At 65.9% G+C, this 57,671-nt stretch carries 46 protein-coding genes and 1 pseudogene (1 of these 47 only partly in view); 11 read left to right on the top strand and 36 right to left on the bottom strand.

The annotated features are described in order from the left end of the window. The 13 genes from pglZ to recC form a co-directional block, all read right to left on the bottom strand. On the bottom strand, positions 1–1,484 hold the 5' portion of the coding sequence (gene pglZ / locus JGR64_RS00510) for a BREX-2 system phosphatase PglZ (RefSeq protein WP_199374482.1). The gene continues 1,105 nt to the left of window position 1, outside the view; 1,484 of the gene's 2,589 nt are visible here — the first part of the coding sequence; its start codon is at positions 1,482–1,484; its stop codon lies off the left edge, out of view. Beyond that, positions 1,481–5,134 (bottom strand): hypothetical protein, encoded by a 3,654-nt coding sequence (locus JGR64_RS00505; protein WP_199374480.1) that lies wholly within the window; start codon positions 5,132–5,134, stop codon positions 1,481–1,483. The genes pglZ and JGR64_RS00505 overlap by 4 nt, the downstream gene beginning before the upstream one ends. Further along, positions 5,131–5,940 carry a GSU2403 family nucleotidyltransferase fold protein gene (locus JGR64_RS00500; RefSeq protein ID WP_199374478.1) on the bottom strand — a complete coding sequence of 270 codons (810 nt, stop codon included), beginning with the start codon at positions 5,938–5,940 and terminating at the stop codon, positions 5,131–5,133. The genes JGR64_RS00505 and JGR64_RS00500 overlap by 4 nt, the downstream gene beginning before the upstream one ends. Beyond that, the gene (locus JGR64_RS00495; protein ID WP_199374476.1) at positions 5,937–7,076 is read right to left on the bottom strand and encodes a hypothetical protein; all 1,140 of its coding nucleotides are present in this window, start codon (positions 7,074–7,076) and stop codon (positions 5,937–5,939) included. The genes JGR64_RS00500 and JGR64_RS00495 overlap by 4 nt, the downstream gene beginning before the upstream one ends. Positions 7,077–7,144: 68 nt before the next feature. Next, entirely contained in the window at positions 7,145–10,789 is a 3,645-nt protein-coding gene (gene pglX, locus JGR64_RS00490; protein WP_199374474.1) for a BREX-2 system adenine-specific DNA-methyltransferase PglX, read from the bottom strand. Further along, a complete protein-coding gene (gene pglW / locus JGR64_RS00485) occupies positions 10,786–14,997 on the bottom strand; it encodes a BREX system serine/threonine kinase PglW (protein WP_199374472.1) in 4,212 nt (1,403 codons plus the stop codon). The genes pglX and pglW overlap by 4 nt, the downstream gene beginning before the upstream one ends. 126 nt (positions 14,998–15,123) lie before the next feature. Beyond that, a complete protein-coding gene (locus JGR64_RS00480) occupies positions 15,124–16,452 on the bottom strand; it encodes a hypothetical protein (RefSeq protein WP_199374470.1) in 1,329 nt (442 codons plus the stop codon). 555 nt (positions 16,453–17,007) lie between these two features. Next, a complete protein-coding gene (locus JGR64_RS00470; RefSeq protein ID WP_200649749.1) occupies positions 17,008–18,471 on the bottom strand; it encodes a hypothetical protein in 1,464 nt (487 codons plus the stop codon). Positions 18,472–18,753: 282 nt separating this feature from the next. Continuing rightward, positions 18,754–20,076, bottom strand: a complete 1,323-nt coding sequence (locus JGR64_RS00465; RefSeq protein WP_199374464.1) for a DNA-processing protein DprA — start codon at positions 20,074–20,076, stop codon at positions 18,754–18,756. Beyond that, a complete protein-coding gene (locus JGR64_RS00460; protein ID WP_199374463.1) occupies positions 20,076–22,172 on the bottom strand; it encodes a RecQ family ATP-dependent DNA helicase in 2,097 nt (698 codons plus the stop codon). The genes JGR64_RS00465 and JGR64_RS00460 overlap by 1 nt, the downstream gene beginning before the upstream one ends. A gap of 95 nt (positions 22,173–22,267) precedes the next feature. Continuing rightward, positions 22,268–24,166 (bottom strand): exodeoxyribonuclease V subunit alpha, encoded by a 1,899-nt coding sequence (gene recD, locus JGR64_RS00455; protein ID WP_199374461.1) that lies wholly within the window; start codon positions 24,164–24,166, stop codon positions 22,268–22,270. Further along, positions 24,163–27,873 (bottom strand): exodeoxyribonuclease V subunit beta, encoded by a 3,711-nt coding sequence (locus tag JGR64_RS00450; RefSeq protein ID WP_199374459.1) that lies wholly within the window; start codon positions 27,871–27,873, stop codon positions 24,163–24,165. Before JGR64_RS00450 ends, recD begins: the two co-directional genes overlap by 4 nt. Continuing rightward, entirely contained in the window at positions 27,870–31,349 is a 3,480-nt protein-coding gene (gene recC, locus JGR64_RS00445; RefSeq protein ID WP_199374457.1) for an exodeoxyribonuclease V subunit gamma, read from the bottom strand. Before recC ends, JGR64_RS00450 begins: the two co-directional genes overlap by 4 nt. Positions 31,350–31,579: 230 nt before the next feature. On the opposite strand from recC, the gene JGR64_RS00440 reads away from it, so the two are divergent. The 6 genes from JGR64_RS00440 to JGR64_RS00415 are packed head-to-tail and all read left to right on the top strand — an operon-like array spanning position 31,580 to position 35,782. Then, positions 31,580–32,395, top strand: a complete 816-nt coding sequence (locus JGR64_RS00440; RefSeq protein WP_199374455.1) for an ATP-binding cassette domain-containing protein — start codon at positions 31,580–31,582, stop codon at positions 32,393–32,395. Next, positions 32,395–33,144 (top strand): MlaE family lipid ABC transporter permease subunit, encoded by a 750-nt coding sequence (locus JGR64_RS00435; protein WP_199374453.1) that lies wholly within the window; start codon positions 32,395–32,397, stop codon positions 33,142–33,144. The genes JGR64_RS00440 and JGR64_RS00435 overlap by 1 nt, the downstream gene beginning before the upstream one ends. A 31-nt stretch (positions 33,145–33,175) precedes the next feature. Then, entirely contained in the window at positions 33,176–33,727 is a 552-nt protein-coding gene (gene mlaD / locus JGR64_RS00430; RefSeq protein ID WP_199374451.1) for an outer membrane lipid asymmetry maintenance protein MlaD, read from the top strand. After that, positions 33,724–34,392 (top strand): ABC transporter substrate-binding protein, encoded by a 669-nt coding sequence (locus JGR64_RS00425; protein WP_199374449.1) that lies wholly within the window; start codon positions 33,724–33,726, stop codon positions 34,390–34,392. The genes mlaD and JGR64_RS00425 overlap by 4 nt, the downstream gene beginning before the upstream one ends. Beyond that, the gene (locus tag JGR64_RS00420; RefSeq protein WP_199374447.1) at positions 34,376–34,669 is read left to right on the top strand and encodes an STAS domain-containing protein; all 294 of its coding nucleotides are present in this window, start codon (positions 34,376–34,378) and stop codon (positions 34,667–34,669) included. The genes JGR64_RS00425 and JGR64_RS00420 overlap by 17 nt, the downstream gene beginning before the upstream one ends. Positions 34,670–34,693: 24 nt before the next feature. Next, positions 34,694–35,782 (top strand): VacJ family lipoprotein, encoded by a 1,089-nt coding sequence (locus JGR64_RS00415; protein WP_199374445.1) that lies wholly within the window; start codon positions 34,694–34,696, stop codon positions 35,780–35,782. A 39-nt stretch (positions 35,783–35,821) separates the two neighbouring features. Here JGR64_RS00415 and rmuC read toward each other — a convergent pair whose 3' ends face one another. After that, the gene (rmuC, locus tag JGR64_RS00410; RefSeq protein ID WP_199374443.1) at positions 35,822–37,183 is read right to left on the bottom strand and encodes a DNA recombination protein RmuC; all 1,362 of its coding nucleotides are present in this window, start codon (positions 37,181–37,183) and stop codon (positions 35,822–35,824) included. Positions 37,184–37,248: 65 nt separating this feature from the next. On the opposite strand from rmuC, the gene JGR64_RS00405 reads away from it, so the two are divergent. Next, positions 37,249–37,620 (top strand): DUF488 family protein, encoded by a 372-nt coding sequence (locus JGR64_RS00405; RefSeq protein ID WP_199374441.1) that lies wholly within the window; start codon positions 37,249–37,251, stop codon positions 37,618–37,620. Here JGR64_RS00405 and JGR64_RS00400 read toward each other — a convergent pair. Then, positions 37,589–38,758 carry a class I SAM-dependent rRNA methyltransferase gene (locus JGR64_RS00400; RefSeq protein WP_199374439.1) on the bottom strand — a complete coding sequence of 390 codons (1,170 nt, stop codon included), beginning with the start codon at positions 38,756–38,758 and terminating at the stop codon, positions 37,589–37,591. The genes JGR64_RS00405 and JGR64_RS00400 overlap by 32 nt on opposite strands. Positions 38,759–38,860: 102 nt before the next feature. Here JGR64_RS00400 and JGR64_RS00395 point away from each other — a divergent pair, with 102 nt between their 5' ends. From JGR64_RS00395 to JGR64_RS00385, 3 genes are all read left to right on the top strand, one after another. Then, complete coding sequence (locus JGR64_RS00395; RefSeq protein WP_199374437.1) at positions 38,861–39,646, top strand: rhomboid family intramembrane serine protease; 786 nt, start codon at positions 38,861–38,863, stop codon at positions 39,644–39,646. A gap of 85 nt (positions 39,647–39,731) precedes the next feature. Further along, positions 39,732–40,775, top strand: a complete 1,044-nt coding sequence (locus tag JGR64_RS00390) for a serine hydrolase domain-containing protein (RefSeq protein WP_233348311.1) — start codon at positions 39,732–39,734, stop codon at positions 40,773–40,775. A gap of 54 nt (positions 40,776–40,829) precedes the next feature. Then, positions 40,830–42,551 (top strand): M28 family peptidase, encoded by a 1,722-nt coding sequence (locus JGR64_RS00385; protein WP_199374433.1) that lies wholly within the window; start codon positions 40,830–40,832, stop codon positions 42,549–42,551. Positions 42,552–42,559: 8 nt separating this feature from the next. On the opposite strand, the gene JGR64_RS00380 is transcribed toward JGR64_RS00385, so the two are convergent. The 6 genes from JGR64_RS00380 to JGR64_RS00355 form a co-directional block, all read right to left on the bottom strand. Next, positions 42,560–43,018, bottom strand: coding sequence for a YciI family protein (locus JGR64_RS00380; protein WP_199374432.1), 459 nt, complete (start codon positions 43,016–43,018; stop codon positions 42,560–42,562). Between the two features lie 37 nt (positions 43,019–43,055). Next, positions 43,056–43,277, bottom strand: coding sequence for a hypothetical protein (locus tag JGR64_RS00375; protein WP_199374430.1), 222 nt, complete (start codon positions 43,275–43,277; stop codon positions 43,056–43,058). 111 nt (positions 43,278–43,388) lie between these two features. Further along, positions 43,389–43,769, bottom strand: a complete 381-nt coding sequence (locus JGR64_RS00370; RefSeq protein ID WP_199374428.1) for a DUF1761 domain-containing protein — start codon at positions 43,767–43,769, stop codon at positions 43,389–43,391. A gap of 100 nt (positions 43,770–43,869) precedes the next feature. Beyond that, positions 43,870–44,247, bottom strand: coding sequence for a nuclear transport factor 2 family protein (locus JGR64_RS00365; protein ID WP_199374426.1), 378 nt, complete (start codon positions 44,245–44,247; stop codon positions 43,870–43,872). Positions 44,248–44,253: 6 nt separating this feature from the next. Continuing rightward, complete coding sequence (locus JGR64_RS00360) at positions 44,254–44,826, bottom strand: hypothetical protein (RefSeq protein ID WP_199374424.1); 573 nt, start codon at positions 44,824–44,826, stop codon at positions 44,254–44,256. Continuing rightward, positions 44,823–45,203: a VOC family protein gene (locus JGR64_RS00355; RefSeq protein ID WP_199374422.1), complete on the bottom strand. Its 381-nt coding sequence runs from the start codon at positions 45,201–45,203 to the stop codon at positions 44,823–44,825. Before JGR64_RS00355 ends, JGR64_RS00360 begins: the two co-directional genes overlap by 4 nt. 144 nt (positions 45,204–45,347) lie before the next feature. Between JGR64_RS00355 and JGR64_RS00350 the strand changes: the two genes are divergently transcribed. Beyond that, the gene (locus tag JGR64_RS00350) at positions 45,348–45,617 is read left to right on the top strand and encodes a hypothetical protein (protein WP_199374420.1); all 270 of its coding nucleotides are present in this window, start codon (positions 45,348–45,350) and stop codon (positions 45,615–45,617) included. Positions 45,618–45,700: 83 nt separating this feature from the next. Here JGR64_RS00350 and JGR64_RS00345 read toward each other — a convergent pair whose 3' ends face one another. The 15 genes and pseudogenes from JGR64_RS00345 to JGR64_RS00275 form a co-directional block, all read right to left on the bottom strand. Continuing rightward, the gene (locus tag JGR64_RS00345) at positions 45,701–46,111 is read right to left on the bottom strand and encodes a low affinity iron permease family protein (RefSeq protein WP_199374418.1); all 411 of its coding nucleotides are present in this window, start codon (positions 46,109–46,111) and stop codon (positions 45,701–45,703) included. A gap of 93 nt (positions 46,112–46,204) precedes the next feature. Continuing rightward, positions 46,205–46,495 (bottom strand): helix-hairpin-helix domain-containing protein, encoded by a 291-nt coding sequence (locus JGR64_RS00340; protein ID WP_199374416.1) that lies wholly within the window; start codon positions 46,493–46,495, stop codon positions 46,205–46,207. Between the two features lie 95 nt (positions 46,496–46,590). Next, positions 46,591–47,031, bottom strand: a complete 441-nt coding sequence (locus JGR64_RS00335; RefSeq protein ID WP_199374414.1) for a DUF1810 domain-containing protein — start codon at positions 47,029–47,031, stop codon at positions 46,591–46,593. 85 nt (positions 47,032–47,116) lie between these two features. After that, positions 47,117–47,251 (bottom strand): annotated as a pseudogene (locus JGR64_RS00330) (excalibur calcium-binding domain-containing protein); the annotation flags it as partial. Between the two features lie 309 nt (positions 47,252–47,560). Continuing rightward, a complete protein-coding gene (locus JGR64_RS00325) occupies positions 47,561–47,902 on the bottom strand; it encodes a transcription initiation protein (protein ID WP_233348286.1) in 342 nt (113 codons plus the stop codon). A 550-nt stretch (positions 47,903–48,452) separates the two neighbouring features. Then, the gene (locus JGR64_RS00320) at positions 48,453–49,172 is read right to left on the bottom strand and encodes a CPBP family intramembrane glutamic endopeptidase (protein WP_199374412.1); all 720 of its coding nucleotides are present in this window, start codon (positions 49,170–49,172) and stop codon (positions 48,453–48,455) included. Positions 49,173–49,300: 128 nt separating this feature from the next. Next, on the bottom strand, positions 49,301–49,816 hold the full coding sequence (locus tag JGR64_RS00315; RefSeq protein ID WP_199374409.1) for a hypothetical protein: 516 nt from the start codon (positions 49,814–49,816) through the stop codon (positions 49,301–49,303). A gap of 57 nt (positions 49,817–49,873) precedes the next feature. After that, positions 49,874–50,491 (bottom strand): hypothetical protein, encoded by a 618-nt coding sequence (locus JGR64_RS00310; RefSeq protein WP_199374407.1) that lies wholly within the window; start codon positions 50,489–50,491, stop codon positions 49,874–49,876. Between the two features lie 539 nt (positions 50,492–51,030). Then, positions 51,031–51,492, bottom strand: coding sequence for a DUF4259 domain-containing protein (locus JGR64_RS00305; RefSeq protein WP_199374405.1), 462 nt, complete (start codon positions 51,490–51,492; stop codon positions 51,031–51,033). Between the two features lie 64 nt (positions 51,493–51,556). Then, positions 51,557–52,183, bottom strand: a complete 627-nt coding sequence (locus tag JGR64_RS00300) for a hypothetical protein (protein ID WP_199374403.1) — start codon at positions 52,181–52,183, stop codon at positions 51,557–51,559. 1,476 nt (positions 52,184–53,659) lie between these two features. Beyond that, positions 53,660–53,947 (bottom strand): hypothetical protein, encoded by a 288-nt coding sequence (locus JGR64_RS00295; protein WP_234446970.1) that lies wholly within the window; start codon positions 53,945–53,947, stop codon positions 53,660–53,662. A 225-nt stretch (positions 53,948–54,172) separates the two neighbouring features. Further along, entirely contained in the window at positions 54,173–54,538 is a 366-nt protein-coding gene (locus JGR64_RS00290) for a hypothetical protein (RefSeq protein ID WP_199374399.1), read from the bottom strand. Positions 54,539–55,096: 558 nt separating this feature from the next. Continuing rightward, positions 55,097–55,555 carry a hypothetical protein gene (locus JGR64_RS00285; protein ID WP_199374396.1) on the bottom strand — a complete coding sequence of 153 codons (459 nt, stop codon included), beginning with the start codon at positions 55,553–55,555 and terminating at the stop codon, positions 55,097–55,099. A 118-nt stretch (positions 55,556–55,673) separates the two neighbouring features. Next, complete coding sequence (locus JGR64_RS00280; protein WP_199374394.1) at positions 55,674–56,033, bottom strand: ribonuclease E inhibitor RraB; 360 nt, start codon at positions 56,031–56,033, stop codon at positions 55,674–55,676. A gap of 46 nt (positions 56,034–56,079) precedes the next feature. Beyond that, entirely contained in the window at positions 56,080–56,574 is a 495-nt protein-coding gene (locus JGR64_RS00275) for a hypothetical protein (protein ID WP_200649748.1), read from the bottom strand. Positions 56,575–57,671: the final 1,097 nt, after the last annotated feature.

The raw sequence follows: 57,671 nt of genomic DNA, 5'->3' as shown, positions 1-57,671 counted from the left end.
GCTGGCGGCTCGGCCCGTCGCGACCATGCTGCCCATCCGCGGCCGGCCATGGATTGTGAGATCGCCAGCGCCACATCGGCACTCATCCCGTCCAGGACTACCATCAGCACCGCGACATGCGACGCCAGCGGCACCACCACCTTGTCGAGTGCGTCCTCCACCGGCGTCAATCCAGCCGGGACCTCGCCCAAGCGGAGAGATCCGAGGAGTGATGATGCAAAGGCTTCATCCTCCACGTGCCGCGCCACGGCCACCTTGTCGAGCAGCTTCGAGACCGCCCGTGCAAACCGCTCAGGCCGGACCCCGCGCAGCGTCCTGCGGGCCCAGTCCTGCCATGCGCCGTGCCCCAGGTAATCACCCGCCGTACCGGAGGTTGCCTCCGTGCGGCTGGCGGCGAGGGAACGACACAGGCGGATCGCCATGCGCGCTGCGTCAGGACCGGGGTGGTCACGTGGCGGCGACCGGTGGGCCAGGACCTGCGCCGCTGCTGCGCCCACATCGCCAAGCGCATCGGAATTGCGAAGGAAGCGCTCGATGGTGTCGCCCAACCAATCCAGTCGCGCGTCCAACCCCGACGCCAATACGCCGCTGAGCTCAAGATGGCCGCTGGCTCCAACGTCATCCAGCAGTTCCTTGGCCATGCGCTCGACATGCACCCGCTCGGCCTCGTCCAGGCGCATCACCATGTCGCTTGCCAAGCGGGCCCATTTCCTGCCCTCCTGCGAACGCAACCTGTGACCGCCCATCCGTGATTCGAGCCGGACGCGGGCATCGCGGAGCTCCAACTCCTTGTCTGCGGTTTCGGCATACAGCACATCACAGGCCAGCCCCATGGCGGTGAGCGCGTGCCCGGTTCCGTGCTCCATCGCCGCCACGAACGCCTCGGCGAGCGGGCCGAAGCGCGCCACCAGGTACTGCCTGAGATGTGCGTGCTGTTCCTGCGGAATCGCCAGCCAACGCGCATGGCGGTGCTCACAGGCACGAGCGAAGTCTTCCAGCTCCGGCTGCTCCAGTGGCAGCCCCAACTGCGAAGCCAGAACAGTTGCCATCGCGTCTTCGAAGGTCAGCACGGGCGAAGCCAATTGCGGGACCGCAGACCTTGCCTCCAGCAGCGCCGACGGCAACCACTGTAGTGCGAACAGCCGTGGGTCGATCTGGCGCACGCCGTAGGCGTCCTGCACCAGCTGCCAGCGGTCCACGTGCAGCAGGCGATGGCGCGACAGTCGCGCGAGCACATCCTGGCCGAGCTTGTTCTCGGGCAGCCCGACCAGCAACACCTGCTCCGACCCACGCCCCGCCTCCAGGGCTTCGCGAACCTCGAGCGTCGAGCGGCAATATCTCAGCGGGAGCGTGCGACCTGCCACCTCGATCGTCTCGCCTCCAGTCCACGGCTGGGGCCAGGCGTAGGCGATCGCTTGGCCATGCATGCCGTCGTCGAGCACCTTGGCCGCGTGGCTGGCCAACTGGGAAAGCGTCAGGCTCACGCGGTGTCGCCTCCGTCTTGGACGTGGTACAGGCGACACTCGATGTCCGCGCGCAGGGTCGGATCCTCGGCCAGCGATTGCTGGATCTCGCGCATGACCTCGCTCACTCCCGCGGCGTCAGCAGAGCGCTTCGCAACGAGGCGGTCCGTCGAAGCTTTTTCGGGAGCCGGCACAGGCTTTGGCGCAGGCGGGGGCGGCACCGCCGCCATCAGTTTCAGCGCATGTCCATGCTGCCGGCTCAACTCGACTTCCAGCTGCGTGACGTGCTCGTCAGCGGCAAGTGCCGTCACCATCGCCTCGATGACGGCAGCCGCGGGCGCATCGGAGCGACCCAGACCGCGGAATGTCTCCAAGACATCCCACTGCGTCGATCGCAGCGCACTGGTCAAAGCAGTCGCCCGGGCCACCACAGCGCCCATGGCCGGAGCAGAGGTCTCCACACGGGCACCCGCCAGCACGGCCACCGTGTCAGCGCTCGGGTCGGAAAGCGCCGTCGCCAGCTCAAGCGCGGCTTCGGCCGTGCGCATGCGCGCGCACCCTGCATCCACGCCCCAGCCTGTCAGACGGCTCGCAAGCGCGCTCCTGTAGTCACGCACCGGGCCCATCTTGTCCGCAGCATGGCGGCGCAGGTTCTGGGTGAGGCTGGCCACGTTGGCGGGATTGCGCCCGGCGCCGGTGCCAGCTTCTCCAAAGATGTCCTGGGCACGACGGACGGCCTCTTTCCAGAGCGCTTCTTCCGGCAGGGCCTGCTCGCGCAGCTCGCACTCCCGGTTCAGGCTGCCGATCTCGGCCTGCACCGGCGCACCATGCAGGAACGGCGTGCGCCCGGCCTGTGCCGCCCAGGCCAGGATCACCAAATCCGAGGCGTCCTCCGGAAGACCCATCCGATGCGGCTCGTCCATCCACTGCCGCAGCTGCCTGACGGTGGGATTGGGTACGCTCTCTGCAGCCATCTTTTTGGTGAAGTGGGTGCGCCAATGCTCGCCCAGCGACAGATGGGCCTCGCCACAACTTGCCAGCTGCAAGGGCTGGACGATGCGGCGGATCTCGTCGCGCTGGGTGCGCTCCATCCCGGCACGACCGTCGCTCGAGTCAACCGCGCTTCGCAACACATCCAGCGCGCGCTTCAATCCGGGGCGACGGATCTCACCTTCGAACTTCGGATGACCGGGGTACTGGTTCTCCAGTGCCTGGTCCAGCAGATGCTCGACGCTTTCCTTGAAGCCGCCGCCCGGGGGTGGCTGCAGCCGGAGGCCATTGGCTAGCGACTGGAAGTGCTCGTCCAGTGCATGGCTCGTATGCACGTCGGTCGTGGTGCCCTGGGCGATGCCGTAGGCCTGCTTCAGCGCCGAGCGGACGCGGTGCTCCAGCTGGTCGCGCTGGCTCTTCAGCGTGGCACGGGCCTCGGCGCGTTCGATCGGCTGCAGGTGCGAACCGTATTCGTCCAGCCGCGGGCCGGACAGCACATGATTGAGGATGCCCAGACGCCCCAGGTCGTCGAGCGCCCGCTCGTTGAGGAACGATGGAATCCAGGCGACCGTCCTCACCGACTCGCCCTTCGCCCGGAACTCGTCCAGGCGGGCGCGATCGTCGGAGGGGGCGCGCGCCGGGTCCGGGTCGAACGGGTAATCGATGACCACGCGCCAGACGCCATCGCCCGGACGCAGGTTCTCGTCGGTTGCCTCACGGACGTTGTGCAGCAGCACTTCCGCGCGTCGCGGGGTTCCGCGCCACAGCCAGCTGTGTTCCGGCGCCAGCAGGGCGGTCGAGGTATCGATGCCGATCTCACCGAACAGCAGCTCCTTCACCGTGCGCACGCGGTTGCCGAAGTTGTCGATGCTGCGCGCGTTCTCCAGGACGCCCTCGATGTCCACGCCGCTCAGCTGCATGCTGATGACAGGATTGACGGCATCCGGGCTGAGCTGGATCTCACCTGCGTGGCTCGCCCAGCCGCGCACCTTGCCGAGCACCGTACTGGCCTCGCCATTGGGCAGCGGGGAGCGGACCGTGCCGTGGTTGAGTGCAGCCAGCCGCGCCGGGGTCAGGTTGCGCAGCGCCTCGACCTCGGGTGCCAGCGTGGACAACAGCAGCGTCTTGAGCAGTCCTGCATCGGCCCGGTAGCGACGAATCACCTGCGCATCGCCATGGCCATCGCGCACGTCCTGATCCGAGACGCCGTGCTCGGCCTCCAGCAGCGGCACCAGCTTGCGGTTCCACACCTCACGCGCGCGGTCGAACAGGTTCTTGATGGCTGGAGTGAACGGCTCGTCGCCATCGATGATCACATCGAACAGGTCGCCGACCGGGATCACATCGCCCAGCTTGAGCCGGCCCTTGTTCTGCACCAGCAGCTGCAGCATCAGCTTCAGCGCAGTGCGTTCGCGCTGTAGCAGGCCCGACAGCGCCACCAGCACCTGCACCAGGGCCGGGCTGAAGGGATAGACCTGCTCGAACATCCGCTTGTCGCCCTCATGGGTCAGCAGGATGTCCATCACGTCCTGGCGCACGCGGGCGGTCTGCTCGAACGCATCGCGCAGCTGCTGCTTCTCAGAGTCACCCCTGGTCTGCAACAGGCGCCGCTCGATGATCGCCGGCAAGTTGCGGTCTTCCAGCACGATCTTGTCGAACCGCGCTTCCCACCACGTCAGCACATCGGCAAAGGCCAGTTGTTCCGCGCCTGGCACCGACGCGCCAACCAGCTCGCGCAGGTCGCGCTGTCGGGCGATGAAGCTCACGATCGGGATGGGGCGCCCGGCGTCGCCGGCCTCCACCAGTTTGGCGACCTTCTGGCCTTCGCGGTTGAGGAAGGCGCTGTCCTGCGAGTGGCTGGCCAGCCAGAGGATGAGTTCGTCGAGGAACAGCACCACCGCGCGGTAACCCAGGTCACGGGCGTGCTGGGACATCACCGCCAGACCGCGGTCCAGGCTGACGTAGTTGTCGGAGTCGGCATTGCCACGCAATGAGCTGAAGAAGGCGTCCACCAGATCGCCCACCAGACGGCGATGTTCGCTGTCGTCCGGGTCGGCTGCGGCAGCGGCCTCGTAGGCCACGGCATCCCAGCCGTCGCCCATGCTGCCCCAACCATCGCCACCGCCACCACCGTCGCCGGCCAATGCCTTGAAGAAGCTGTCATCGCCCATCTGCCCGCGCAGGCGATGCGCGTTTTCGACCAGCTCGGCGCTGCGATAAAAGCCGGGCGTCGGGGCCTCCGGGTGCTTCTCGCGCACATGCGCGGCGTAGCCGCCCAGGATCGCCGACTCCATGCTGCGCGCACCGATCATATGGAACGGCACCACCAGGTAGCGGCCTCCTTCCCACCAGGCATTGGCGTCGCGAATGACACCGGCAAGCTCAGGCGTGGCGCGCGCGTCCGGGTCGCCCTCCAGAATCATGTCCAGCACGGCCATGAAGTGGCTCTTGCCGCTGCCGAAGCTGCCGTGCAGGTAGGCGCCCTTGGACGAGTTGCCATTTACCGCGCTACCGATCAGCGACAGCGCCTGCTCGAAGGATCGCACCAGCTGCGGCGTGACCACGTACTGCTTGAGCGTCTGCTTGCGCTTGTCGGCCTGCAGGCCTTCGGTAAGGCGCAGCACGAAATCGCCCTGATGGACAGCGTCCGGAATATTGAAGATGTCGCCGATCGTGGTCATTCCAGCATTTCCCCTAGTGCTTCCAGGCACATGGCCCGCATTCGTTCCGGATCGAGGTCCCGATCCTGCGGGATCCGCGCGGCATCGCGGATCCGGTCGTTCAATACCCCAAACATGTCATCCCGCGCCCGCAGCACTCGCGTGACCCAGGCTGCGTCCATTCTTGGCCGGGTGTCGTTGCGCCAGATGTCATGTAGCCGATCGAGCTCAGGCGCGAACAGTTCCAACGTATCGTGGATATACAGCAGATCCTGAGACTGCTTGCCCGGCGCGCGGTCCGTGTGGATCAGCAGCTTCTGTGCGATGAACACCACCGGGTTCGGGATCTGGATCTGCAGCGGGGGCGCCACGCCCCAGTCCTCCCCGAGGCTCACCGACCAGGGTGAAAGAAACAGCAGGTCCAGATAGCGCAGGCGCTGTGCGGTGACTCCCGCCTGCTGCTCGGTTGCCAGCGCGACGCCCTCCCGGGTGTGGGAACGGCCCACCAGCGGCGTCAGAAATTCGGCATAAAAGCCCGCCGGCGCGTCATTGCCCAGGGTGTAGCGCGAGACTGGCGGGCGGTGATCCCCGGTCAGCTGCTGCTCGAAACCCGCGTCCTGCAGCGCCGCTCGCATGTCGCCATCGAGCCGCTCGCGCTGGGCAAAGGCGACATCGGCATCCAGCGTGGCCAGCGGCTGGTACGCCTGAGGGACCGCATGCGGGTGCAGGCGGTAGAGCCGGTGGGCCCAGCCCCCCACGAACAGCAGGTGGGTATCCCAGGGCGCCAGCGCCCGCACGAGCCGTACGAATGCAGCCCGGTCATTCACGGCGCGCCCCCCAGCACGTCGGCCAGCACGCCCCGGCCCAGCATCTCTGCCTGCTCCGCGCCGCGCGAAGGATTAGCCGAGACATCCAGCCAGACCTGCAGCACGTCCGACACCAGCACCTCGCCCACCCTGACAGCGCCGCGGAACAGCGATTCGGGTGCATTGGCCTGCCTGATGATCACCTGCGGCGCCTCGCCCGGCGCAGAGGGCACAACGCCAAGCCATTCCCCGCCCTGTGGAGGCGACAGGCGTCGCACATAGACATGCGGGACCGCGCCGCTGACATGGCCCAGCTCCAGCAGGTCTGCTGCGGCGAACAGGCCGACGCAGGCCTCCAGCCGTGCAGCCAACTTGTGCAATTGCCGCGTGCCGCCGGCCGGGATCAGGTACGACATGCGCAGCTCGGGCGACGAGCGCATTGCGGCCGACTGCCAGCGACGAAACAGTTCCTCACGCCGCACCAGCCGCAGGGGGCCCCTTGCGCCATCCAGGAAACCCTCTTCCTGCAGACGCCGCAGGAATCTGGAGGCGCTCATCGGCGACACGTCGGCGGCGTGCGCCAGGTCCGACCCTGAGAAGTACTCACTCCTGGGCGCGTGCAGCAGCCGCTCCGGCAGCTCGGGCGCCAGCAGCACCTTGAGCATCCACTGGTTGAGGTCGGAAAACAGGTTGAAGGCCTTGCGTGGCTGCACGGGCTTGCCGATGCCGCGGCCGCGTGGCTCCTCCCGATCAAGTCCCTCAAGCCCGGGACCGATGAACAGGCTGCCTCCCGCCTCCGACACCAGGCCCACGGCCACGTCGGGCGCGTAGAGGCGCTGGAAGTCGACGACCTTCTGTCGCAGCGCGGGTGAAACACGGCCCACCAGCACCACGGCCAGCGGACGCATCCGCATGTCCGCGGCATAACGGCTGGCCTGGAGGATGGCTTGTGACAACAGGGCAATCACCCGGTCCGCGCGGCCTTCCGCCACGGACTTCAGCTCGACGGCGTAGCGGTGCGCATCCCGGCTGGCGACCAGATCCGGGCGGCAGTCCAGCGGTCCTTCAGGTTCGACAACCACCGACCAGCCCGCTTCCTCTAGCAAGGAGGCCAGCTGATCACCACGAGCCAGATGCGGGGATAGGGACGCTTCCATTGGCACAGTCTACCACGGCCAAGGTAGATAACATGGCCATGATATGTACCACGGCCATGATTCCTTCATCAGCTGCCTGCTCTCGCCCGCCTTCCCCGCGACGCGGCAGCAGGCCGCCACTCGGCGAGGGTCTGACGGGTCCAGCCGTGGCGGTTGAGCTGCTCGCCTAGCCAGGACTGGAAGTAGTCACCGAGTCGAACGTCGGTCTCGGCGTCGAGGGCGTTGTGCCATTGGAGCACCCAGGGGAGTTCCTCGTCGATGGCGACCAGCAGGGGCAGGAGCTGGATAGGGTCGACGCCGCTGCGCTCCTCGCCGTCGATCCAGGCTCCGGCCAAGGCGCGGACACGCTGGGCGGAATTCCACCCGGCCCATCCGTACAGCCAGTCGCCGGGAATCTGAGGGTCGGGGAGGGTGAAGCAGCGTTCCTTCGGCACGTCCAAGCCGCCACGCAGGCGCCAGTAGCTGGCCTTCAGGAAGTCGGCATTGGTGTACTTGGGCGGAGCCGGCAGTTGGCCGACCTCGTCCAGCTTGCGGCGGTCCTGTTCGGGCTTGATGCGGGCCTTCCAGTCAGCCTCGGCCTCGTCGTCGAGGCGCGGGTCTTCGGCGGCCACGGCGGCATCGATGGCGTCCTCGCGGCGCTGCTGCTCCCAGGTGTGCTCCCAATCAACGCGTTTGCGCAGGCCCGGCTCTTTGTAGCGCAGCACCTTGAGCGCGGGCACGGACTCTTCGATCAACAACTCACGCAGCAGCGCGGCCGGGTCGAAGCCGTGCTGGCCGGTGTAGAGCGCGGCAACGGCCATGAAGTCGGCGTCGCGCTCGGCCCGTGCAGCAAGTTCGCTAACGCGCTGCAAGACCGGCGCCGGCCAGTAGTCAGGGGCCTCCAGCCGGTCGAAGAGCCAGTCGCCCAAGGCGGCCTTTTCCAGCTCTTCCCAGCCGCGCCTGCTCCAGCGACGCTTGTACTCGGGCTGCTCCAGCAGGCCGATCCAGTCGTTTGATTCAATTAGGTTGATACGGCGCTCAACCAACGCGCGGTACTCAGCCGGCCAGCGGGTGGGTATTTCAGTGACCGGAGTTGAGCCATGGCGTGAGAACCACGTGCTCTCGACCTTGCCAGCTGCGATGCGGCGTGCCAGCGCGATTTCAAAGGCGCGCTCACCCAAAGCAACGCCAGGCGCGTCTCCAGCCAGGGTGGCTTTCTCATCAAGCAGCTGATATGCGTCATAACACCACCAGTCCAGCTCCTCTTGCAGCGCGACCATACGGGCGAACAGTGCATCCGCTTCTTGGCGTCGAGAGCCTAATACGTCAGTTGACAACGGTAGAAGCTCCGAGAGCCCGCCCGGAGATAACGTTTGATGCTCTCCTGCAAGTAAGTCAAGTTGACGGACCAGATCAGTCGGGCGGCGGGCAACCAATGGAAACTGTTTAAGTCTGGTTGCATTGAATGCATAGTGATTCTTCCAATCTTCATCACCCAATGCAGAGTTCCCAGCCTCTACTCGAGTTCCACCACCTTCACCCTTGTTGTGACAGTTCTGGCGGAGCCAGAACAACCCCACCGAGCAGTTCAGCAAGCCAAGCAACCCCAAGTGGTCATCTTCTGTTGCACTGGGGGGTAGCTTAATGATCGGCGCGGTGCGGTTGAACACCTTTCCACCGCGATCAATCGAGAAATGGTTGTGCGTAGCAACCTCGGCGAAGACAATCGTCATTGACGGCTGCAATCTCTCTAAGGAAACCTGGTGCCATTCCCACCAAGGACGCCCTTCCTGAAAGTACGTCTTCTTTGAGAACGTCGCTCGGTTACCCAAAGTGGTTCTTGAAGGCCAACACCAGAAAAGCGCCTCTGGAGAGCCTGAAGATAGCGGAACTAACTCCCGGTCCGAATAGGGAAAGAACGCCCATACAGTAGGCGAATTCTTCCAATCTCGGACTTCATCACCGACAGCCAATGGGCGCACCAAAGAAGGGTCAATCCCTGATCGCTCGAAATCTCTACGGCCAGCGAGCATTAGCTCGTCCGCGGCACTGATACCAAACACTCCGATGACAGTTGCCCACGACCCCAGTTTCTGAGACTGAGATTGCAGGACATCCAATACGGCCGGAGACTGCCCGCCCAGTAAGGTCCACGGATGCGTTTTTAGCCGACCACGCTCCATGTCGACGACGCTGATGTAATCGTTTGCCACACCAGGACGGTCAGTCAACTCCACAACGGAGCGCCATACGAGACCGTGCGCCGGATCACTCGGCGTGGACGGCTCTCCACTAATGCCTAACACTGCACGCACGTTGGCGGCCACTGGCGCACGATTGCGACCGAACAGAATCACTGTCGGGGTGCCGTGTCCGGGAATGTAAGCGCCGGCAGTATGAATAACGTGGGTGACGTCCTGCAGTGGGAACCAGTCTTCGATCAACTTCTTCCCAAACTCGCGCTTCATGAAACTGTCAGCAGTTATCAATCCGACGTACCCAGCCGGAATGTCACCATTTGTCAGCGCCAGCTGAAAAAAGCGCTCGGTGAAAGGCACCCCGAGCGAAAATTTTCGGTGGCAAGTCTTATAGCGCTCTCGATAAAGCTGATTGAGGGCGGTATCGCTGGCAGTAATGTAGGGGGGGTTGCCGACCACGGCGTGATAGCGCTGACCAAGGATTCGGTTGATCTCGTCGATATCCTCAGCGATATACGCGTGTGGATAGCGCTGCGAGAGATCGTCCGCGCCCAGCAAGTCGAAGCGACTTCCGTGCAGCAGTGAATCACCTGTCGTCAGGTTGAACTTCCAGCCCGGCGCCCCACGCAAGGTGGGAATACCGCTGGCCCGCATGGCTGTCACCAGCAGGCGGAAACGGGCAATGGCCACGGCGAAGGGATTGAGGTCCACACCATACACACCGGCCAGCGCCTTGATGACGCGCTCACGCGCATCCATACCCGGCGCGCTCCGCTGCCAGTGGCCGAGCAGGCGCTGGAAGGTCCCGAGCAGGAAGTGACCCGATCCGCAGGTCGGGTCGATCAGCCGGATGTCATCCAGCCCGAACGTGCCGATGGCCGGCTCCAGCGTGCGGTCGAGGATGAACTCCTCCACGAATTCCGGTGTCTGCAGCAGGGCGTAGCGCTTGCGGGCGGCTTCGGAGAGGTCCTGGTAGAGGTCGCCGAGAAAGCGCGTGTCCAGCTCTGGATCGGTGAAATCGTGGCGCAGGGCGCCGGTATCTAGATCGGTCCGCTGCCAGAACGTCAGCAAGTCTCGCGCGGCCTCATACGAGAGCGGCATGGCGAACAGCGGGTTGTGGGCGCGGCCGAACAGGCCGCTGAGCGCCGGCATCTCGGCCAGGCCGTCGAACACCGCCTCCAGGTAATGGCGCTCGTGCTCGGTAGGGCACTGGCGCACGTACTCGCTGAACGCATCCTTGGCGCGGCGCAGGGCATCGCCCGGACCGGACAGGCGCGGGGTGGGCAGCAGGCCGTTGTCTTCGCTGAAACGCACGAAGGTGCAGGCCAGCAGCCAGGCCACCGCGGACTGGGTGACCTGGAGGTCGCGCCAGATGCCGAAGGTGTCCGCGGTGCGGCCGGCATCGCGGGCGGCCTTGTATTCGGCTTCCAGGCGCGTCTTGAGGTTGGGCAGTGCCTCGATCTGCTGGCGCAGGTCCGATTCGAGCGCTTTCTGGCGGGATTGCAGGTCGGCAAGGAGCTGTTTTGCGTTGATCACCGGGTGGTTCCTGATGCTGCAGCGGCGGAGTCCGCGCGGTGGCGGTTCTCCAGCCAGGATCGGGGGAGGTGGGTCCAGTCGGCCGGAGTGATGACCGGCAAGACCACGCCGTCGAGCATGGGCGGCTGCTGGCTGTCGCCGGGCAGCAGCAGCAAACGTGCAGGCCGGGGCCGGGACTGGGCCGCGTTGCGCAGTGTCTGGATCAGGCCGGTCTGGCCGTAGCGGACCAGCAGGCCCAGGTGCTGGATCAGCAGTGGGCGATCGTCATCGAGCAGCTGGCGGGTCAGCGTGGGCATGGCGCGCTCGACCAGGGTGGTGAGGCGGCGCCAGTCGGCGCTGGACTGTGTGGCGGCGTCGGCCTGCAGCACCACGCCCCAGTCGGCCCTGATCTGCCTGACCTGGGCGCGTAGGGCTTCAATCAACAGGTGGTCCAGGCTGACCGGGGTGAGACCGTACTGCTGGCACAGCTCGGGCGCGGCATCTTCCACCCGCTTCAGCTCGGTGGTGACCAGCAACACCCGGCCGCCGGCGATCGCGCGCCGGACCGTGGCATCGAAGGCCTGCGCCTGCTGGGCGGCGGGCGAATCCGCCTCACCGGCGTGCATGGCGGTGGTAAGGCGGCGCAGCGTGCTGGTGTGGCGCGTGGCGCCCGTGCCCTGCACCGGCATGGCGTAGCCGGCGGGCAGAGCGTCGCCGGCCTCATGCCACTGCAAGGGAAACTCGATTTGTTGCAGCAGGTGGTCCAGGGCCGGGCGCCCGGGGAGGCACTCGGCCTTGGGGAAGCGGCTGTGGATGCGGCTGTGCAGCTGCTCCACGCTCAGGCGACGGGCGCCCAGCAGGGTGTTGGCGCCCAAGCGCAGGGCGCGCTCTGCCGGCAGGTTGACCGGGTACAACTCCAGGCGGCTGGACATGGCCACGGCCGGCGCGGCGGCAACGGCCAGGCGCAGGCGCCGCTCCAGCGACATCGGGGGGTCGCCAGCGGGCGCGGGGACGGCCATCAGGGCCTGCTCCACACGGCGGGGGCTGGGCAGCGGATCTTCGGCGGCGAGGGTCTTGGCTTCGGCGGCCAGCGCTTCGACGAAGGCAACGCGCTCGGACGTGGACGCCCTGGCTTCGGCCCCCTGCGGGTCGGCGGCCACGATCAGCGTGACTTCATGGCCGCGGTACAGCACGAAGCGCGCGGACTCGCGCGCGGCCTCCACTTCAAGGGTGGCCTGGATCACCGCGACTGCCAGCCGCTGCCGCTCGGTGTCGGCCGCGGTGGATCCGTGGGCGCTGAGCAGCGCGGTGGCGAGCTCACCCAGGGTGGCCACGCACTCACGACGCTGCAGGAAGGCCGTCACCTCGTCGCGCAGCGCGGTCATCCAGGCATTCTTGGCCCACTTCTCTGCGGCGCGGTCGATGGCGGCCTGGACCTGGGCGCGGCTGCTGGCGGCTGCTTCGGCCACGTCCCGCTGGCTGGGCAGGTCCAAGCCGGCGCGAGGACTGGCGTCGGCCAGGCCCAGCCAGTGGCTGACAATGCCGGCCTCGCCGTCCTCGAGCTTGACCCTTTCCAGCGACTCGACCAGGCGGTCGATGCTCGAGACGCCGGGTTGCTCATCGGGCAGGTCCGGGGCCGCGGCTTGGCCGAGGCGAGCCGCCAGCTCCTCGCGGACCTGCCGCAGGCGGCGGGTGATCTGCTGGCCAATACCGCGGTTGCGGTAGAAGCGGATGCCGGGCAGCGCCAGCAGCTGGCCGACATTGGTGGCGCCGATGCGATCGGCGGCATTCAGCTCACGCGCACTCAGGCCGAGCACGGACAGTGGCGTGTCGCGCGACAGGTTTTCCACGCGGGAGAAATCCAGCGTGGTGCTGCTGTCGCTGTCCTCGTCCAGCGTGGTCTGGTCGATGTGGCGGAAGAGGTTCTTCCAGGCCAGATACATGTCGTCGGCGTTGTCGAAACGCTTCTTGCTGTCGCGATGCAGCGCGCGGCGGAAGAAGTCGGCCAGGCCGTCACGGATGGAGGCGTCGAACTTTTCGACATCCAGGCCGACGTCTTCAGCGGTGCTGGCCGGGTCCTGCCCGGCCGTGCCCCATGTCGGCAGCGTGCCGGTCGCCATCTCGTGCAGGGTCATGGCCGCGGCAAAGCGCTCGGCGTGCAGATCCCATCGCGCGGGCCGGCGCAGGCTGAGGAACGGGTCGAGATACGGTGGGGTGCCGGCGCGGATATTGTCCGCCGGCGCACGGGCCAGCGAAAAGTCGAACAGCTTGAGGGTCAGCGCGCGCTTGCGGGTCTCGCCTAGGCCGATGTTCTCGGGCTTGATGTCGCGGTGGTTGATGCCTTCTCGCTCAAGGTGCACGACCACGCCGAGCAGTTCGTCACCAAAGCGCTCGAGCAGGTCCAGCGACAGTGGCCCCTGCTCGCGCAGGCGCTGGCCCATGGTCTTGTCGCCGGCCTGCTCGATGAAGATCGCGGCGAGGCCATCGATCTCGTGGAGCCCCAGCGCCTTGACGATATTGGGATGCGGCACCTCCCGCAGGGTCTCGTACTCCTGGCGCAGGCGCTCGTTGAACGAGGGGTCCTTGGCGACCTTGAGCACGCCCTGCTGGCCTTGGGGGTCTTCCACTGCCAGCGCGTGGCAGGTGGAGCCGGCCCCGAGGCGACGCAGCACCTGGAAGCCGCCGGTGAGACGGTCGCCCTGGCGCGCATCGGCCGGGCTGGCACCGCGCTCCGGCTCGGGTGCGGTGAGTTCTTCTTCGACGTCGTCGAGCATGCGCAGGAACTCGCGCACGTCGGACGGTCGGTCGGCGGGATTGGGATCGGTGGCGACCTGCACCAAGAGCTGCAGACTGTCCGGCGCGCCATCCAGCACCTCCGAAATCATCAGGCCCGGGCCGCTGCGGACCTTGTCGAGCATCTCCTCCACGGTCGCGGCCGGATGCTGGCCACTGAACAAGGCGTAGGTAAGCGCGCCAAGCGAGAACATGTCGATCGCCACGGCGTCGTAGCCGTGGCCGGCCACGACTTCCGGGGCGACATAGACCGCCGAGCGAGGGTTGTCGATGACGCCGGCCTGCTGTCCCAGATGCATGGTCATGCGGGTGCCGGCAGTGGTGTCCTGGCCGGCGATGCCGCTCTGCCAGTCGCGCAGCACCGGGCGATGACGATCTCCGGCAGCGCGGTGCAGCTCAATGGTCCAGGGACTCAGGGCCCGATGGTGGACGTTGCGGCTGTGCGCATAGGCCACGCTTTCGGCAATGGCGCGGATGAGGTCGAGACGTTCGCTGATGCCTGGGGACGTGTCAGCGGCGTCAAGCAGGTGATCAAGGCGCTGCGCCTCGGGATCGAAGTCATAGACCAGTGCCGGCCCAACGTCGCTTTCCGTGAGCTGGCGCGGGCTCAGGATGCCGTCGTGGCGGATGTCGCGCAGCAATTCGTACTCGCGGGTGGCGATGTCCTTGCGCTCGCGCTTCTCCGACTCCGCGGCGCGCTGCGCGTGGGGGAAGATGCGGATCCGCTTGAGGTCGGTGCCTACGCGCTGGTGCTTGGCCTCCCAGTCCTGGTAGCGATCGTTCTCGGCAATCAGGCCAGTCAGGAGGTAGTCACCCACGGTGGCCGCGCGCGTGCGCTTGCGCAGTCCGAGCTGTTCCATCGCACGGGCCAACGCCCGCTCCGCGTCGCGGCTGACGCCGGGGCGGCCTTCGGACTCGGTCGCCCTGCCCTGGATGACATCCACGATGCTGTGCTGGCCACGGTGGCGGGCATCGGGGCGCAGATGGATGTGCTGGGCAGCGATTTCATCCAGTGCCACTTCGCACTGCGGCGACGACAGGAAGACCACGGCCTGGATATAGGGAACCTGCCCCTTGCGGAAGGCCTGTTGGTGGCCAAGCAGCGACTTGAGCTTCTTCGCCTTGCGATTGGCCAGCAATAGCGGATTTTCCTCGTACCGCTCGCGGCCGCTGGGCGAGCGGATCAGCCAGCTGTTCTGGTTGCCGCTGATGCGGCCGGACCAGTGCTTGATCTCGACCAGGTAGATGCGGTCACTGGAGACGATCAGCGCATCGATCTCGTTGATGCTGCCGTCGTCGGCGATGAACTCGAAGTTCGACCAGGCGCAGAAAGGCGGCGTTTCCGGAAGCTGCGCGCGCAGCAGGTCCAAGGCCTCCTGCTCGTGCGCATGGCCTGACGGATGTACTACGTGCCAGCGGCTACCCCCCGTTACCACTCCGCTTCACCTTGATTCGTCATACTTTTATGCATCGAGCGCGCAGGAAATTGCTGATGCGGGTGTACGGAAATAGTAGCAGAGGGCTCAGCCGCCTCCGCGGGGGTCGAATGCACTCGCCCGGTTTCAGGCGGCGGTGGGAGCCTCAGTCCGCTGCGGGAGATACGGCAAGTAGGCGCGCGTCAGGATCTCGGACAGGAATTCACCGTCGTCCGAGGTGATCTCCATGCCGCGCAGCACCGGCGGCCAGAGGTTGAGCGCGTTGGCCTGCTCGACGTAGCGGTTGATCGCCGCCTTCTTCTTCATGGTTGCAGCGATCCCCAGTGCTTCCCTCAACAGGCGACCGGATTCGGGGCCTGCGCGGTAGACAGCCGCTTTGAAGGCCTGGTCGTACCACTCGAGGCCGTCCTCCCACCGGCCTTGCCAGATCGCCAGGCGCGCGCGACACCATCGGACCATCCATTCCGTGGCCCAGGGCGCTGCTGCGCTCGCTGCGCGCTGTTCGAACAAGGGCAACAGCTCCGTTGCATGAGTTCTGGCGGATTCATCCCAGGGATGATCAAACGCGAGCCGCGCAAAGGTGCCGAGCCCAAGCTCACTCAGCTGCTCCCATTCGGTCGCCTGTTGGACGATCGCCCCGTGGACGGCTGTTCCGAAGTCGAACTCCGGCGCACCAAGCGGCAGCAGACGCCGGATCTCCGTCGCAAAGTCCACACCTGGCGGTACAGCGGCCAGGATGTACTCGAGTGCCCGTGCGATACGTATCGCTCTGACCAGATAGAGAGGCAAGTCGTGCCCCCCGGAGCTCGACCGCTTGCCCAGACTGCGTGATACGGAAAGCAATAGTTGCCCCATATCCGGCACATGCTTGCCAGACAGCCAGTCGCGCGCTTTGTCCGGCTCCCGGCTTCCTGGCTCCGCCGTCCGCTGGAAGGCTGCAAGCACGTCAGGGTTCGAAGCGCCTTGTCGCCAGAGATGTTCTTCCAGCACCACCCGTAGAGGGCTCACCCGCGGGGCTCCTGGTCCGATTGCCAGAGGTTCTGCAAGCAGAAGTTCTGGCGCCGGAATGAAGCCGGCATTCGAGGCTTCCAGCATGAAGTCAGCGACGCAGCGAGGGAAGTAACCCTGAATCAGCAGTGGCATCAGCTGCCCTCGCTCCAGCGCGTCAGCAGACACTTTCCCCAACAGCTTCGCGTAATTCATCCGGTACCCTCGAATGAACTCAGCCAGGAAGACTCCGAGCGTCGGATCGCCCAGGTCACTCAAGCGCTTTTCGACCAAAGCTTCGACCAGCTTGTTGAACAATTCCGAATCGAAATCACCCACGGTAGCCATGCGGTCCAGTCGCTTGACGTGGCCAGGTTCCGCTCTCACACGTAGATCAAACGCGGCGATCACGAATCGCAGTGCCTCGCCGAGCGTCGGATAGGCGGCGTACGCCAGCTTGCGGGTCATCGCGACATTCTCCTGACCTGTGCTCTGAAGTTCGCCCGCGTTCGATGATCGCTGGGAGTCGTCGGAACAACCATGCAGGCACCGCCGGGTGCGCGGAGGCGCCCGTGGCGCCTCCGACGCTGGAATGCCCACCCGCTGCGCACCAGTTTGCGCACGGCACGATCAATGTCCTTGTCAGCGCAGTACCGGACGGGCGTGTTGGAGCTCATTTTGAGCGAGCGGCGGCGCGCTGGGCCCGCGCCGGAAAGCTTCCGGGGCGGACGACACCGCCCTTGGCGCGAGCCGTTGCCGACTGGATGCGAGCGGCGTCAGCAGTGGTCATTGCGCGCTTTGGCGACGGGGGTGCGGTCTTCTTCATCTTTGTTCTCTTGGCACCGGATCGGTCCGGCACGCCATCCTTTCGCGTGGGGGCTGCGCAGGACAACCGGGCGTGAGGCGAAAATTTTTCTGGGTGGTCAGGAGCCGGCAATTTAGCAACCCGCTGCACTGAGGCGAAGAGATCCCAGCACCCATCCCCGGCGTCGCAGGTTCCCGTGTCGAGACTGACAATTCTGCTCAGGTCGCCCCTGCGTGGGACAGGCGCAGCGCAGGATGCTGGTCCCGCCGCTGGCGCATGATGTCCAGAACGGACGCTAGGGCTTCGTACTGTTCCCGCTTCACCCGTCCCTTGCTGGACAACAAATGGCTGCCTACGCCACCTAGCAGGCCCAGCCACCAGGTTTGCGTCACCAGCATCACTCCCTTGCCTGCGAGCGAAGAGACACCCACGCGACCGCTGCGCTCGCCAAACACTGCCGCGCGCTCTCCTGTAGTAAGGGACTTGTCCATGAAGACGGACAACCCGACCACCGCCAGGCCCAGCGCTGATGGCAGCACGTCACTGAAGTCCACGCCCGTGCTGGCCACGCCGGCGGCCCCGTTGATCATCTGCTCAAGCGCCGCCTCGCTGATACCGCTGTCCCGCACTTGGTCTGCCATGCCCAGCGCAGTCAGCTGGGCGTAGACCTCCTGCGTGGTCACCACGTCGATACCGGGATAGCGTTCCAGCGCCTGCTGCACGTACGCCACGGATTCGGTCGCCTTCGCTTGCAACAGCTCTGCCACCTCCCCGCTTTGGTCCAAGACCTGGATGTCCCAGCCGCCCTGCGTTGCAGATTGCGCGAGCGATGCCGTCATCCCGTCTGGCAAGTTACCGTCGTTGAGATAGTCGACAAACTCCAGTTCGAACAGCTTGCCCTTCACGCCCGACACGAAGCCGGGCAGCTGCTCCGGCGACAGTCGCGTCACCACTTCGGAGAACGATTCCTGGGCGGCCAGCCCTGGATAAGCCTGCTCGAACGCCCTCTGGACCTCTTCCGGCACCCGCAATGGTGCGCGCGCCATTTCGGCCAGCGACACGCCTCCGATCACGTACAGATCGAGAAGCTCGGACTTGCGCCTTGCAACCCTCGCGCTACGGATCTTCGCTTCCAGCCGGGCCGAACGCTCCTGCTCGTGCAGCCCCAAGCGGCGGATCTCAGCCCGCATGCTGTCCAGCTCTGAGCGCTGGATGGCGATGGAATCCAAGGCTTCGGACGCCAAGGATACGGTTCCAGCAGCCATACCGCCCACTGCGTCACCCACCACGCTGCCCGAACGATCAACCAGGCCACCAACAGTATCTACGCCACGCCCTACCAAGCCGACGCTTTGGGCGGCCAGCCCCGCAGCCACACCCACGCTCTTCCCCAGCACACCTGTCGACGTGGCCGCATATCCATACGCGGCCCTGGCCCCTATGTCAGCGGCACCCTTGGCGGCCTTGCCCGTGACCTGCACCGCCTTTCCTGTGAGGGAGACGGCAGACTTCCCAGCGGCGGCTATTACATCGCGGTTGTCCACGACCACGTGCCGGGTCTCGTTGGCGACCCACGCCGTTGCTTTCACCAAACCCTTCGTACCCGCCCATGCGACGCCAAACGTACCCCTGATCCAGCCCATGCGTTTCCCCAGCGTTGCCAACCGCAAAACGACCAGCAAGACTCATACCATCCGAGCGCGACTAGCGGCGACCCTGACAGTAGGAAGGTGATTAAGCGTGCCTGCAGGAAGCCGGAACGGTCCTGCATTCGAAGATCTTTCAGGCCTCTCCCAGAAACTGACAGGGAAGAAGGGGCGGAGGCAGCAATTACTTCCCTCCTTCTGCCCGCGTCTGCGCACCCTCTCGCGAAACAACAGTGCTGTACTGAGCGGGTCGCCAAGAGGATGAAGCGGCCACAGAATGCGCAGGTTGTCATCTGAGGATTAGGTGGCTTCAAGCGGCTATCTAATTAAATCCATCGACGCGGGGCGATATTTCGCGGGCCGCTTACCGGATTGGACAACCGCACCTTCTGCAACCGCCTTGGACAACCAGTCATCCACCAGCTTCTTGGGCAGCTGTAGGGATTCCGCCAGCGCCGTGGCCGTAAAGTCTTGATCATGTAAATGAAGCTTGAGTAGGAACAATTGGTAAAAGGTCAGTTCCTGCGGCGCTCTATCAGGTTCCTGAGCTAACTCAGCGCCGGAACCGACAAGCTCCACATCACTTTTTGCCGCAGTAGTCGGTTCTGCCGCTCCAGCCAACGGCACCTCGAGGTCGACAAACGCGGGGAATTCGCCCAGATCCTCGGCGATACGCATGTCGTTAGTGCCCGCCGCGGCCTGGGTCCGACCCCTGTCGGGCGCACTGTATAGAGAAGCAATATCGAGGGACTCGGAAGTTGCAGTCAGCCAAGAAGCACCTTTCCCCACCAACAGCGCATTCGCAGCGACCGGATCCTGTGTCGGCTTGATCCATAAGGGTACCCAAGCCTTCTTGAGATTTTCTTCGGCCCCCGCCCATGTTCCACCCTTGCTGCCGGAATGAACGACGATCGCAGCCCTGGACAGGCAGTACACATACTTATTGCGACCCATCGCGTTGCCAGCGCTGAACGACGCTTCGGGATGGTACGGAGACGCCAGAACCAGATCACCCGCAAGCAATCCGTCACGCCACTTCCGCGAGGTTGCCGCCCGCAGCAGACTGTCAGCCAAGATGCCGATGGCCGTACCGCCGTGCCCCAGCGCGCCAAGCATCGCGGTTTCATCAACGCCCTTGGCACCACCCGAGACCACGGCATGCGATGCGGACGCAATTCGCCTGCCCAACACCTGCGCGTCAGCCAGATCCTGTTCACTCGCGTTCCGCGACCCCACCACCGCAATACTGGAGGCGCCCAAGAGATCCTGGTTGCCGCAGCCGTACAAAATGGCCGGCGCACTTCCTTTCAGATGATGCTTAAGCAAGCGCGGATACGTGGTATCCGACCGGGTGAGGATCCAGATGCCGGCCCGGCTCCACTTCTCCACGGCCAAAGCCAAGGCATGCCCACGCCCAAGGAGCGCTTGGATCCGAAGCAGCGGAACTCTCTGGTCATTCCATTCTGCAAGTGACTTCGCCAGGTCGCCTTGCAGCAGATCAGACGGGCGGCGGCCCCGTTCGTGTAGCCAAAACGCGAATCGCCCCCACTCTGACGGAGTCAGGGGCCGCACGTCTCCTACTCCTCCACCATTGGAGAAATGGGAAGTCAGCAGAAGAATGGCGTCAGTATTGGCGTTCATCACGATTTGCTTGTGGTGGCCGCTAGAGCCACCGGGTACACCGGCCCGCTCCCCTGACGCCGCAACAGGGCGGCAATGACCGTGAACGTCCAGCCCGAGTCGATCATGTCATCTACCAGAAGCGCGGGCCCCGCCGGGACCTGACCGACGACTTCGAAAATGCCGTCCAGGTTGCGGCATCGATGGTACCGGTTTTGCTGATATTTTTGCGGCTCATTCGGCCGCACCTTGCGCACACAGTCGACAAGTGGAATGCCGAGCGCCTCTGCCAGACGCCGCGCAAAATCGGGGACGAGCTGTGGATGATTCAGCGAGGGCACGCAGCACAACCATTCCGGCGCAGGCACGGGCCTCCACCTCTGGCGGATCATCTCCGCCATAGCGGTCACAAGATCATTGGCGAAGCGGTTGGCCTCCTTGCCCTCTGCAGCAAGATTTCCCAAGCCACCGTCGCGCCAACGTGAGAGCACCCGCCCCTCGGACGCCTGCAGATCAGACGGCAAATTGGTCGGTAGCGCATAGGCCGGGAAGCCTCCTGCAGCAGCTTGCTTCCTGGGCTTGATAGGGAACTCAGCTTGGCGGATGAAGGTTGCGGCCTCGTGCAGCAGCTGCGCAGTCATCTCAACCTCAAGCAAGGGCTGACCAAGGCAATTGGCGCACTTTCCGCAATCTTCATTCCCGGGATCATCAAGCGCCGCGCGCAAGAATGTCATCAGACAACCGCGCTCGCCCATATAGGCCTTCATCTGCGCCCACTCCTGCTCACGCATTGCCGTGAGGCGCGCAACCCTCTCCTCGTTGAGGCTGTAGGACACAGGGGTCCGATGCCATCGTCCGTCTATCCTGATGATCGGCGCCGGATTCTCGACGCTCAGGAATTTCAGAATCTGTTCGATCTTCTTCGACGCCATGTTGCTGTATTGCTCGATTTCACGACCCTTTAAACCATCGTGTCGTCCGAGAACGCCCAACAAGTACGTCACCTGCCCCTGAGTCGGGAATGCAGACCTTCGGAAAAAGTCATGGATTTCGTCATCTTCCGTCCCAGACAACAAGACCCCCACCGAATAGTCGATGGCGCGTCCGGCGCGTCCGACCTGCTGGTAGTAATCCACAACTGATCCGGGGGCTTGATAATGAATGACGAAACTAAGATCAGGCTTGTCGTAGCCCATTCCAAGCGCACTAGTTGCTACCAGGACCTTGATCTTGTTGCCGAGCAGAGCGTCTTCAAGGGCCCGCCGGTACCTGTCGCTCTCGGGCATGTCTGGATGCGAAACATCGCCATAGTAGGCATGCGCTTCGATGTTGCTATTGCGCAACCATGCTGCAACGTGGTCGGCGTCGCGGGTCGTCAGCGTATAAACGATGCCGGTTCCCGGTGCCTGTCTCACCGCCTGCGCCAACCAAGCAAGCCTTGACGCCTGATCCGGCAGCACAACGCTCTGCAGCCCTAGGCTGTCTCGCACCAATGAGCCGCGCAGCACCTTGATGCCGTCAAACTGCGCGCGGATATCGCTAACCACACGATCATTGGCGGTCGCCGTAGTACCCAGAAAAGGCAGGTTGGCAGGAAGAAAGCGCAGCACGTTTACGATCCGCCGATAGTCGGGACGGAAGTCATGGCCCCAGTCGGAAATGCAGTGGGCCTCGTCCACTACCATGAGGCCAATGGAACCGGCAATGGGCTGCAGGACGCCCTCTACGAAACCATCATTGGAGAGACGTTCTGGCGAGATCAGCAGACAGTCCACGGCACCAGCGAGAACCTGCTGCTTGACGCGGTCCCACTCCTGTCGATTGCTGGAGTTGATGGTCGCAGCGCGAATACCCAATCGTCGGGCCGATTCAATCTGGTTTCGCATCAATGCCAAGAGTGGCGAAATGATGATAGTCGGCCCTAGACCACGATCGCGCAGGATGCGGGTGCTAACGAAGTACACCGCGCTCTTGCCCCAGCCCGTGCGCTGGACAACCAGCAGCCGCTCGCGACGATTGACAATTGCATCGATGGCTTCCCACTGACCATCCCGGAATACCGCTTGCCAATCTTCCAACGACTTCCGCAACAGCTGCTCTGCCACTTCCTTGTTCATCCCTGCCCCCATTTGAACGCAGCTCCATTGCTGCATCGCGTTCGAAAATCTAACTGCTAGTCACATCGGTGCGATAAAGGTGGTGAGTCGACTACCTATCTAAGCTTCCACCCCAAGCCCGACCACCTGCCCGCATGCCGCGCCAGCGCATCCACGATGGCGTCTGGCCCCCCCACCACATGCAACACCCGCCGCGCCCGCGTCAGCCCCGTGTACACCAGCTCCCGCGACAGCACGCGGTTGAAGCGCTCGGGCAACACCAGCCACACCTCGTCGAACTCGCTGCCCTGGGCCTTGTGCACCGTCATCGCGAACGCGCTGTCATGCGCCGGCAGCGCGGCGGGATGGAAGGGTCGGGGGTTATGCGCGTCATCGCCCGGGAACCACGCCATCAACGTGCCGCTGTCGTCGCGCAGGCAGATGCCGATGTCGCCGTTGAACAGGCGGTGGCGGTAGCTGTTCTCGGTGATCAGTAGCAGGCGACCGTGGAAGTAGCGGCTTGTCGTTGATGCGGGGCCAGCGCCGCGACGCGTGCCAGCCAGCATCTCCTCGATGCGCGCATTAAGTCCGCGCGCGCCCTGCGGGCCTTCGCGCACGGCAGTGAGGATGCGCATGCGGCCGGCGCGTGCGAGGGCGTCGGCGGGATCGCTGGCATCGGCAAGCGAAGTCCAATGCGCCAGCAGATGCTCGCGATGCGACTGCAGCGGATCCGCATTGCCTTCGTGGAGATGCACGCCGGACAGCTCGCCGCCGCGCAACAGCGACAGCGCGGTAGCGGTGTCGCCTTCGCGCACGGCGGCGGCCAGCGGCGCGAGGTCGAGCGCGGCGCTCTGGCGGTAGCCGCGGGTGAGGTGGACGTGGCGGGCCGGGAAGCTGGCGGTGGGCGCGGTGGCTTCGGCGGCGCGCAGGATGCCGGCGAGCACGTCGCCCGCTTCCACCGAGGGCAGCTGGTCGGGGTCGCCGAGCAGGACCAGACGCGCGCCGTCGGGCACGGCTTCGACCAGCTTGGCCATCAGCGGCAGGTCGATCATCGAGGCCTCGTCCACCACCACCACGTCGAACGGCAGCGGGTTGTCGGCGTGGTGCCGGAACCGTGGGCTGTCGGGGATGGTGCCGAGCAGGCGGTGCAGCGTGGTGCCGGTGGTGGGCAGCTGCGCGCACAGAGCAGGTTGGACGCCGAGCGCGGGCAGCGCCTGCACGGCGTTGCGCACGCTCTCGGCCATGCGTTCGGCGGCGCGGCCGGTGGGCGCGGCCAGGGCGATGCGCGGCGGCGCAGCGCCGGCCGCGAGCGCCTGCGCTGCCAGCAGCACCAGCATGCGGGTGATGGTGGTGGTCTTGCCGGTGCCGGGGCCGCCGGTGACCAGCAGCAGGCTGTGGTGGAGCGCGGTGGCGGCGGCGCGGGATTGCAGGTCGTCGCCGGTGGCGGCTTCGGGGAAGAGCTGGGCGAAGAGGGGCGCGAGGTGTGCGGGGACGTGCGCGCCGTCGCCATCGCTTGCGGCCGCGCCTGCGTGCGGCACGGCGCGGCCGATGCGGCGCAGGCCATCGGCCAGGCGGCGCTCGTACTCGCGGTAGCGGCGCAGGTAGACGAGGCCGTGTTCGTACACGAGCGGGGCGTCGGCGGCGGACTCGGCATCGCCGGCGCCTGGGTGGGCGACCCAGTGCGAGGCTGCGAGCGCCGCCGTCCAGGCCGCGGGCGTGGGCCAGTCGATCGCGGCATCGACCAGGCGCTGCGGCTCCGCGGGGTCGAAGCCGGCGTGGCCGGAGGCGACCGCGAGCGAGGCCAGTGCCGCCGCCGCGAGCACGCTGTCCGGCGTGTCCGGATCCAGCCGGCGCAGGCTCTGCGCCAGGGCGTGGTCGAGTGTGCGCAGTGCGCCGGTCTTGCGGAGCTCCTGCAGCAGGCCCGTGCCGCGCGGCGGCGGCGCATCGCCTCCATCGGCGGTGATGGCTGTCGCGTCGCCGGTCGGGAGCTCAGGAAAGAGCGGGAGCGTGCTCATGCCGCAACCTCCACGGAGTGGCCGGCAAAGAGCGCGTCGAGTTCATCGACCAGCTCCGGATCAAAGCGCCACGCCTGCACGCCCTGCGCATCCGCGCGGCTGGCATCCAGGCCTCGGCAGAACACGTAACGCGCGCCGCCAAAGTCGCGTGCGTAGTCGTACTTGTCTCCCAGCCGGAAGCGCAGCCAGCGGTGCAACGCCAGCGTGTAGATCAGCGCCTGCAGGTCGTACTCGCTGTGCGCCATGGCCTCATCCAGCTGCGCGGGGCCGTAGCCGGGCAGGCGGTTGGACTTGTAGTCGAGCACGTACCATCGGCCGTCGTGCACGTAGGTGAGGTCGATCAGGCCGGTCATCAGGCCTTCCAGCCGGCGCCGCGCGCCGAAGCCCTGGCGCGCGGTGAGCAGGCCGTGGCGGTGCAGCAGCGCGAGCAGCGCGTCGACGCGCGTGGGCGCGAGCGCGAACTGGAACTCGATCTCCGGGCGGCGCCGGTCCGCGGGCACGTCGGCCAGGCGCACGCCTTCGGGCAGGGCCACGGTGAGCGTGTGGCCGATGAGCGGGGTGAGCACGTTGATGCCGTCGTCGATGTCCTCGGCCGGGTAGCCGCCGGCGCGCAGTCGCTTGGCAATCAGCTCGGCATCGTCAGCGCCTGGCGCGGGCGCGCCGGGCGTCCACGCGGCCCAGCGCGCGAAGTCGGTGTGTTCCAGCACGTCGTGCAGCACCACGCCGAAGCGGGTGCCGGCGAAGCGCGGGTCGAAGGCGTCGCTGTCTGCGGCTGGGTCGGCACCGGATGCAGGCGCGGCATCCGCATCCGCCGCGGGCTCGTCCTGGCCGCCGGGCGCGGGCTGGGTGGCGCTGGCCGACGCAACGCCCTGGCCTTCGGCGTTGGCGAGCTGGGTGAAGCTGTAGACCCACCAGTCGCTGGCCAGCGCGCGCGCGGCGATGCGCGCGGGCGGCACGCTGTCGGTGGAGTCCGCCGCGAGCCACGGCAGCTTGGCGGGTGGAATGCTGGCGTCGATGGCGACCGCGCTGCCGAGTGCGGCGGCCAGTGCATCGGGCGTGGCCACCATGTGCAGCAGCGGCGACTTGTCGTGGTTGCTGAACATGCCGCTGGCCAGCCACAGCGCGTGGCGCGCGCGGGTCAGGCCGACGTACAGCAGGCGCGCGTCTTCGGCGCGCTGCGCGAGGCGCCAGGCGTCTTCGGCCGCGTCCCAGCCGGACTGCGAGCGCAGCAGCTTCCAGTGCAGCGCGCGGCCGGCCTTGCCATTCACCACGGCGCGCTGCCCGGGGCTGCGCGTGGGCGCGCCGATGGCCGCGAACGGCATGAACACCAGCGGGTACTCCAGGCCCTTGCTCTTGTGCAGGGTGACCACCTGCACGCGCCGGGCGTCGGACTCCAGCCGCAGCAGCTGGCTCTCGTCGTTGGCATTGGCATCGGCAATGGCGTTCGCCAGCCAGTCGACCAGGCCGTGCAGGCCGAGCGCGCGCGCCTGCGCGTCCTGCAGCAGTTCGGCGAGTTGCAGGTAGTTGGTGAGGCGGCGCTCGCCGTCGAGCAGGCCGAGGAGCCGCCCGGCGTGTTCGGCGCACAGGTCGTTGATGAGCGCGAGCGGGCCGCCGCGCTGCAGGCGGTCGCGCCAGGCCAGCGCCTTGAGCTGCCAGTCGCGCAGCGCTTCACCGTCGTCATCCAGCGCGGCGATCGCGGTGGCGTCCAGGCCCACCAGCACCGTGGACAGCGCCATGCGCAGGCGGCCGTCGTCGGCGCCGTGCAGCAGGGCGAGCAGCAGCGCGTGCAGGTCGCGCGCCTCGGGCGTGGCGAACAGGCTCTGCTTGCCGGCGGCGACCGCGGGGATGCCGGCCATCGCCAGCGCGTGGCGGATGCGCGTGGCCTCGTTGTGCGAGCGCACCAGCACGGCGATGTCGCCGGGCTGCACGGGGCGGCCTTCGATGCTGGCGTGGCCGTCGCGCGCATCGGTCAGCACGCGGTGGATGGCCGCGACGCAGGCCTGGGTTGCGAGCTCGCGCGAACGGCCGGCGCTGTGCGGTTTCAGCTTGCCCTTGGCATCGGCCTCGGGCGGCGGCGCGCGCCACAGGGTGAGTGCGGGCGCGGTGGTGCCGTGGCGCTGGAAGTCGGCATCGGTACGCACGCCGCCGGGCTCGACCTGCTTAAAGGCGATGCGGCCGTCGATGAAGGGCGGCGGGATTTTCTTGCTCGGATCGGTCGTCGTGTCGGCATCGGCTGCGGCCTGCGCCTGTGCGTACAGCGCGGACACCGCCTGCAGCACCGACGGCCGCGAGCGGAAGTTGAGCGCGAGCGGCGGCGCCGCTTCGGCGGTGGCGCGCGCGGCGAGGTAGGTCTCGACATCGCCACCGCGGAAGCCGTAGATCGCCTGCTTGGGGTCACCGATCACGTACAGCGCGGGCGCACCGCTGGCGGCGCCGAACACGTGGTCGAAGATGCGCCACTGGCGGGCGTCGGTGTCCTGGAACTCGTCGACCAGCGCTACCGCATATTGCGCACGCAGCTTGGCGGTGAGCGCCTCGGCCTGGCGGCCGTCGTCGTGCGCGGGGTCGATGGCGTCGGCGACGCGGTCGATCAGGTCGTCGTAGGTCTGCACGCGCTGCTGCTGTTTGGCGCGGGCGACACGCAGGCGCGCGTCATCGCGCAGGCGGTGCAGCAGTTCGACGCGGCGCGCGTCCTTCCACTCCGCCACCGCGGTGAGGGCGTCGAGGTAGCCGGGCACGGCGTCGCAGATCGGCGAATCGGGCGTGCGGCCGGTGTGCTTAACGCTGGTGCGCAGCTGCAGGGTGTCGCGGTGCAGCTGCGGGAGCTTGGCGTGTTCGAACGGCGCGCCGCGTTCGCCGGCGTGGCACCAGTGGTGGAGCGAATCGAACAGCGCGGCGATCCAGTCGAGCTTGTAGCTGCCGCCGTGCAGGATCTTGCCTTCCACCGCCGACACCAGCGCGGCGCGGAAATCGTCGCCGTGCGCGCGGAAGGCGGCGGCCAGCGCCTCGCCGGTTGCGTGCAGGCGCGGCGCGGGATCGTCCGGCAGCTCGGCCAGCGCCGGGCGCAGCAGCGGCTCGCGCACCAGCGGCGCGAGATCCGCGGCCAGCGCCTGCGGGCCACCCGGCCACAGCGCCAGCAGGTCGTCGGCGGCGTCGCGCTCGCTGCCATGCGAACGCCACAGGTCGGCGGCGATGGCCTCGTACAGCGCGGTGTCGCTGGTGAGCAGCTCCGGCGCGTCGAAGGCCTGGCCGACTTCCAGCGCGTGTTCGCGCAGCACGCGCGCGCAGAAGCCGTGGATGGTGAAGATGGCCGCGAGGTCGATGTCGTTGGCGGCCGCGTGCAGGCGCCGGCGCAGGGCGTCGGCGGATTCCGTGCCGCGCGCGAGGTGGGCGTCGAGCACGGCGTGCGTAAGCGTGGCTTCCGGCGACGCGTTTGCCGCCGGCGTGGCACCAACCAGCTCCTCGGCCAGCAGCAGGCGCGCGCGGATGCGGCTGCGCAGCTCCTGCGTGGCGGCCTCGGTGAAGGTGACGGCGAGCACCTGGCCCACGCGCAGGCCGCGCTCCACCACCAACCGCACCACCAGCGTGGCCAGGGTGAAGGTCTTGCCGGTGCCGGCCGAGGCCTCGATGGCGTGCACGCCGTCGAGCGCGAGGTCGAGGTATGGGTCGCGGGCGGGCGCGTGTTTGGTGTCGCCGTCGGCGCTCATTCCGCGTCCTCCAGGTCGAGCTTGGCGGCGATGTCGCGCAGCGCGCCGAGGTCGGTGCCGGCATAGACCTTGCCGGCCACCACCGCGGAATAGATCGCCATCGCCAGGTCCACGAACGCGACCTGCGTGGCCTCGTCGCTGAACGGATCGCGGCCGCGCAGCGCGAGCCGCAGCGCCTCGCCGGTGCCCTCGCCCCAGCTGCGGTCGCTGCCGTGCCAGCGTTTGGCGGCGAGGTCCAGGCCGCGCTCGAGGCTGTCGGCGCGGTACAGCTCCCAGCCGCTGTAGGGCGCGAATGGCAGCGGCCGGCGCAGGCCTTTGGTACGCAGGTCGATGAGCATGCGCAGCACGTCGCGCGCTTCGTCGGGATCGAGTGAGGGGCGCGGATGTGGGCCAATGCCCCGGTCGTCGTCGTCGTGGAATTCAACCAGCGGATGCTTGCGGCCCGCGGCGCTCGCCAGCAGCCAGTCGAGGCCGTTGCGGATCGCCGACTGGCCTGATGGCTTGTCGAAGCGGACGCGCGCGATGCCGTGCGGGTAGGCGTCGGCGACGAGGCCGTGGAGTGTCACGCTGCCGGCGCTGCTGGCACCGCCGTGCAGCGTGACGCCGTCGATCGCGACCTCGAGCCGTGGCGCATCGGCCTCGGACTTGCCGCGCCACTCGCTGAAGGCAGCCGCATACGCGTCCACCTGCCCGCGCACGTCATCCAGCGTGCGCCGGCCCAACGGTCCGGACGGCAGCAGGCCGCGAGCACGCAGCAGGGCGTGCGTCGACGCGTCGTCGTCTCCGCGCAGCACGGCGTCGAACACTGCCTTCTGCAGCTGCTGGCGCGCAAAACCACGGCCCGGCGCCAGCAGCGGTTCGACGTCCTCGTCGATCGCCTCGACCTCGGCCAGGCGCAGGCCGAGGCGCTGCTTCAGGAACACGTCGGCCGGCGCCTGCAGGAAGCGGCGCAGCTCGTCGAGCGACAGCGTGTGCTCGCGTGCGTCGCCGTCCTGCGCCGAATGCGTGGCGCTGCGCCTGTCGGCTTCACCAGCCGCCTTCGCGGCCATCGCCGCCAACGCGTCATCCCCAAACCACGCCGGCAACGGCACCCGCTGCTGCGCGGGCTGCGCCGCCGCCGGCCACCACTGCGCGTGGTACGAGAACCGCCGCGGCTCATCACTGCTGCCGAACGCCGCCGGCGCGAACGGCTGCAGCGTGTGCCGCACCACCAGCGCGGCACCCGCCTTCGCCTCCGGCGCATGCTGCGCATCGGCGGCGGCCAGCAGGTCCGCCACCAGCACCGACGGCTCGCGCGCACTGCCGTCGCGCGGGTCGGCGCCCTGGTAGCTCACGTAGAACACGTCCTGCGCGGCGCTGAACAGCTGCAGGAACAGGAAGCGGTCGTCGTCGCGCGTGGAGCGATCGCCTTGGCGGCGCTGGCCGCTGGCGAGATCGGCGGTGAGGCGGTCGAGGCCGCCGGCGGGATCGCGGCGCGGGAACTCGCCGTCGTCCATGCCCAACAGGCAGATCGCGCGGAACGGCAGCAGGCGCATCGGCACCATGCGGCCGATGCTGACGCCGCCGGTGAGCAGCGGCGCGCGGGTATCGGCTTCGCCCAGCGCGGCGGCGAAATGCGCGCGCACGACTTCCGCGGGCACCGGCGTGGCCACGCCGGCGCGGCGGGCATCGGCGGCGAAGGCATCGATCAGGCTGCGCAGGCGATCCAGCGCGCGGCGCGATGCGGGCGCCGACGGCGGCTTAGGCAGCAGCGCCTCCAGCAGGCGGATCAGGCGCTCGCGCCAGTCGTCGGGCGGCAGTGCTTCATCCAGCGTGCGGGCATGGCGGGCGAGCACGCGCAGCAGCCGCACCAGGGTGTCGAGCGCATCCAGCGCGCTGCCTTCCAGCTCCGGCATGGGCGCGATGACCTGGCCGCTGGCGGTGGTGATGGGCGCATCGCTGCCGGTGGCATGGCCGAGCAGCAGGCGGTCGAGCGCGAAGGCCCAGGTGTAGGCGTCATCCGCCGGCGCATCGAGGCGCGCGCGGTGCGCCGCATCCAGGCCCCAGCGCGCGCCGGCGGCGTGCAGCCAGGCGTGCAGGCGCGCGAACGCGGCGGCATCGAGCGCGGCGGCTTCGGCCAGCGGCGGGCTGGCGAGCAGGTCCAGCGTTTCCACCAGGCCGAAGCGCGCCACCGGCAGCGCCAGCAGGCGCAGGAACACTTCGGCCAGCGGCTCGCCAGCCAGTGGGCTGGCGTCGGCGACGGCGTAGGGAATGGAGTCCGCCCGGCCGCGGCCGCCGAACACGGCGTCGAGGTAGGGAAGGTAGGGATCGATGTCCGGCGCCAGCACCGCGACTTCGCGCGGCTCCAGCGGCGGATCGAAGCGCGGGTCCTCGAACAGCGCGCGCAACTGGTCGTGCAGCACCTGCAGCTCGCGCAGGCGGGTGTGGCAGGCGTGCACCTGCAGGCTGGGGTCGTCGCGGCGCAGCGCCGGCAGGCGGGTGCGCGCATCGTCCGCGCCCGGCGCCAGCGGCGGCGACGGGCGGCGGTGGAACAGGTCCGACTGCAGGCGCCGCAGCAGGCTGCCGTGCAGCGCGGCGCCGCCCTCGCCCGGGTCGGCATCGCCGCGGATCTCGACATCCGGGTGCACCACTTCGTAGTTGCCCAGCACCGCCATGAAGTCGCGACCGGCCGCGCCCCAGGCGCGAAGCAGCGGGTTTTCGCCGGCGGCTGCATCCGGGTCGCCGCCGCGCACGCGCTGCAGGTCGCCCCAGTAGTCGCGGCTCGGCGACGGCACGTACAGATGCAGCGTGCCGACGCGCGCTTGGCTGGCGATGACGCGCAGCACGTCCGGCGACACGTTGAGGATGGCGAAGGCGAACAGGCGCTTGGGCAGGCCGGCCGGCAGCGGCGTGCCGCCATCGGCAAAGCCACGCAGGTAGGTATCGATGCGGCGCGCGCGGTGGTCCGTGCCGCCCGCCACCCGCCGCCACAGCGCCGCCTGCGGATCGCGCGGCGCGTCGCCGGCCTCCCACGCCAGCAGCCATTCGCGGCGCCAGGCCTTGTACTTCTCGAACGCCTGCGCGAGCTCGCCGGCCAGCGACCAGGCCTTCAGCGGGTCCGGGGCGGTTTCGAGATAGGCGCGCATGGGCTGCAGGGCGCGATCGCGCAGCAGCACCGGATCCGCCAGCGCGGCATGGATGCGCCAGCGCAATGCGGCGGCATCGAGGTCGTCGCCACGCCCCGGCACGTTTCCATCCAGCGCGCGCTGCACGAACTCGCCCGGCGTGAGGAACTCCAGGTTGGCGGCCACGCCGTGCGCCTCGGCCAGCGTGGCCTGCAGCCAGCGGCGCATGGCCACCTGCGGGATCAGGATCACGTCCGGCTCCAGCAGCCCCTGGCCGGGCGCGGGCGTGCGCAGCTCGGCGGCCAGCAGTCCGGCCAGCACATCGAGCGCATTGGAGTGGTAGAGGCGGAAGTCGCCGGTCCCCTGGGTCATGCGGCCATGATGCCGGAGCACGGTCGCAGCCGGTGATACGCGCGCCGCGTGGACAGCCTGCGCGCCCGCAGCCGCATACGCTGCATTCCACGCCCGCCGCCCGTTGGCGGTGGCGAGTGCGCGATAATCCCCGCCCCCACGGATTCCGGCACTCCGCCCGCATTCAGGCGCTGCGCCACATCATTCGCCGGATTTTGTCCGTCGCCGCCCCCTTCGAGTTGCACGACACGATGCCCGACACCGCACTGCCCATGCCGGACACCGCCGTGCGCCTTTCCGGCGTGCAGCTGGACCGTGGCGCGCGCACCATCCTGTCCGGCATCGACCTGGCGGTGCAGCGCGGCAGCATCACCGCCGTGCTCGGCCCGTCCGGCAGCGGCAAGTCGACGCTGCTGGCCGCGCTCACCGGCGAGCTGCCGCCGGCCGCGGGCACGGTGGAGGTGCTGGGCCAGGCCGTGCCGCGCAAACAGCGCGCGCTGCTGGAGCTGCGCAAGTCGATCGGCGTGCTGCTGCAGGGCAACGGCCTGCTCACCGACCTCACCGCCGCCGAGAACGTGGCGCTGCCGCTGCGCACCCACACCCGCCTGCCGAAGCCGGTGATCGACCGCCTGGTGCGCATGAAGCTGCACGCGGTGGGCCTGCGCGCCGCCGCGGATCTGTACCCGCGCGAGCTGTCCGGCGGCATGGCGCGGCGCGTGGCGCTGGCGCGTGCGCTGGCACTCGACCCGCCGCTGATGGTCTACGACGAGCCGCTGACCGGGCTGGACCCGATCGCCTCGGGCGTGATCATGAGCCTGATCGCGCGCCTCAACGCCAGCCTTGGCCTGACCAGCGTGATCGTGAGCCACCACGTGCACGAAACCCTGCCGATCGCCGACCAGGCGATCGTGATCGCCGACGGCCGCATCGTGTTCACCGGCACGCCGGCCGAGCTCGAGGCCAGCAACGACCCGCTGCTGCTGCAGTTCCTGCGCGGCGAACCGGACGGCCCGATCGCGTTCGATGCGGTCGAGACCCGGGCCACGCAGACCATGGAGGCGCGCTGATGCCGTTTGTCGAAGCCACGCGCTCGCTGGGCCGCGCCGGGCTGTTCTCGCTGTCGGTGCTGCGGGCGTCGAAGCCGACCGCCGACTTCTTCGTCGAGCTGACGCGCGAGATCTACAAGATCGGTGCGCGCAGCCTGCCGATCATCGCCGTGGGCGGCGCGTTCGTGGGCCTGTCGCTGACGCTGCTGGGCTACCGCGCGCTGGAGACCTACGGCGCGTCGAGCCAGGTGAGCGTGCTGATCGGGCTTGGCCTGTACCGCGAGCTTGCGCCGGTGCTCACCGCGCTGCTGTTCGTGGGCCGCGCCGGCTCGTCGATCGCCGCCGAGCTGGCGCTGATGCGCGCCACCGACCAGATCCAGGCGCTGGGGCTGATGGCCATCGACCCGATCGCCAAGGCGGTGGCGCCGCGCTTCTGGGCGGCGGTGATCGCGGTGCCGCTGCTCACGGCGTTCTTCGTGAGCCTGGCGCTCACCGCGAGCTGGTTCGAGGCGGTGCAGGTGCTGGGCATCGACAACGGCGGGTTCTGGCAGACGCTGCGCGATGCGGTCGATTTCCGCGACGATTTCCTGGTGGCGTTCATGAAGTCGGCGGTGTTCGGCGGCACGGCCGCACTGGTGGCGGCCTACGTGGGCTTCCACGCCGAGCCGACCATCGAAGGCACATCGCTGGCCACCACGCGCGCGGTCGTCAACGCCTCGTTGCTGGTGCTGATGTTCAACTTCGTCCTGTCCGCGCTGCTGTTCCGATGAACGCGCACACCCGCTTTCCCGAGGTTTTACAATGAGTACTTCACGTGGTCCCCGCGTTGAATTCGCGGTCGGTGCGTTCCTGCTGCTGGCGATGGCGTCGCTGCTGGTGCTGGCGATCGCCTCCACCAACGGCCGCTTCGGGCTGTCGCGCGACAGCTACGAGCTGACCGCGCGCTTCACCAACCTGGGGCAGCTGCGGCCCAACGCCGCGGTCAAGATCGGCGGCGTGAGCATCGGCCGCGTGTCGGGCATCACCCTTGATCCGGTCAAGTTCGACTCCATCGTGACCATGGACATCGACAGCCGCTACAACGAGATCCCGGTGGACACCTCGGCCGGCATCCTCACCGGCGGCCTGCTCGGCGAAAGCTACGTCGGCATGCAGCCCGGCGGCGACATGGAAGTGCTCAAGCCCGGCGAAGAGCTGGTCTACACCCAGCCCGCCGTCGACCTGATGCAGATGGTCGGCAAGTACATGTTCAGCGGTGGCGGCGATGATGCCGCGACCGGTGCGGCCGCAACGCCCGACACCACCACGCCCGACCCCGTTACCGCCTCGCCCCCCCCGGAGACCATCCCATGACGGCACGCCAGATCCTGCTTCCCCTCGCCATCGCTGCTGCGCTGGCCGTGGCCGCGCCGCTTTCGGCACAGGCCCAGACCGCCGCCGCCAAGCCGGCCGCCACCGCGGCGCAGGGCTCGCCCAGCCAGATGGTGCTCGACAACAGCACCCGCGTGCTGGCCACGCTGGAGTCGCGCCGCGCCGAGTTCAGCGCCGACCGCGGCAAGCTGCAGGCGTTCATCACCAGCGAGTTCGACCAGATGTTCGACCGCGAATACGCGGCGCGCCAGGTGCTGGGCCGCCACGGCCGCGGCGCCGCCGATGCCGACGTCAAGGTGTTCTCCGACGCGCTGGCCGAGAACCTGATGCGCCGCTACGGCTCGTCGCTGCTCGACTTCAACACCCGCCTGCGGGTGCGCGTGAAGTCCGAAACCGCGCTGCCGCGCGGTGCCGGCGTGCGCGTGGCCAGCGAGATGCTGCGCTCGGGCGGCGAACCGATCCCGGTCGACTACCTGATGCGCAACGTCGGCGGCAAGTGGAAGGTGTTCGACGTGATGGTGGAGGGCGTGTCGTTCGTGCAGACCTTCCGCCAGCAGTTCGACACCCCGCTCAGCCGCAAGTCGATCCGCGACGTGGCCGCCGACCTGAGCGCCGGCCGCGTGCAGGCCGATGCCGGCACCAACTGACGCCGGCGTAAGCCGCGACGGCGACGCGCTGGTGTTCACCGGCGCGTTGCTGCGGGCGCACGTGCCCGCGCTCTGGCAGGCGGCACAACCGCTGCGTTCCGGCGCGCGGCGTTTCGACGTACGCCAGGTCTCGAAGCTGGACAGTGCCGGTCTGGCGCTGCTGGCCGAGCTGGGCGTTGCGGACGGCGACGGCATCGCCATCGACGGCCTGCCCGCCGGCCTGGCCGAGCTGCGCGCCGCGTACCGTCTCGATGACCAGCTCGCGTTCGCGCGCTGACCCGCCCTTTCCCAGAACGCCACCATGACTCCTGCCGCCAAGCCTGTCCTGCACACCAGCGCCGTCCTGCTTGCCGCGCTGATCCTCGCCGGCTGCGCGGGCAACCCCTCGCGCGGCGTGTCAGAGCCGGCACCGGGCCCGGTGGAAGCGGTGCCGGCGCAGGCGTCCGTGGCCGTGGATGGCACGCCGGTTGCCCTGGCCGTCGATAACGGCCTCGCGCCGCTGCCGGACGGGGACGTCGGCGTGGGCGGTGGCGACGCGGGCGCCGCTGCACCGGGCATCGCCGCACTTGCGGTCGACCAGCGCACCGACGCCGAGCTCGACTACGACGCCATCTGGGGCGCCGCGCCCTACGACCCGGTGGCCGACGCGACCCTGCCGGAGCCCGCCAAGTCGCCGCGCGCGCTGGACCCCTGGGAGCCGTGGAACCGCAAGGTGCACAGCTTCAACAACGTGGTCGACCGCGCGATCGCAACGCCGCTGGCGCGCGCCTACGTGAAAGTGGTGCCGCGGCCGATGCGGCTGGGCGTGTCCAACTTCTTCAACAACCTCGGCCAGCCGTCGAGCGCGGTGAACGCGCTGCTGCAGGGCCGGCCCAAGCAGTCCGGGCAGTCGCTGGGCCGCTTCCTGGTGAACGCCACCATCGGCGTCGGCGGCCTGTTCGACCCGGCCACGCGCATGGGCATCCCCAACCGCAGCGAGGACTTCGGCCAGACGCTGGGCGTGTGGGGCTGGAAGAGCTCGCGCTTCCTGGAGCTGCCGCTGTTCGGGCCGCGCACGGTGCGCGACGCGTTCGGGCTGGTCGGCGACGGCCCGCTGTCGCCGGTGCGCCAGGTGGAAGAGGACAGCGTGCGCGTGTTCCTGCAGGGCCTGCAGCTGGTCGACGTGCGTACCCAGCTGTTCGCGGTCGACCGCCTGCGCGAAGGTGCCGCCGACGAGTACGCGCTGGTGCGCGACGCGTGGATGCAGCGCCGCGACTACCAGATCCACGGCGACCGCATCCGCGAAGGCGATGACAACGAGGACGGCCTGCCGGACTACCTGTTCGAGGACGACGACGCCACGGTGCCGGTGGACGTGATGCCGATCGTGCCGGGTACGCCTTCGCCGTAATCCACGCGCCGCGTCAACCGCGGCGCATCTTTCACGCCATCACCCCGGCGAGTCATCGCCCAGCAGCGGCGTCGCTTCGACCTCGACTCCCGGCAGGGTCTCAACGCCGCGCAGCTGGCGTTCGATGGCACGCGTGCGCACGCCGGCCTGCTTGATGCTGTTCTGCACGGTGTCTATCTGCGTGGTGGCTTTTTCCAGCACGCCGGCGAACTTGCCGAACTCGCCCTTCACCGCCGCCAGCAGCTGCCAGACCTCGCTGGAGCGCTTCTCGATGGCCAGCGTGCGGAAGCCCATCTGCAGGCTGTTGAGCAGCGCCAGCAGCGTGGTCGGCCCGACCAGGGTCACGCGGAAGTCGCGCTGCAAGGCCTCGAACAGCCCCGGCCGGCGCAGCACCTCGGCGTACAGGCCTTCGGTGGGCAGGAACATCAGCCCGAAATCGGTGGTGTGCGGCGGCGCCAGGTACTTGTCGCGGATGCGCTTGGCCTCCAGCCGCACCTGGCGCTCCAGCGCGTTGCCGGAGGCGATGACCGCCTCGGCATCGGCGCGGTCCTGGGCGTCGAGCAGGCGCTCGTAATCCTCGCGCGGGAACTTGGCGTCGATCGGCAGGCGGATCGGCTGGTCGGGCTGCGAACCCGGCAGGCGCACCGCGAATTCGACGCGCTCGCCGGTGCCCGGCACGGTGATGCAGTTGGTCTCGTACTGCTCGATGGTGAGCACCTGCTCGAGCAGCGCGCCCAGCTGCACCTCGCCGAAAATCCCGCGCGTCTTGACGTTGGTGAGCACGCGCTTCAGGTCGCCGACGCCGGTGGCCAGCTGCTGCATCTCGCCCAGTCCGCGCTGCACCTGCTCCAGGCGCTCGGAGACGATCTTGAACGACGCATCCAGGCGCGTGTTGAGCGTGGACTGCAGCTTTTCGTCGACGGTGGCGCGCATCTGCTCGAGCTTTTCGGCGTTGTCGGCCTGCAGCGATTTGAGCTGCGATTCCAGCGTGGCGCGCAGCTCGCCGATGCGCTGCTCGTTGCGCTGGGTGAGTTCGGCCAGGCGCTGGCCGAGCGACTCGCCCAGCCGCTGCTGGGTGTCGGCGCCTTCGCTGCGCGCCTTGCGGGCGTCCTCGCCCAGCGCCTCGCGCAGCACGTCGAGGCGCTGGTCGGTGCGGGTGCTGAACTCGGTCAGGCGCGCGGCAAAGCCGTCGATGCGCTGGCCCTGCGCGGTGGACAGGCTGTCTAGCTGCTGGCGCAGCTCGGTGCGGCCGCCGCGCTGCTCTTCGCGCAGGGCGTCCTCAAGCTTCAGGCTGAGCGATGCCAGCACCGCCTCGGGGCGACGCAGCAGCAGCACCACCAGCAGCACGATCGCGACGGCCACGGCCGCCAGTACCAGCATCAACAAGGTCTCTACATTCATGCGTCCAGTGTAGCCGGGGCGGTCGCAGCGGCTGCGACCGCGGGCATTTGCCGGGAGGTGGTGCGATGCAACTGCATGTCCGACGCGTCTACGAGGCCGCGGCTGCGCGCGGCGAGGGTCATCGGGTGCTGGTCGACCGGCTGTGGCCGCGTGGCAAGTCCAGGGCGGACCTGGACGGCGTGCCCTGGGTGAAGTCGGTGGCGCCCAGCGACGCGCTGCGCGCCTGGTTCGGCCACGAACCGGCGAAGTGGGCGGAGTTCAAGCGCCGCTACTTCGCCGAGCTGGATGCCAATCCCGATGCGGTGGCGGAGCTGCGCAAGGCGCTCGGCCACGGTGCCAACGCCACCCTGCTCTATGCCGCCCACGACGAGGCGCACAACAACGCGGTGGCGCTGGCCGAATACCTCAGTCCAGCACGCGGCAGAACACCGCCTTGAGGTAGCGCGATTCCTGCGCGTGGGCCATGAACGGGTGGTCCGGGCCGGCACCGGAGACCTTCAGCACCTGCACGGTGCGGTTGGAGAAGTACGCCGCGCGCCGCAGCATGTCGAGGAACTGCTCCTCGCTCACCAGCCCCGTGCACGAGAACGTCGCCAGCAGGCCGCCCGGCTTGACCACGCCGAGCGCGAGCTTGTTCATGTCGAGGTATTTCTTGAGCGCGGGGATCACCTGCTCGCGGTCGCGGGTCATCTTGGCCGGGTCCAGGATCACCACGTCGTACTGGTCGCCGGCGTTGGCGGCATCGCGCAGCCACGGGAAGATGTCGGCCTGCACGAAACGCGGGCGCACGTTGTTGAGCCGCGCGTTGCCCTTGGCGAGCTCGATCACGTCGGCGTCGATGTCCACGCCGGTGACGTCCGCCGCGCCGCGCACCGCCGAATACACCGCGAAGCCGCCGGTGTTGCAGCACAGGTCCAGCACGCGCTTGCCGGCCACCTGGCGGCTCAGCCACTCGCGGTTGTCGCGCTGGTCGGCGAAGAAGCCGGTCTTGTGCGCGCCAGCGGGATCGGCGCGGAAGCGGATGCCGTGCTCGGTGATCAGCGCCGGCTCGGTGGTGCTGGTGCCGTGGAAGTCGAAGCTCTCCTGCTTCTGCACGTGCTCGTCGGCGGACACGTGGAAGCGGCAGCCCGGGAACTGCGCGCGCAGCGCGTCCATGATCCATTCGCGATGGCGGAACATGCCGGCGCTGAACAGCTCGATGACCAGCAGGTCGGCGTAGCGGTCCACCACCAGGCCGCTGAGGCCGTCGCCCTCGCTGTGCACCACCCGCCAGGCGTCACCCACCTCGTCCAGGCGCAGCACCTCGCGGCGCAGCGCCACGGCGGCGGCGATCTTGCGCGCGAACCAGGCGGCATCGATCGTGACGTCGGGATCGATCTCGAGGATGCGCACCGCGATCCGCGAATGGCCGTTGTAGAAGCCGCGGCCGATCCACTCGCCGTCGACGTTGAGCACGTCGACGATGGCGCCGGGCTTGGGGCGCGGATTGGGCTTTTCGACCAGCTTCTGGAAGATCCACGGATGGCTGGACCGCCAGGCGTTGCGCAGGCGGACCACGGGCAGGGCGTCATTCATGCCGCAATTCTACCGGCTCGGGCCGTGCCGCTGCGGGCCACGGCGCCGCGGCGGGGCGCCCGCAGCCCTTGCGTTGCCCGCAGGTGGCGCCATTGATGCTCCATGTACCTGCCCGACACCGAGCCGCCCGCCGACCCCGCCGCCCAGCGCCGCGCCGACTGGCGCCGCTTCAGCCGCGCCGCCTGGTGCAGCGTGGCCGCGGTGGTGGTGCTGGTGCTGATGGACCTGGTGCAGGGCATGCTGGCCACGCGCGCCTTCGCGGTGTCGCCCGGCAGCGTGGCGGGCCTGATGGGCCTGCTGACCGCGCCGCTGCTGCACGGCTCGCTCGAGCACCTGGTGGCCAACAGCCTGTCGATCCTGTTCCTCGGCACGCTGGCCGGCGGCGTGTATCCGCGCGCCACCCTGCGCGGGCTGCCGTTGATGTGGCTGGGGTCCGGCGTGGGCGCGTGGCTGCTGGGCGAGCCCGGCTCGTTCCATATCGGCGCCAGCGGCGTGACCCACGGCCTGATGTTCCTGGTGTTCGTGCTCGGCGTGCTGCGCCGCGACCGCGCGGCGATCGCCGCCACCATGATCGGCTTCCTGTTCTACGGCGGCATGTTGCTGACCGTGCTGCCGCGCGAACCCGGCGTGTCCTGGCAGTCGCACCTGGGCGGCGCGGTCGGCGGCGCGCTGGCGGCGTGGCTGTTCCGGCGGCTGGACCCGATGGCGCCGCGCAAGCGCTACAGCTGGGAAATCGAGGAGGAGCTCGCCGCGGAGGCCGAGCGCGCGGAGCGCGAGCAGTTCGAGCTGCCGACCCCGCATGACGTGCCGGTGCTGTGGCACCGCGACAGCCGCGATGACGACGACGCACGCGGCAAGGTGCTGGAGTTCCCGCGCCGCGAGCGTTGAGGCGGTCGGCCGCGGCTAGAATCGGCCGATGCGCACGACTATCCAGGTATGCCTGCTGCTCGCGGCACTGTTCGCGGGCCGCGCCATGGGGAACGACACGATGACCGCGATCGACGGCCACATGCAGCGCTACGCCGGCGACGGCCCGGGCGCTGCGCTGCTGGTGGTGCGCGACGGCGAGGCGCTGGTGCGCCGCGGCTACGGCCTGGGCGACCTGGAGGCCCGCACAGCGGTGACGCCCGCCACGCGCTTCCGCCTGGCCTCGGTGTCGAAGCAGTTCACCGCCACCGCGGTCCTTCTGCTCGTCGACGACGGCGTGCTGCGGCTTGAAGACCCGGTGCGCCGTTGGCTGCCTTCGCTGCCGATGTACGCGGACGGCGTGACCCTGCACCACCTGCTTGCGCACACCGGCGGCCTGCCCGATTACGAAGACCTGATGGCGGCGGACTTCAGCGGCCAGGTGCACGATGCCGACGTGGTGTGCCTGCTGGCCAGTGGCCTGCCCTGTGATGCGGCCGCCGGCACGCCATCGGCCGCGGCGATCGCCCCGTACTTCGCGCCCGGCAGCGCCTACCGCTACAGCAACACCGGCTACGCGCTGCTGGCGCGCGTGGTGGAAATGGCGTCCGACGGCCGCTACGCGGACTTCCTGCAGGCGCGCATCTTCGCGCCGCTGGGCATGGACGGCGCGGTGGCGTTCGAGGACGGCGTGTCGCAGGTCGCGCACCGCGCCTACGGCCACAGCGCGGCCGCGGACGGCTGGCAGCGCACCGACCAGAGCACCACCAGCGCGGTGCTCGGCGACGGCGGCATCTACGCCTCCATCGACGACCTCACCAGGTGGGCCGCGGCGCTCGACGATGGCCGCCTGCTGTCACCGGCCTCACGCGCGCGCATGGTGGCGGCGCAGACCAGCACGCCCACCGGCGAGGCGGATGTCGACGCATTTGGCTACGGCTGGCGACTGCACGGCGACCTGATGTGGCACTCGGGCGAGACCATCGGCTTCCGCAACGTGATCCTGCACTGGCCGCGGCAACGGCTGACGGTGGTGCTGCTCAGCAACCGCAACGATCCGGAGCCCTATGCCACGGCGCGGGCGATTGCCGCGCTGTTCCTGGCGCCGTGACCGCAGCGGGTGCCGCACGCTAGGCTGGCGGCCTTCGCATTGTCGGACGCCCCCATGCCGTTCACCGCACGCCGCCTCGCGCCGGCCCTGCTCGCCGTCGCATTGACCGTCGCACTGCCCGCCTGCTCGCGTGACACCGCGCCCGCCACGTCGGGCCAGATTCCCGCCGCCAGCGCTCCGCGCTCCACGGACCCGGCCGCCAACCGCATCGAGGACGACGTGCGCGCGCTCGCCGACGACCGCATGCAGGGCCGCGAGACCGGCACGCCGGGCTTCGACCTGGCCGCCGACCACGTCGCGGCGCGCTTCGCGGCGATCGGCCTCGTACCGGGCGGCGACGACGGCACCTGGTTCCAGCGCGTGCCGCTGCTGCGCGGCACCATCGCCGCCGAGGGCGCGCGCCTCGAGGTGCACCGCAATGGCGAAGTGATCGCGCTGGCGTTCCAGCACGAGTTCCTGCCGATGGCCAACTTCAACGCGCCGCTGGCCGAAGTGGACGCGCCGGCGGTGTTCGTCGGCCAGGCCGTGCACGCGCCCGAACTCGGCCACGACGATCTCGCCGGCCTCGACCTGCGCGGCAAGGTGGCGATGATGTTCGGCGGTGCGCCGGCAGGTTTCGACGACACCCGCCGCGCCTTCCACGGCTCGCTGCACGAGAAGCTGCGCGGCATTGCCGAGCGTGGCGCCGTGGGCGTGGTGCTGGTGGGCACCGCCGACGACGAAGTGCGCCTGCCCTGGGCACGCAGTGCTGCCGGCTGGGAAAAGCCCGCGCTGCGCCTGCGCGACGACGACGGCCGCGGCATCGACACCTGGCCGGGCCTCAAGGTGGTGGCGCGCGTCAGCGCCGCCGCCGCCGATGCCCTGTTCGCCGGCCACGACCGCAGCGCGGCGCAGCTGCTCGCCGACGCGCGTGCCGGCAGCCTGCGCGGCTTCGACCTGCCCGGCACGCTGTCGCTGGCCGTGCGCACGCGCGTGGAGCCGCTGCAGTCGCGCAACGTCGTGGGCCTGCTGCGCGGCGCGGACCCGGTGCTGGCCGGCGAGTACGTGGTGCACACCGCGCACCTCGACCACATCGGCATTGGTGCCGAGGTCGACGGCGACACGATCCACAACGGCGCCATCGACAACGCGCTCGGCGTAGCGGTGATGCTGGAGGCCGCGCGCGAACTGCACGCCGGCGAATCCGCGCCGCGCCGCTCGCAGCTGTTCGTCGCCCTGACCGGCGAGGAGCAGGGCCTGCTCGGCTCGCAGTGGTTCGCGCAGCGCCCCACCGTGCCGCGCGCGGGCCTGGTGGCCAACATCAACATCGACATGCCGGTGCTGACCGCACCGAGTCGCGACGTGGTGTCCATCGGCGTTGAGCACTCGTCTCTCAAGGCGGTGGTGGACGCGGCCGCCGCGGAGATCGGGGTCACCGTGTCGCCCGACCCGTTCCCCGAGGAAGCGGTGTTCGTGCGCAGCGACCAGTTCTCGTTCGTGCGCGCCGGCATCCCGGCGGTGTACCTGGACGGCGGCGTGGAGCCGGTGGATACCACGCGCGACCCGCGGGTCTCGTCCACCTGGTTCATGCGCAACTGCTACCACCGCCCCTGCGACGACGCCACGCTGCCGATCCACTACGACGATGCCGCGCGCCTCGCACGCGTTTCGGCACGCATCGCCTGGCAGATCGGCGCCGACGACGCGCGGCCGCGCTGGAACGACGGCGACTTCTTCGGTGGGCGGTTCGGCGGCACCACGCCGCAGCTTGCGGCGCCCGGTGCGCCGGCGAGGTAAGGCTGCGCCTATTCCGGGGCGATCTCGCGGTGTATCCCGTTGACCGCCATGAGCGCCGCGGACGAGTAGAGCCGGTGGTATTCGGCGACCATCTCGCCCTGCGCGATCACCGGGTCCGTCGCCACCAGCAGCTGTGCTTCCTCGACCGTCTCGACGGCAAGGATGAACATGCCGCGCCAGTCGGTCTTGTCGGTGAACGGGCCGGCGACCGCCAGTTTGTCCTCCGCCGCCAGGCGCTCCATGTTGGCGAAGTGCCCCTTGAACATCGCGGCGCGCTCGGGACCATCGGCAACCCGATCAGGGCCTGACTTCAGGATCACCAGGACGTAGTTGCGCATGCCGCGCTCGTCGGCGCCGAGCTTCGCGGCCAGCGCAGCGTCCATCGGCTTGGCATCGGCAACTTGTGCCTGGCTCGATCCGCAGGCGAAGCAAAGCAGGATCAGCAGGGATGCGGCGTACCTGGTCATGGCCTATTCCGTAAGAAAGGGTTGAACGCGCAGCCGGTCAGCCCGGTACAGGGCTGGCCGGACGCCAGCCCAGCAGTCGCGCCGGCAGGAACAGGATCGCCTGCAGCAGCGCGAACAGCGCGGAGAAGGTGATGTCCACCAGGCGGAACGGCAGCAACAGCAGCCACACGACCGGCCACAGCACCAGGGCCAGCAGCGCCAGCGGCCAGCACAGGACAAACAGCAGGCACCAGCCCAGCAGCACGATGAACGACTTCATTTGATCGACCCTCCCGGTGTCACGCTCCACGCCCTTCCGGCAGGCGGGATACGACTACCTTCCTCGACGGAACCGGTGGCCTGCATGTGACATCACGCAGGACCGCCGGATTCAGCCCCAGAGGCCAAATACCAGCCCGAACAGCAGGAACTGCACGGCGTGATAGCCGCCGTCGATCAGCCACAGTTTGAACGTGCGCTGCGCGAACTGGTAGTTGATGCCGTAGCTCGCCGCCACCAGGCCCACGCCCACCAGCGCGCCCAGCTTGAGCGCGGCCTCCAGCCCGGGCGACGGCCCCACCAGCACCGCGAAGGCCGCTGCCGCGACAAGCGAGAACGCGAAGCTGACGCCAAACACCTTTGCCGGGTGCCCCGCAGTCGTTGGACTCCCGTTCTCGATGTTCCACGCCTTGCCGAACAGCACCGGCGAATACCACAGCCCACCAACAAGGAAACTCGACACCGCGGCGAGCAATACCAGCCAAATGTTCATGCGATCTCCGATTCATCCCCCAGGACCGCGAGTGTACGCAGCCGCAGGCGGCAGGCACATGCCATTCCCCGGCACGCATAACCAACAGCCAGCGGCCTGCCTAGAACATGCCCAGTGCATTCGGCGAGTCCTTCGGGATCTCCTGCCCGACATCCCACATCTCGACGATCTTCGAATCCTCGAACCTGACAATGTGCACGACCGCATATTCCTGCTCCGCCTGGGCGCGCTGCAGGTGTGAAAGCACTGCCACGCGATCACCGGACGCAAGCACCTGCTTGATGGTGAATGCCTTGTTCGGCTCGGAACTGGAGCTCTCCTCCATTGCGACGAGCAGCGACTCGCGGTCGCCGGGGAAGTACGCGTTGTGGTGCGTGAACCCGGCCGCGACATGCCGCGCGTACGCCTCGCGGACCCTGCCCGACGCCGCCATGGCCAGGAATTCGCTGGCGATCTCCGCGTTGTTCGGGGTGCTCATCGGCAGTCAGGCCCGTGCTGTACGAAGCAGCCGGGCCAGTCCCGGGCGAACCAGGAAGTGGGCAACGACGGATATCGCGGCACCGATCGATGCGGCAATCGTCGGCAGTACCGAGCCAAGCACGAAGGACATTCCCGAGACGAAGCCGAAGATGTACTCGGCCCGGTACGTGGGCAGGACAAGCCCTGCCGCCAATGCGGCAAGGAAGATGCCGGAGGCAGCCGACGCATGCCCCGTGATGAACGACGCGGAGAGCGCTGCACCGACCAGCAGGGCACCCGCAAATGCCGCCATCGACCTGGCCGCCGCGCGGCTGTCCAGCGCCGCCCGACGGCTGGCGCTACGCGATGCGAGCCAGCCGAGGATGGGAAGGACCAGCAGGCCCCACCAGTTCGACACCGACGGCAGATCAGCGCGCGCCAACAGGTGGTGGCTGCGTACGCCACCGTGCGTGTGCTCCCAGCCAAGGTGGACGGCAACGATCAGTAACGCCATCACAGGACCGTACGGGAGGAGCCGGGTGATGGTCGACTTCGACATTGGTTGTTCCTTGGTGGCAGGCGGGATCAGGCTCGTCATTGCCGCTCCTCGAGCAGCCCGACCAGATTGCCATCGGGATCGCGGATAAACCCGATCCATAGGTCATGGTCGGGCATCTTCGCGGCAAACTGGGGAGCCCGCTCATCGGTGGCGCCGCAGGCGACAAACCTGGCATGCGCGGCATCCACATCCGGCACCTTGAAATAGAGCGTGGAATTGGCTCCAACGGCGCCCGCGCCCTGTGGCGTGGACAGCATGACGCGAACGCCACCGGCGTCCACGAAAGCCAGATCCGGGCCGGCACGGAACAAGAAGGCGAGGCCGAGTATGTCGCGGTAGAAACCAAGCGCGACATCGACATCGCTCACGGTCACGGCGACCTGACGGATACCGGAAACCATCGGTTCTGCGCTCATCATCTCCACCTTGCAGGACGACCGAATCAACAAGCGGGTCTGGCCTGGATCAGCTGTCAGGCGCGCACAACGACGGTGCTGCCGGCAACTTGAATGCCGGACCGGAAAGCGTATTCTCGACGCTCCATCCGGAAAGGATTGCCGATGAAGACCCGACTGCTTCTTATCATGCTCCTGGCCGCCTCGTCCGCCGTCGCTGGCGAGAAAGCCGCCTCAGCCGACACGCCTACTGCAGCACCAGGTGACAGCAACGGAGTCGTTTGCGAGACGAAGACCGAGCTCGGAAGCAAGTTTCCTACGCGGGTGTGTACAACCGAAGCCGAGCGCGCTGCCGCCAAGGAGAAGGCCCAAGCCCAACTGCAGAAGCTTGGCGACTGCAGCGGCAACGACAGCATCTGCGCCGGGGAACTGTAGCCTTACTGCGGCGTGAAGCCGAAGCAAGCCGGCGCCGCTCCGCGGCGCCGGCTTGAATGGATTGTTGGGAACGTACGGCCGGTTCACGGATCTGGCGTGCCTGTGTCTTCATTGCCATGGTCCAGATCAGCCCGGGCCGCTGCTGCAAGAGCACGGTACCTGGACCGGAACGCATCCAGCTTCTTGTCTTCGATGTCCTCCAGGTCAAGAAGCGCATTGTGCGCACCCTGCGTTGCACGAATCAGCTCATCCAGTTTTATCTGGACAGCTTCAGTGTCACGGTTCTGTGTGTTCTGGATGAGGAAGACCATCAAGAACGTAATGATCGTGGTGCTGGTATTGATCACCAATTGCCAGGTGTCACTGAACCCGAACAGCGGGCCAGTCACGAGCCACAGAGCGATCAGGCCGACAGCAACGGTGAAGACGCGGGGCCGTCCGCAGAAACGCGCGGATGCCTTGGCGAAACGAGAATACCAAGATGCATCTTGCATGTTGCGATTCTCCTTCTGAGCGCCTGGGGCCTGAAGTGGTCAGTGCCGCAAGGCAGCGTCGGTTTGATGAACTGTCGGCCGGCAGCAGATCGCCTAGAGCTGCCCATACCGTCGTTTCCGCCTCTCCGTGAAGTGCCACCATGGTTGAGGTGGCTCGCCACCCAGAAAAGACGTGACGGACATGAAGACGTCCAGGACGCACGGATCCTGCCGAACTCCCGTTGCGATGCACAGTGACTGATACAACTCGAGTGGGTCCGCGCCGACCAGTTGGCTCGGCGCGTCAAAGCCAAGCACCTCGAAATCCTTCGCCGCGGCCGGCCCGATGTTCGGCAGGTCGGTGAAACGCTGCACCTTTTCTCTCACGACCTTGGTTGGATTCATGGCAGCTGGCGCCTGGGTTGAGCCGTCGTGCGAAGTGGTGTCGGCGGCAAAGCACGGCGACTACCTTCAGCAGATCTGTCATAGGCGGCTAATTGCTAGGCCTCACCCCGCGCCTCTAGCAGCTCAAGTGTCCGCAGATCACGCTCCCCAGCGAAGAAGCATTCAAGCGCCATAGCAAAGACTTGCTCAGATGGATCAGCGAGCGAGAACAGGGTAAGACACGACTGAAACTTCAGCGCATCGAGGTCACCAAGGACTCCGTCCGCCCCCAGCGACTGATGATCCACCATGGCCCGCGTTGCTTCTCGGAGCCGCTGCCCCAGGATTGGCTCTGCAAGGTAGGCGCGAGCCTCGGCCAAGCCGGCCAAGCCATAGAGTTCAGAGTTTCGGCTTTTCCCCAGCCCCCTAAGCTGGGGAAAGACAAACCAGATCCAATGCGACCGCTTCCTGCCCGATTGCAGCTCCTGCAGCGCCGTAACGTAGAAATGCTCTTGGGCGGCGCTGAAGCGATCAAGGCGGAACTCATCGGACTTCACGAGAACTCCAGTGAGGAATAACACCTGAATCAAGTCGCGCCGCGAAGCGGCGTCAACTTGAATGAACTGTAAGACCTTGCGCCCGTTAGCCGCACCACTGCTCCTCACACGGGATGCCATCTCGATCCCCGTCCATCTTGGTGTTGGGACAATGTGCGATAAAGTACTTGGCCTCCGCGCACGAGGTCATTTGGCCGCAGCTCGTCCGACCGTCGCACTTCTTGGCGCCAACTCCTGGCGCGCGGAGTTGGTCCTCGCGCGGCTTGATCCAGGAGCGGTCTTCCGCAAGCGACGTCTGCACGGCAGCCTTTGTGGCCACTACTTCCTGAGGCGCAGGCTCCGCCGCCTTGGTCGTGTACTTGTCGTACGCGAACAATGCGACGCCGCCGACCGCAACGATCCAAAGCAAATCTATCACTTTCACTGGAAACCTCAGCGCAAGGTCTAACGCCTGAATTAAGCCGCGACGCGAGGCGGTGTCGGCTTGAACGAATTGTTAGGCCGCACCTGCACCATTCCTGCGCCGCTCTCAGGACTGCGGGTCGTACCCGAAGACTCGCAATTCCTGGTCACAGCGACAGGCCTTAGCGATGCGCGCGGCCCACAAGACAGCCTCGTCTCGCGAGGGCAGTTCCAGCACGGTGAAGCCGCCATTGAGCGCAGGCGACCAAGGATAGCCACCCTGAGCAACGGCGCCTGAGGCCGACACAAGCATTGGTGAAACGCTCTCGTCGATGCCGCCGCCAAAGACATAAACACCTGCGGCTTTCGCCTCTTCAATTACGGCATGCGAGTCCCGAACTACAGCCTCCCACTCGTCGTCAGGCATGACCATCGCGGCACTGGTAAAAGAGATCAGGTACTTGGACATTAGTGCTGATTCCGCTGAGCTGAGGGTCGCCGTGATGCGCGCGTGCGGCCTAACGCCTGAGTTAAGCCAGCCCGCCCGGGCGAGCACGGTTGATGCCGGGACCGCGAAGCGGGCTCGGCTTGACTAATTGTTAGGCGGCCAGATGGTTGTGATTATCACGGTGCAGTCCTTCGGATGGCGGCGCTGTAGTGCAAGTGCCCTTCACGGTCGTGCACAACAACTCGATATTGAGCACAGGGCATTGAACCAAGAAAAGGCACATCAACAACAAATTCTCGCCGGCCCCCTGATCGAACGCCTTCTTGGTATGGATTGGTGAGAACTAATGTCTGACACCTTCGTGAAACGTCATTGGCGCAGGGCGCGATTCCCTCTGCCAGGAGCGAAGGTGCGTCCGTTGAAGCGACTTGAAGAACTATGAACGCGATGATCGGAGTCATGGCCGCCTAACGCCTGAGTTAAGCCGACCTGCGTAGCGTAGCCGACAACATGGCAAGCTTTACCTGCCATGTTGTTGGTGTAGCGAAGCAGGTTCGGCTTGAACGAATTGTTAGGCGCCAATCAGTGCAGTGAGATGGAATGCGACATTTGCAAAGCTGTGCGCCAAGATTGGGAAGAGCAAGCTGCCACTATTGAACCGCAACCAACCGCCGGCAATGCTGCCGATGAACGGGAACAAGGCAGACATTGGGTCAAATGAGAACGCAGCGTCCGAATAGCTCAGCCCGTGCCAGATGCCAAAGGCAACCGCGGTGATGAATACCACGGCCCAAGGTATGCCTTGCGACGGATCTTTGCCACGGATGAGGCCGAGCAAGAGGGCTGGAGCGATGCCGCGATATACCAGCTCTTCCACAATTCCGGGCATCGACGCTTGGAACGCAAACGTCTCTACCGACGGGACTGAAGGTTTGAAAAGCAGCCCGAGTGAGAGACCCCAGAGAATGAAAAGAAACAGAGCGATTAGAGATGCTCTGAGGTTTCTTTGCGACAAGGTAAGGCCAAGTGCCTCGGGCTTGATCCCCAGCCCGAGCACCACCACGACGGACAACAACAGGCTGTAGATCTTTCCAGACCAATTCCACTCTCCGCCGATAAAGCTAAATGCAGACGAGCCGGACGGCAACCCGGTGACTAGATCATCGAGTCCTAGGTAGGCTGCGAACAACAACCCAAAGGCAAAGGTCAAGCGCTTGTCGAAGTGCTTGAACGCAAGAAAGACCAGAAAGGCAGTTGCAGCAAAGCTCAGCGCAAAAATTACTGCTCCCATTTTTGACGTATCTCCGGTTGACGCCTAACACCTAAGTTAAGCCGCGCCGCAGCGAGGCGTGAAGCACATGGCAAGCTGTATCTGCCATGTGGTTTGCGCCCCGATGCGGTGTCGGCTTAAACGCATTGTTAGCGGGCATCTGCCCACTCTACCGAATAGAACCGCTCCAGAAAGTGCAGGTGCTGAGCAGTTGCGTCCCCGCGCCCCTCCACGGTGAAGAGTGCGGCCGAAGAAGATGGAGCGATCAGCATGTACTGCAAGTAGAACTTGGCTTTGCGGTGTGCGCCTGTCTGCGTGGCGGTGGAGTAGAGAATTGAGCCATCTGGCAGGATTTGCCGTTGGAGCGGCACAACAACCTTCCCATCGGTAGCGGCCAGCTCGGGAAGACGCGACTCGGCGATGCTTGAGAAGACCGCTGACGTGTCGCTCGGAGCATCAGCTCCTGCTTCTGGCTTGGCGTTCCAGACTGTAATTAGAACGTTGACACCATCCGGGCCAACCAACCGAATGGGGCTTTCGCGACCAACCTCCTTGTAGCCGCTCGGCCAGGCGATTCGCAGGCTGCCAAGGTCTAGCTCCGCACCTTGTGCGGCGTTTGCGAGCGTAGCGAGAAGGAGAACCGCAACTGCTAGGAATCTGTCCATGCCCGCTAACGCCTGAATTAAGCCGTGCCGCGAAGCGGCATCGGCTTGAATGAATTGTTAGGGCGCGCCATGAGGATACCCAATCTCTTGTGCTTGCCCATAGGTAAAGTCAATGTCAGCGTCCGGGTTGAGGGCCAGGATTAATGAGTCACTGAGAGGCTGATGAGCCAACAGCGCAGTCACTGCGCCAAGCGCTACCAGTACCTCATAATAGTCCTCAGCCCACTCTTTGTAGCCGGATGGCCCAGAGCCGAGAAGTGCAAGCATTTCATCGGCTCCGTCGTCGTCAGGGCCGCCGTCAACCTTGCTCCAGGAGTTGTCACCCGTTTTGCGCCAGTAGCAGAAGGTGGCGTGCTGCATTGAGAACGCCGGCTCATTGAGAAAGGACGAAAAATCCGCTGAAACTTGGGTCTGGATGTTCCGTGAGAGGAGGGAGGTATCTGCAAGTTCATGAGCGAAGCCCTTAATGGCTGCGCCAGCATGATCTAGGAGCAAGAACCAATCATCGCCAGATCCGTTACGCATTGATGCCATTTCCTCTCCCGGCCCCCACGCGCTATTGAAGCTGTAGTAGCGGTAATCCCACTCCGGACTAAGGATCGCATCAAGCATGGCGAGCGATTGCGCAACGCGACGCAGCTCTGGGATTGACGGCAGATTAAGCGAATCTTTCATAGCGCCCTAACGCCTGAATTAAGCCGCGCCGCGAAGCGGCGTCGGCTTGAACGAATTGTTAGGTGCCATTGCCGCTAGCCTCACATGTGCAGGCCCTTGCGCCGCCCGGCTGCGGCTCCAAAGACCACCGCAAACTTGTCGGAGAGTAGCGCAGGCATACGTTACCTGTTGGATAGTCGGCAAAGCTCAAGACGAATGCATGAACCATGTGACCGCCATGCTTGATTGACACGGGATATTTGTCCGAGCGAGACATTCTGAAGCCGATTTTCTCCGAAGCGGGAAGCGCTACGGGCTTCCAATTGCCGATGAAGAGCGTGAAGCCGGAATCGCCTGGCTTTGTCGAAGGCGGCGAGGCAACACAGAGCTCTGCACTTTCAGATGTATACGGCGTCGGGTTTGAGGCCCACGCGGACCCGCTAGCAGAGAGAATGGCTATGAGAGCGATGACTCTTGCCATGGCACCTAACGCCTGAATTAAGCCGACCCGCGAAGCGGGTTCGGCTTGAATGAATTGTTAGAGCCTATGCCGCACATCGTCAGCTCTTGAGCCGGATGACGAGCTCATTTACATGCGTGAGCCATTGCTCTGCGCCTTGATCGTCCCACAGTTCGTACAGCTCCGAACCTGACGGATTACGCACACGATCAATGGCCGACAGCGCGAGAGGAACCAGAGATCGCAGCTCTTGAGGGGGCTGCCGGGAGATCCAAGTTGCTAGTTCAGCTGGAAGCTTGTCGTTGGGCTTCCCCAATGAAGCGGCAACGACCTCCGCCGCTACCAGCGCCTTCTCAGCGTCTGGCGCTCCCAGATAAGCCTGACCAGCGGCGAACGTGAGTGCCTCGCGAATGCTCTCGACCGTGCCTGCTTCCGCCCAGTCCGCTGCAAAGTCGAGCGCATGGTCGCTATCAAACTGGCCGTACCCCCAAGTGCCAGCGGCAACTGGATATGCGGTCGTGAGGCTCAATAACAGCGCAACGAATAGGGCAATGTATCTCATGGGCTCTAACGCCTGAATTAAGCCGCGCCGCGATGCGGCGTCGGCTTGAATGAATTGTTATGCGCTACTGGCGCCAATTATGGTCTCTCGGGCTGTTGACGACGAAATCCGGGTTGCCAAAAGAGACGCTTGTATCAAGCGTAACTTCGATTGTGATCGGCTGCGGCGAGATCTCGATCTCAGGCTCCTCTCTGTAGGAATGGGCCGAAGAAACGCCCGACATTCCCGTTTCCGGAAGATAGACGCGAACCGGCTGCCCGAGCGCGCTTGCGCCAATCAAGGTGTCGCCCCATGGGTTGCTAGTTTCTGGCTCTAGGTAATACTTGACCCCGCTGCTTGGAGATGTGATCCAAGAAGCGGCGCCATACACGTCCTCTTGATCTGGCGGGGCGCTTAGCCAACCCGTCATATTCGCCAGATCGTAGGCAGGAAGGCCGCCCGGCAACACTACAGCCACCGCACCGCTACTTTGAGGATGCAACTCAACTAGGAAGATGCCAGGACGCGCCTCCATGACAAGCGCGTCGTAGTCGCTAATAGCCGCCTTCACGTCCGCCGCGCTCCCGTTCTCCACCAAGATCCAGCCTTTTGCCGGCTTGAGCAATAGGTCTACCGACTCATCGGCAGCCTTGCAGCTTGTGATCGAGGCGATCATGAGAACGGCGAACAAGAGTTGGGCGTACGTGGACATTTGGATGCGCATAACGCCTGAATTAAGCCGCGCCGCGAAGCGGCGTCGGCTTGAATGAATTGTTGGACGCCAACTCTAGCCGAAGCCGAGCCACGTGCCACCAAGCCCGCGCAGACCCGAAGCCGGTGCCACGACTACGCCCGCCGCGTGGCGTCGCCCTGGCCGAAGCCGGGAAAGGCCGGCCTCGCGGCCACGAACCCACACCGTGAACTAGCCGATGCGATTGCTTGGGCGGAGCGCAGCGTAGCTAGTGAGTGCACAGCGCACGAAGCCGAAGATGCCTGGCTAGACACCGACACCGCGAGCGAGATGTCCCGGCGAAGCTCTCACACGCAGCCGCATTGTCGCGCTCGAGCGCTCTGGTGCTCAGGCGAAGGCGCCAGCGGAAAGGTCACCGAGGTCTACAAACTTAAGCTCTGAGCGGCCAACGCCTGAATTAAGCCGCGCCGCGAAGCGGCGTCGGCTTGAATGAATTGTTAGCGCCCATCTCGCGAGTCTGGCACCTGCCCGCATGGAATGGACGCACGGGCAAGAAATGACGCCAGCGCAGGCGTCGATTTAGAGCAGTGCGCTGATAAGCCAACAATCGCCACGCGGGGAGTGAGGTTGACGGAGAACTCCTTCGGTAGGAGTTGCTCGGCTGCCACAGCGTCATACCGCAGATTGGTGTGCGCTAGCACTCTAGCGTATGCCTGCTCGATAAGACCGGGAGCTCCGTACTGATCGTCGAGTCGGGGGCCACAGTACGTCTCGAGTTGCTGAATCTGCGTCTGATAGACCGCATTTCCAATCTCCTCGGCCTGCCTTCCCCAGCTGCCATGGGCACGGTCTCGTGCGACAGACTCCGCTCGCAGAATCGCCTGCTGTGGCATAAGTTCTTCCGGCACGTCACGCAGGTAAATCTGCTGCAGCCCAGCGAACGTCGTTTTCTGTTGCACCTCGAAGCGCGCAGGCCAAGAAGGTGGCACACAAACATCCAAAGTCACGCCAGGGTCTCCGGAGGAGGAAAGCATTGCTGCAAGCATGTATGAAATGATCATGGGCGCTAACGCCTGAATTAAGCCGCGCCGCGAAGCGGTGTCGGCTTGAATGAATTGTTAGGCCTATGACACCCACAGCGTCAGGCGCGCCATTACGCACGCACCACGCATCAGGACGTAGCCCCCGGATATCGGATGGCCATCATGGCCTCGTGGCCCATCATACGATCGCACCACATCGCCAGGCTGAGCGGCGTCTCTCAACGCGAGCCAATCATTATGTGCGCGGGAGAAAGCTACTTGCGGCTGAGCCGGGTTGCGTGCCGCGAAGCTGACGCCTATCTCTTCAAGCGCTCCCACACTAGGCGAGGGGCCGAAAACCCGGATGCCCTTCCCCGCGGCCTCGCATCCATGGTCGGCAGCCACGGGCTGACTAGCGACTGCGAAGGCTGCTGCCAAGGTTGCGACGATGTATCTCATGGGCCTAACACGTGAATTAAGCCGCGCCGCGAAGCGGTGTCGGCTTGAATGAATTGTTAGGCCCCAACTCACCCAGCAACCAAGCGGCGAGCCGTCGCGGACCCCGGCGATTGTCATTGGATGTATTGGACGCCTCAGTACACGCCGAAAGAAACAGCTGTCCGGCAGAGCCAATGACAGGAAGGCCAATCTGCTCCCTAAGCGTCACGCTCTCATAGGCCAGCGAGTAAAGCATCTCGCTCCGTTCGTTGATCTGGTTTGGCCGAATGTAGTCAGGATGGAACGACGAGTTGAAGAAAAGCATGTCGCCGTGCTGCGCAGTGTGCGGTAGCGCGGCAGAGAGCAGCGCAAGCAACTCACTTTCAGCTGCAGTGAGTCGAGCCGCTAGCTTGTCCTGGCGAGATGCTTTCATTGGGGCCTAACGCCTAAGTTAAGCCGAACCGCGTAGTGGAGCAAAACACATGGCAAGCTGTACCTGCCATGTGCTTTGCGGAACGAAGCGGTTTCGGCTTGAACGCATTGTTAGGCCTCATCTGCGCAGTGCCCGGATACTGTTGACCGAGACAATGGCACCAGAAGGCCAGCCACCGAAGTGCCCTGTGTCATCTGGCCGATAGACCCCCGATACCTCTGCGAAAGAGCAGTGCTGCCAGCCATCTGGGATGTTCTTGCGTTGGATATCTACCCAGAGGGCACGCGCTGTATCACCCGCCTCACAGTCCTGTTGAGACTCATGGATGGACTGACCCTCAAACTCTAGTGAGACATAGCCGCGGAGCACGATGATGCTGCCGCTGGGAACGTCGCCGTTGAGTACCTTGGTCATCGGGAATAGCGCCGTACAGCCAGAGAACAGCAAGCAGAGAAGAGCTGACGTTGCGGCAATCTTGTTCATGAGGCCTAACGCCTGAATTAAGCCGCGCCGCGAAGCGGCGTCGGCTTGAATGATTTGTTAGCCGGCCCTTGGTATCGCTCGGCGCACGACAGCAAACAAAGAGGACGTGAGCTTAACAATCGCAGCAATCTCGTCTTCCGACATTTTTCCTTGATCTACGCAGCAGTCCCATCTTGGATATGTGACTCGTGAATCTTCTTCGCTCAACGGAGATATAGAAGCTGCCAATTCTTTAAGGAAATCTAGTTGACCCCAAGGAAGAGCCTCTGGCTTTGGATCGGAGTGCCAAGACACTAATGGGTCCAGGTCAGCCAGATAGCAGAACTGCGGATCGATCGTAATGCCGTGCGTGGCAGCAAACTTAGCGGCTTCTGGGCGACTCACGAATGTCAGAAGCCTTTCAGGCGAAGCCAATACGCGTCCTAGATCTTCCCGCTTAAGAACGTATCGCTCAACTCCATCGAGCTTGAATGGGATCAGAAGGATTCGCCTGCCTGGCATGCCGGCTAACGCCTGAATTAAGCCGCGACGCGAAGCGGCGTCGGCTTGAATGAATTGTTAGCCCGCACGCCTGGCAACGCGCTGACCTGCATTGACTGTGTCTGAAAGCTTACGCAATTCAGTGAGCGGAAATGACATCAAGGATTCGCCGATGCCCTTTCTATGCGAGTAGCGATCATAGATTGCCTGACCGGGGCCGTTGTAAATCTCCTCGTAAGTACCGTCTGGGTGCAGCTTGAAGCCCAAGTACAGCTCCGGTGTGCTCTTGAAGGTTAACGAGTCTTTGAAGGTGGCTTTGACTTGGACTAGTCGGCCGTCGGGTGTCATTCCGTCGTGCTTGGCTTGGGATACATCATGAACCTCCATGTCGTACTCAAGTGCCGCAATAACCTCGCCTATGTCACCAACAAGACGGCCATCGATGGTAAAAACACGATTTGGAAATGCATCTTTTAAGTGATCAATCCCCTGAAAGATGAGTTCTAGCGCTTCGGTGATGGCGCGACGCTGTGGCATAGATCAATCCCCTGAGAAAGTGAGCTGGAGTGCTTCGGTGCTGGCGCAACACTACGGTATAGAGGGCTAACACCAGAATTAAGCCGCGCCGCGAAGCGGCGTCGGCTTGAATGACTTGTTAGGCGGCGCCGCCAGCAGACTTGCCACCGAATGACCAACCGTCATTCTTGCCGCCGAGAGGAGCGGCATGCTCTGCGAGCCACTGCTCAGCGCCAGCAATCTCTTCGTGAGTGGTAGGTATGTAGATATCAGCAAGCGTCTCGTGGGTGAATCCAGGCTTATCGGTGTATTCGTTCACCTGAACCCAGTACCCCTGTCTCAAAAGATGCAACCCAAACTTTAAGGCAGATGTCTCGTCCGGGAACAGTAGCGCGAACCGCACCTCGTGCTCCCGTGACAAGTCCTTGCCATGCTGATGAGCCAGCCAAAGCGCGTCGCCTGTGTCATCGTTCGGAAATTTCGCCGCGTCCCTGACCATGAACCTTCTCCTGCGGTGATAATTCTTCAGCCGCCTAACACCTGAATTAAGCCGCGCCGCGAAGCGGCGTCGGCTTGAATGAATTGTTAGCGCCCGCCCCGGACAAATAAACGGGCGAATCCAAGGCAGCAGAGTACTGCGACGCTGACAAGAACGGCCAAAAAGTCATGTCGCCTGCCGCTGAAAGGCGATGGAAGTAGATGCGTCCGGCCAAGCCGAGCGTAAGTAGGTTGCCAAGAGTGAGCAGAGCTGACATTGGACGAGAGAGGGTTGGCCATGGATAGGGCAAGCCGGACTTGAGAAATAGAACGCAGCGAGTTGCAACATCTCTCTGAGCAGGCGCCAGACTGTCAGAGCCAGTCAAGCGGTGCTCGCGGAGATCGCAGTAGAGCAGCCACAAGAACTGGCCGTAGATCTCACGGATTGCAGGATCGTCTGACTTTGGAATTGCATCATCAAACTGATAATTGGTGATGCGCGCACCTACCAGCCAGCGCGTGGACTGAGCTAACAATGTTCGAGCTTGCTGATCAATTGCCATAGGGCGCTAACGTCTGAGTTAAGCCGACCTGCGTAGTGCAGGCAACGGCGTGGCAAGCTTTTTCTGCCACGCCGTTGCCGGAACGAAGCGGGTTCGGCTTGAACGAATTGTTAGACCTCTAGCGTCGAACATACGAGGCCGACTCTGGGCTGACAAGGACACGATACTCCTGCGGGCGCCAAGCTTTGCGGGCTGCGAGATCAATGTTTGTCTCTGGCAGCGTAGTGCGCACGATAAAGCTTGCCATGCGGGTATTACCCGAAGTGACTGGACTGGACCAACCCTTGAACTCCCAACCTTTCTGCGTGGGAAGTTGATATAGAACCGGAGTCTCCTCAAGATCTCCGTGCGAGGCAGTCATGAACAGCCTCACGTCAGGACAAGAGGCGACCGTGCCACCGCACTCACCAACAGAAGTTGGTGCTGCATAGATGCGAACAATGTACGGCTGATCTGAAGCTGGAGGCGTTGTTGCCAGTTCGTCGAGTAATCCGAGAACAGTAGCGAGCTCCGGCTTGTCCACGGGCGCCAAATCATGCGCGATAACGCCGGTGGGGAAAAGAAGGGCAAATATCGCGATTAGTTTCATTAGAGGTCTAACACTTGAATTAAGCCGCGCCACGAAGTGGCGTCGGCTTGAATGAATGGTTAGGGGTCACCCTCATTACCCGTAAGCGATTAGCAGGTAGAGGATGGCCGCCATGAGCGCAACAGGAAGTAGAAGATACACGGAGTAGCCGACAACTCGACTCCTGGGCAGCCAGTACTGAAAGGGCGTCCACGGCTTGAGCCGAACAATTACAGGCCAGACCGCGAAGAAGTATGCCAAGACGACGCATAGCGCCAGAGGTACTGCCTGCCATTTCTGCAGATCGATGGGCAGACTTCCCAGCAAGAAGATGGAGCCCACCAGCGACCCGACCACAGCGAACGCCGCAAGAAGCCTCGAAGTCGCAGTGATCCGTAGCTCTTCGCCGCAAGACGGACAGATGATTCGAGCAGGACTGGACTCCCCGGCGAAGGGATGTACAGAGAGCAGCGCGCGGTACGCGAATTCCGACCTCTCGCAACGTGGACACGATGGTCTCATGTGACGC

Source organism: Luteimonas sp. MC1572, assembly GCF_016615815.1.
Lineage (GTDB): Bacteria > Pseudomonadota > Gammaproteobacteria > Xanthomonadales > Xanthomonadaceae > Luteimonas.
Note: the sequence above shows the minus strand (reverse complement) of the source record. Positions and strands in the feature narration are given on the sequence as shown.

Bases quoted from the DNA above. Each gene is read 5' to 3' on its own strand.
- JGR64_RS00505 (WP_199374480.1), bottom strand. From the start codon at position 5,134: ATGACCACGATCGGCGACATCTTCAATATTCCGGACGCTGTCCATCAG.
- JGR64_RS00495 (WP_199374476.1), bottom strand. From the start codon at position 7,076: ATGGAAGCGTCCCTATCCCCGCATCTGGCTCGTGGTGATCAGCTGGCC.
- JGR64_RS00480 (WP_199374470.1), bottom strand. From the start codon at position 16,452: ATGACCCGCAAGCTGGCGTACGCCGCCTATCCGACGCTCGGCGAGGCA.
- JGR64_RS00465 (WP_199374464.1), bottom strand. From the start codon at position 20,076: ATGAACGCCAATACTGACGCCATTCTTCTGCTGACTTCCCATTTCTCC.
- JGR64_RS00460 (WP_199374463.1), bottom strand. From the start codon at position 22,172: ATGAACAAGGAAGTGGCAGAGCAGCTGTTGCGGAAGTCGTTGGAAGAT.
- recD (WP_199374461.1), bottom strand. From the start codon at position 24,166: ATGAGCACGCTCCCGCTCTTTCCTGAGCTCCCGACCGGCGACGCGACA.
- JGR64_RS00450 (WP_199374459.1), bottom strand. From the start codon at position 27,873: ATGAGCGCCGACGGCGACACCAAACACGCGCCCGCCCGCGACCCATAC.
- recC (WP_199374457.1), bottom strand. From the start codon at position 31,349: ATGACCCAGGGGACCGGCGACTTCCGCCTCTACCACTCCAATGCGCTC.
- JGR64_RS00440 (WP_199374455.1), top strand. From the start codon at position 31,580: ATGCCCGACACCGCACTGCCCATGCCGGACACCGCCGTGCGCCTTTCC.
- JGR64_RS00435 (WP_199374453.1), top strand. From the start codon at position 32,395: ATGCCGTTTGTCGAAGCCACGCGCTCGCTGGGCCGCGCCGGGCTGTTC.
- mlaD (WP_199374451.1), top strand. From the start codon at position 33,176: ATGAGTACTTCACGTGGTCCCCGCGTTGAATTCGCGGTCGGTGCGTTC.
- JGR64_RS00425 (WP_199374449.1), top strand. From the start codon at position 33,724: ATGACGGCACGCCAGATCCTGCTTCCCCTCGCCATCGCTGCTGCGCTG.
- JGR64_RS00420 (WP_199374447.1), top strand. From the start codon at position 34,376: ATGCCGGCACCAACTGACGCCGGCGTAAGCCGCGACGGCGACGCGCTG.
- JGR64_RS00415 (WP_199374445.1), top strand. From the start codon at position 34,694: ATGACTCCTGCCGCCAAGCCTGTCCTGCACACCAGCGCCGTCCTGCTT.
- rmuC (WP_199374443.1), bottom strand. From the start codon at position 37,183: ATGAATGTAGAGACCTTGTTGATGCTGGTACTGGCGGCCGTGGCCGTC.
- JGR64_RS00405 (WP_199374441.1), top strand. From the start codon at position 37,249: ATGCAACTGCATGTCCGACGCGTCTACGAGGCCGCGGCTGCGCGCGGC.
- JGR64_RS00400 (WP_199374439.1), bottom strand. From the start codon at position 38,758: ATGAATGACGCCCTGCCCGTGGTCCGCCTGCGCAACGCCTGGCGGTCC.
- JGR64_RS00395 (WP_199374437.1), top strand. From the start codon at position 38,861: ATGTACCTGCCCGACACCGAGCCGCCCGCCGACCCCGCCGCCCAGCGC.
- JGR64_RS00390 (WP_233348311.1), top strand. From the start codon at position 39,732: ATGGGGAACGACACGATGACCGCGATCGACGGCCACATGCAGCGCTAC.
- JGR64_RS00385 (WP_199374433.1), top strand. From the start codon at position 40,830: ATGCCGTTCACCGCACGCCGCCTCGCGCCGGCCCTGCTCGCCGTCGCA.
- JGR64_RS00380 (WP_199374432.1), bottom strand. From the start codon at position 43,018: ATGACCAGGTACGCCGCATCCCTGCTGATCCTGCTTTGCTTCGCCTGC.
- JGR64_RS00375 (WP_199374430.1), bottom strand. From the start codon at position 43,277: ATGAAGTCGTTCATCGTGCTGCTGGGCTGGTGCCTGCTGTTTGTCCTG.
- JGR64_RS00370 (WP_199374428.1), bottom strand. From the start codon at position 43,769: ATGAACATTTGGCTGGTATTGCTCGCCGCGGTGTCGAGTTTCCTTGTT.
- JGR64_RS00365 (WP_199374426.1), bottom strand. From the start codon at position 44,247: ATGAGCACCCCGAACAACGCGGAGATCGCCAGCGAATTCCTGGCCATG.
- JGR64_RS00360 (WP_199374424.1), bottom strand. From the start codon at position 44,826: ATGACGAGCCTGATCCCGCCTGCCACCAAGGAACAACCAATGTCGAAG.
- JGR64_RS00355 (WP_199374422.1), bottom strand. From the start codon at position 45,203: ATGAGCGCAGAACCGATGGTTTCCGGTATCCGTCAGGTCGCCGTGACC.
- JGR64_RS00350 (WP_199374420.1), top strand. From the start codon at position 45,348: ATGAAGACCCGACTGCTTCTTATCATGCTCCTGGCCGCCTCGTCCGCC.
- JGR64_RS00345 (WP_199374418.1), bottom strand. From the start codon at position 46,111: ATGCAAGATGCATCTTGGTATTCTCGTTTCGCCAAGGCATCCGCGCGT.
- JGR64_RS00340 (WP_199374416.1), bottom strand. From the start codon at position 46,495: ATGAATCCAACCAAGGTCGTGAGAGAAAAGGTGCAGCGTTTCACCGAC.
- JGR64_RS00325 (WP_233348286.1), bottom strand. From the start codon at position 47,902: ATGTCCAAGTACCTGATCTCTTTTACCAGTGCCGCGATGGTCATGCCT.
- JGR64_RS00320 (WP_199374412.1), bottom strand. From the start codon at position 49,172: ATGGGAGCAGTAATTTTTGCGCTGAGCTTTGCTGCAACTGCCTTTCTG.
- JGR64_RS00315 (WP_199374409.1), bottom strand. From the start codon at position 49,816: ATGGACAGATTCCTAGCAGTTGCGGTTCTCCTTCTCGCTACGCTCGCA.
- JGR64_RS00310 (WP_199374407.1), bottom strand. From the start codon at position 50,491: ATGAAAGATTCGCTTAATCTGCCGTCAATCCCAGAGCTGCGTCGCGTT.
- JGR64_RS00305 (WP_199374405.1), bottom strand. From the start codon at position 51,492: ATGAGATACATTGCCCTATTCGTTGCGCTGTTATTGAGCCTCACGACC.
- JGR64_RS00300 (WP_199374403.1), bottom strand. From the start codon at position 52,183: ATGTCCACGTACGCCCAACTCTTGTTCGCCGTTCTCATGATCGCCTCG.
- JGR64_RS00295 (WP_234446970.1), bottom strand. From the start codon at position 53,947: ATGCTTTTCTTCAACTCGTCGTTCCATCCTGACTACATTCGGCCAAAC.
- JGR64_RS00290 (WP_199374399.1), bottom strand. From the start codon at position 54,538: ATGAACAAGATTGCCGCAACGTCAGCTCTTCTCTGCTTGCTGTTCTCT.
- JGR64_RS00285 (WP_199374396.1), bottom strand. From the start codon at position 55,555: ATGCCACAGCGTCGCGCCATCACCGAAGCGCTAGAACTCATCTTTCAG.
- JGR64_RS00280 (WP_199374394.1), bottom strand. From the start codon at position 56,033: ATGGTCAGGGACGCGGCGAAATTTCCGAACGATGACACAGGCGACGCG.
- JGR64_RS00275 (WP_200649748.1), bottom strand. From the start codon at position 56,574: ATGGCAATTGATCAGCAAGCTCGAACATTGTTAGCTCAGTCCACGCGC.